Here is a 57671-nt window from a genome sequence, read left to right on the forward strand (position 1 = left end):
AAGGGCATTATTAAAGGAACCTCCGAAACGACCTTTAGTCCGGAGAAAAACATGACGAGAGCCGATTTTGTATTGCTGCTGGTGCGGGCTCTGGGCCTTGATGCACAAGCTGATACCCATTTTGCAGATGTAAGCGAAGGAGCATACTACTATGGAGCCCTCAGTATTGCTAAGAAGCTGGAAATTATCCAAGGACTGGACGGAAACAACTTTAATCCGAAGGGGGAAATCTCAAGGCAGGATATGATGGTTATGGCAGCCAGAGCGTTAAAGGCGGTGAATAGGTTAACTGCCAGCGGCAGCACTGGAGATTTAAGCCGCTATACCGATGGAACAAAGGTTGCCAATTACGCCATCGACAGTATAGCAGCCCTGGTCAAGGAAGGAATTATTCAAGGAGATGGAAAATCCCTCCATCCAACTGGAACAGCTACGCGAGCGGAAGCGGCAGTAATCATTTACAGAATTTACAGAGAGTAAGCTGGAAGCGCAAGTCTTCCCAATAATACGAAACAAGAGAGAAGGGGGCTGCTGAGGCTTCCTTCTCTTTTGTTTTCTAGCTTCGGGAGAAGAGTATTTCTGGAATGTTGCGGAATGTGGCAGCTTGGAAATAGTTAGAAAAATGAATGTTTAGGTTAGTGTTTTACATTTATTTGTTTATTTTTTTGTGAGCTTTAACTTAGAATAGGAGAGAGTCATACAGATAGGGGAGAAATGAGTAGTGAATAAGATCGGTTTCAATCATCCCGACGGAAAATGAGCGAAAGCGTTGCCTATCGGCAAGCTTGAAGGGTTGCCGTTTATCCAGTAGAGAAATATATCCTTAGGAGGTTTTATCAGTGAATGCCATTATAACTAATCCTATCATGTGGTCAGATGTTCCGGATGTTGACGTCATTCGGGTTGGTTCCGAGTTCTATATGATTAGCACCAGTATGCATGCGATGCCAGGCTGCCCGATTATGAAATCAGTCAACTTGAAAGATTGGGAAATTGTAAATTATGTATACGATACCTTGGAGGATAACGATGCCCATCGGCTGCTGAACGGAGAAGATATATATGGCAAAGGCTCGTGGGCTGCATCCCTTCGTTACAAGGAGGGGGTATTTTACGTTTGTTTTTCATCCAATGACATGAACCGGCTTTACATTTACCGTACAACTGATATTGAACATGGAATATGGGAGCGTTCGGTGATACCAAATCTTTACCATGACCCGGGATTTCTGCTCGATGACGATGGCCGCAATTATATCATCTACGGCAATGGCGATATTCGTATTAAAGAGCTTACGGAAGATCTTACGGCTATGAAGCCGGGTGGAGTCGATCAACTGCTGCTCGAAGGAGAACGGACGGACATAGGTTTGCGGATCGAAGGCTGCCATGCGTATAAGCTGAACGGCTATTATTACTTGTTTTTTATTGAATGGCCAAAAACCGGAAATAAGCGCAGACGTCAAATAGGTTACCGTTCGCGTGAGCTTCTAGGTCCCTATGAGCGAAAGATCATTCTGGATGATGACATGGGCTATTATAATAACGGTTTAGCACAAGGGGGAATTGTCGATACGCCGGATCACGAATGGTATGCAGTACTGTTCCAGGATCGTGATGCGGTAGGTCGGGTTCCCTGCGTGCTTCCCATGAGGTGGGAGAACGACTGGCCTGTAATCGGGGATAACGGTACAGCCGCTCATGTAGTTATGACGAAGCTTCCCGTTGTGGAACCGAAGCCGCTTGTTATCAGTGATGAATTTGACTATACAACGGACAGGCTTGCCCTGAACTGGCAGTGGAACCATAATCCTGAGAACAGCCTTTGGTCTGTTACGGAGCGGCCTAGCTATTTGCGGCTCAAAACCGGCCAAATCGCAGAGGGCATTTTGCAGGCTCGCAATACGCTGACGCAGCGAACGGAGGGACCGGCGTGCAGTGTGGAGACCGTGCTGGAGATTTCCGGCATGCAGCCCGGCGACCGGGCCGGAATGGTGGCGCTGCAAAATGGTTTTGGTACTGTTGGGATTGCAGCCGGTGAGCAAGGACAGTTCCGTATTGTTATGTGTATTAACAGCGGTGACGGACAAGAGGATACGGTGGAAAGCGTTGTGTTCACGGGTGAAAAGGTTTATTTAAAAGTTGATTTTAATTTTAAGGACAGCCTCGATCAAGCAAGCTTCTATTATTCTGAAGATGGGATAGCGTGGAAGCCGATTGGCCAGACGCTGCAAATGAAATACACGCTGGATCATTTTATGGGATACAGAATTGGCTTATTTAACTATGCGACCCTTCAGTCCGGCGGTTATGCCGATTTTGATTATTTTCATTTTAATAGACAAAATTAGGCCGAATGGTGATGAATGCAGAAAGTGTTTGAAATGAATTTAAGTATGGGAGTGAGATTTTATGTATGGAATCATTATTGTCGACGATGAATTATTTGTCCGCAAGGGATTAATTGAAATGATTGATTGGGAAAACAGCGGTTTCGAGGTGATAGGAGAGGCAGATAACGGAGAAGACGCTCTGGACCTGATCTGCAAGCTAAAGCCGCATCTTGTCATTACGGATATTCGTATGCCGAGCCTGGACGGAATCGGACTAATTCAAGCCGTAACAGAGGCTCAGCTTGAAACCGAATTCATTATTATCAGCGGTTATAATGACTTCCGTTACGCCCAGCAGGCGGTTCGATATGGGGTGCTGGATTATGTGCTCAAGCCGATTAATGAGAATGAAATCGTGAAAGCGCTTTATAAATATCGTGACAAGTTTTCTGCACAGAAACAGCTAAGAGAGAGACTTCATACACATGAGGGAGAGAAACTGATTGAGATGCTCATCCGCGGTGAAGCTAAGGACAATGCTCTTGAGGCTTGGGAAAAGCATTGGGCGGAGATGGGAGCGAAGGAATTTATGTACGTCTTGCTGGAAATCAATAATGTGTTTCCTTGGGGAGACAGGCTCATGCCTCCTAAGGCAGAACTCAAAAAGGCAATTCAGCAATCGGTTCAGCAGATTTGTTCGGAAACTCCGATTGTGTACGAGCATCGCCGCTCCTTTGGGTTTATTATACCTGATCTTTATTTAAGAGGGCATAATGGAGATGTCCGGAGCTTCATGACAGATTGTCTGCTCCAGCTTGATCATCACTTCTCATTAGACATTCAAGCCTATGTAGGCAAAACAGTAAGCTCCTTTATGCTGTTGAAGCATTCTTACGTCAGTGCGAAGGAAACCGTGCAATATAAATACTTCAGGCATACCCAGCGTATTTTGCTGCACCGGGACATTGCCGATACGGATCTCCATTATGTCCATATTAGGGACGAGGTGCATCGGACAATCATTGAAGCCATTGAAGAGAACAATGAGCATCAGCTTGTTTTAGTTATCGACCGAATGTTTACGGAGTTTGCAGAGAAGGTTGTATCACAGGAAGCTATAAAGGCGGCCACTATTCAATGTGTCCACAGTGTGCTAAATACGGTCAGAAGTATGGAAGGCGATGAAAAGCGACTGGCAAGCCTTGTGCCGATTATGAACTGGCAGGATCATAACATCACATTTAGCGAGCTACGATCATTATTTGAAACCTTTGCGCTGGAGGCTGCCGGGTTGATTCAAAGTCTCTATCAAAGCTATGGCAGTGGTGGGCTTTATAAAATTAAGTGCTATGTAGATAAAAATTTTCATGAAAATCTTAATTTGAAGAGTATTGCCAATCAATTTTTTATGAATTCTGCCTATCTCGGACAAATATTCAAGAAGAACTATGGAATGTATTTCAACGACTACTTGCTCCAGCTGCGCATTACTGAGGCCAAGAAGCTTCTAAGACAGACCGACTTGCGGATTTATGAAATTGCTGAACAGGTGGGCTTTAAAAATGCTGATTATTTCGTAACTCAATTTGAAAAGCTGGGACAGATGACCCCCACGGAATACAGAAGTCGAATCGGCAAGCGCTAAAGCGAGGAGGGGGAAGGAAAATCCATGAATCTACTGAATAATATCCGGCTGCGGAACAAAATGTTTCTGGTATATTTTCTTGGTGTCATTGCTCCTATCATTCTGACAAATGCGATTTTTTATAATATTATTACCGAGAATGTAAAAGAACAAAGGATCAATGATATTGACCGTGCCGTGGAGCAAATTAAAAATGAATTCCAGTTAATGGTCGACCAAGGTGTAGGGCTGTCTTCCTTTTTTTATGCGGATTACAAAACCAATGAAGTGTTAAACATGAATTTTACGTATACGGAAGACTACGTAGAGGCCTATGATCTCTATTTAAGATCCATTTTGAACAATTACTCCCCTTTCTCTTCTTCTCTACAAAACAAAACGATATATGTAGACAATCCCACGCTTTTGAATTCTGGAAATATCGGAATATTATCCGATGAGGTTCGTGAAGAAGCCTGGTATAAGCTTTGGCTGAAGGCTGCGTCACCACATCCTGTATTTGCTCGCATCGAAGACGCGCAGGGCCAGTTTCAATCTTTTTCGCTGCTGCGGAAAATGGATTATTTCGCGGATCGAATGGATAAGGAAAAGCTGATAAAAATTGACTTCAAGACGATTGATCTCACAGAAATTTTTTCTAATTTGAATGTGAAGGGAGACATGTACCTGCTAGGTCCAGGAGACCGAATAGAATACACAACCAATCCGGCGATTGACTGGAAGGCTAATACGAAGCATCTGTACAGCTCCTTAAATGCAGATAATCTCATTCAATTTGAAAAGGGATATGGCAGCATCAGTTATTTGCGCGACTGGAGAATTGTGGGAACTATTAATGAGCATGAGATTATTAAGGAGGAGCTGAAGTCCCGCTATTTCATTCTTTGGTCTGGTTGCGTAATGATGATTTTTCCTACTGTCATTATATTATTTATTACGAGGTCTATTAACGTACGGATAATCGAAATCCTGAAGCATATGAAGAAAGTAAAAACACAAAATTTCCAAGTGATTATGTATGGGGAAGCTCGTGATGAAATCGGTCAACTGACGCTCGAATTCAACAATATGATTATGCAGATTAAGACATTAATCAACGATGTGTATATTACAGCCATTCAGAAAAAATCACTTGAGCTGGAACGGCGCAAGGCGCAGCTGAATGCGCTCCAAAGTCAGATTAACCCCCATTTTCTGTTCAATGCGCTGGAAACGATACGGATGCGGAGTTTGCTTAAGCATGAGAAGGAAACAGCCAAAATGATTCAAAGTATGGCGATGATTTTTCGCAGCTCTTTAACCTGGAACAAGGAATGGGTAACGGTGGAGGAGGAATTGGGTTTTATAATGTGCTTTTTAGATATACAGAAATACCGTTTTGAAGACAAGCTGCAATACCACATTGATGTAGAGCCAGCAGCCCGTGCTTGTGTAGTCCCGAAGATGGTATTTCTTCCCTTCGTGGAGAATGCCAGTATTCATGGGATTGAACCGCTGAAAAAAGGCGGAGGAATTGACATACGGATTGGAATTGAGGAGGATTTTGTCGTTTTTTCGGTCAAGGACAATGGAATTGGCATGAACGAGGAACAGGTCAGCAGGCTGTATGATTACCTCAAGTCGGAGGATATTATTGGTGACCGGATTGGGATACAGAATGTCATCTACAGGGGAAAAATGCTTTATGGCGACCGAATGGTATTTGAAGTACACAGCGGGCCTGATGAAGGGACACGCATCGTTCTGAAAATTCCATCGAATCCATAGTTTTCAAAGAATAAACCATAGTTTAATGGGTAACGATGGAATGAAAACGCTTTTATACTATAGGAGCAGGACACCATTCATATAAAGGGGGAGTAAAAGCAATGAGCAAAACCAGAAGAATGTGGCTTCTCTGCTTAACAGCCGTTTTATCGTTATCTATGATTACAGCTTGCTCTGGCAACAATAATACCAAGGGGAGTACAGGAACGGCGGAGCCGAGTGGTAGTGCGACTGCCGAGGCCAAGCAGGATAAAGTAACCTTTACAATTTTCAACGGGGTAGCCGGATCTAAGGATGGTAACACCAATCAAACGACGCTCGGTAAGCTCCTAGAGGATCAAACTGGTGTAAATTTTAAGCTGGAGTTTGTAGTTGGCGATTTAAATACAAAGATTGGTACGATGATTGCTGCTAACGATTATCCAGATGTGCTAATCCCGGATGCAGCAATAGAAGAAGTGCTGAATGCAGGTGCCTTTATTCCGCTCGATGATCTCATTGAGCAATACGGTCCGAATATCAAGCGGGTTTATGGAAAATCACTGAATCAAATGAAATCTAAAGATGGGAAAATTTATTTTCTCCCTATTGCCGCTCAAGTGAATGATTTTATTCCTGAGCCGGAAGCCGGAGCAGCCTTCTGGGTGCAGCGTCGTGTACTTGAGGAAGCTGGATATCCTAAGATTAAAACGTTGGATCAATATGTCGAGCTCATTACAAATTACCGAGATAAGCATAAGGACGAAAATCTAACAGGATTAGTGTCGCTTACACATGACTGGAGATTTTTTGCTACCTCCAATCCGCCTATGCATCTTATGGGCTATCCGAATGACGGCAACGTTATGGTAGATACCAACACGTGGGAAGCCAAAACATATGCAGGCTCAGACGCCACGAAGAAGTGGCTGAAACAATTAAATACGCTTAATGCAAATGGACTTTTTGACAAAGCCTCCTTTGTTGACAACTACGACCAATATATCGCTAAATTGACCTCCCATAAGGTACTCGGCTTTTTCGATTATCGTTGGCAGGTAGATAATGCGCTTAATGTCTTGAAGGATGCGGCAAGAAAAGATCCTTCGCTGGACGGATATAATTACTTCCCGCTGCCGATTACCTATGATGAAAATACGCCGGATGCTTATCTCGATCCTCCAGGCGGATTAGTAACCAACCGCGGAATCGGGATTACGGTTAGCGCCAAGGATCCGGTTCGAATCATTCAGTACTTTGACAATATGCTGACGGAAGAAAATCAGACGCTATTGTCATGGGGAATCAAGGGCGAAACCTATGAAGTAAATGAAGAGGGCCGCTTCTATCGTACGCAAGAGCAAATTGACAAAATTGATGAGCCGTTCAGAGAAAGCTTTGGCTTCAAATATTACAGCTGGAACTGGCCAATGTATAATGCTACCTCTACACTTGCTGATGGCAATGCTCGAAATGTTGCCAGCCAGCCAGAGGTTTTCCAAATGACACTGACGGAGAAGGATAAACTCATTCTGGACAAATATGGTGTCCAAACCTATAGCCAGCTGTATGCTGAGCCAGTTAGCCGTCCGTACTTCCCTGCTTGGGGCTTTGCCAAGGAGCAAAATTCACCGGAGCAGCTATGGGAAGCAAACAAGGATGAAATGACGAAGAAGTACTTCCCGAAAATGGTAATGGCTGCTCCCGATAAGTTTGATGCGATCTGGGAGGAGTATATGAAGGAGTTCAGCAAGCTAGACACGGCTGGCTATGAAAAATGGACAACGGAGCAAGTGAAGCTGAAGGTTGAGATGGCGAACCAGTAATCGTATTTATGAGAAAGGCCAGACTGCATCGGTTGAGGCTGGCCTTTTATGAATGTTTGCTTTATCCGTATGGCTTTGGAAGGAGAGAATGAAGGTGGACAAAAATACGGTATTGACGATGTCAAAGGCAAACAAACAACATAGCCGAATCAGTGTTTTCTTTAAGAGGCTGTTTCAACAGCGTGCCCTTGCCATCATGTCCGTTCCCTTTTTAATATGGCTCATTATATTTAAATATTTACCGCTATGGGGCTGGACCATTGCATTCCAGGATTATAAGCCGGCTAAAAAATTTCTAGAGCAGTCATGGATTGGGTTCGAGCATTTTAAATTTTTGTTCGGAGATGACCGGTTTCTCAGGGTTTTACGAAATACGCTGGCTATGAGCTCGATTAATCTGATTTTTGGCTTCGTTACAGCCATTACACTTGCCTTGCTGCTTAATGAGGTACGAAATATCGCCTTTAAACGTGTCGTTCAGACGGTCAGCTATTTACCCCACTTTATATCTTGGGTGGTGGCCGCGAGTATTATCCAAACGACCTTGTCGCCGGATGGAACGATCAACCAGCTGTTAGTGGGATTAGGTTTTATTGATCGCGGCAGTGAAATATTGTTTTTAGGCATTCCTGAGTATTTCTGGACCATATTCGGAGCCAGCTCTATCTGGAAAGACATAGGCTGGAATACGATTGTGTATTTGGCGGCGATGACAACAATAGATCCTACGCAATATGAGGCTGCAGAGATTGATGGTGCGAACCGTTTCAAAAAGATGATCTATATTACGCTGCCTGGTATTAAGTCGGTTGTAATCATCCTGCTTATTATGAATATTGGATATTTGCTGGAGTCGGGATTCGAGCCTCAGTATTTGCTAGGCAATGGCATGAATGTGGACTATTCCGAAAACATTGATATTTTCGTATTGAAATACGGGATTGCCCAAAGTAATTTCTCCCTTTCCATTGCAGCAGGCATGTTCAAGACCGTGGTCAGCTTCATTCTCTTGTTCATAGCGAATAACGCTGCGAAACGTATGGGCGAAGCCAGGCTGTATTAGAAAAGGAGGAGCACGAATGGAAACCGTAGCTGTCAAAAAGAATAAACGGAACAAGCATCAAATGAACACTTCCTTCGGTGACCGCTTGTTCGTCATTTGCAACTACAGCTTTATGATTTTTTTGATGATCATTACTCTCTACCCATTTTTGAATGTACTTGCGGTTTCTCTCAACAGCGCACAGGATTCAATAAAAGGCGGAATATACCTGCTGCCAAGAGAGTGGACACTCGCTAACTATAGCTACATTTTAAGAGAGGCGACCATTTTTCATGCGACTTTCATATCAGTCCTGCGCACAGTCATAGGAACCGTCGTCACAGTCTTCTGCTCAGCGATGGTGGCTTTTACGCTTAGCAGACAGGAATATGTGCTGCGCAAATTCATCACTGTGGCCTTCATTATGACCATGTATTTTAACGGAGGATTAATTCCAAATTATCTCTTAATGAGAGATTTGGGGCTGGTGGGCAGCTTCTGGGTGTATATTCTTCCGGGCGTTATTGGCGTGTTCAACCTGATTATTATCCGTTCCTTTATCGAGAATCTTCCTGAAAGCATACTTGAGTCGGCAAAAATTGATGGTGCAGGAGATTACAGAACCTTCTTCAGTATTATTTTGCCGTTAACGGTGCCCGTGCTTGCAACGGTAGCTTTATTTTCAGGGGTATACCAATGGAATATGTGGTTTGATGTATTTCTTTATAATTCATCCGACAGCAATTTAAGCACCTTGCAATATGAATTGCAGAAAATTTTACAGAACTCCAATACAACCACTGGAACATCCAGCATGGATGGCATGATTCAAGGGGCAACTGGAGGACAGCAAAATATGGTTACGCCTATGGCAGTTCGTGCTACGATGACGATTGTTGCCTCGGTGCCGATTATTATGGTGTATCCGTTCCTGCAGAAATATTTTGTTAAAGGCATGATGGTAGGCGGAGTAAAAGGGTAAATTCGAGCTTATATTCAGAGAGGGGCGAATGCATGTTAAGAGAAGTGCATGTTGAAAATGGGATCGTTCAAGGTTTGCCCGCGGCTGATCCGCGTATTACCAGCTTCAAGGGAATTCCGTTTGCGGCCCCGCCTGTTGGAGAGAACCGCTGGCGTGCTCCTCAGCCTGTACAAAACTGGGATGGGAAATGGAAGGCGTATGATTTTGCTCCTATGTCCATGCAAGCACCGACCGTTATTGATATCAATAATATTTATTCTCGGGAATGGGCTGTTGATCCTAACCTGCCGATGAATGAAGACTGCCTTTACCTTAATGTGTGGACACCTGCCAAACAGACCGATGAGTTGCTGCCCGTTTTTGTATGGTATTTCGGTGGAGGATTCCAGGTCGGACATACGGCCGAAATGGAGTTTGACGGCGAACGTATTGCCCGTAGAGGGATTGTCGTCGTGACCGTGAATTACCGCTTGAATGCCTTTGGCTTTCTAAGCCATCCTGAAATTACTGCTGAGTCGCCCGATGCTCCGGCGAATTTTGGACATCTTGATCAGCAGGCAGGTACGCAGTGGGTGAAACGAAACATTGCTGCTTTTGGCGGAGATCCTAATCAAATCACAATAGGGGGACAGTCAGCTGGCGGCGGAAGTGTGCTGAGCCAGCTGACCTCCCCGCAAAATGAGGGACTGTTCCAGCGGGTCGTCATTATGAGCGGTGTCTTTACCCCGCTCTACCCAAACAACCCAATGCCGCCAAGGAAGCGCTCTCTTAAGGCGGCTGAGGAGGACGGAGCTTCCTTCTTTGAATTCATTGGGGTGTCTACTTTGGAAGAGGCTCGTAAACTGGATGCCGTATATATTCGTGATAAAATGCTGGAGTTTGGCGGTTTATGGGGTACCGTTGTGGACCATCAGTATTGTAATGGCAATCCTTATGACCTGCTTCTGAAGGGGCAGTTCCATAAGGTTCCGATTATGCTAGGAAATACGGCATCTGAATTTCTCAGCGTACCTGCTGTCAGCAGCGTGGATGAATTCAGAGCGATGGCTGTTGAAATGTTCGGCGAGGAAGCGGAGGAATACCTTAAGCTTTTTGCCGCTCATTCAGAAAATGTTGAGGAACTAATAAGTCAAGCTTCCGTTAACCATATTGAATATGCGGCCCGTGTTTCTGTTAAGGCCAACAGTGATTCTGGCAACGGCGTCCCTATGTACTACTATACTTTTGATGCTGATATTCCAGGCTGGGACAATCCGGGAACGTTCCATTCAGTGGATCTGTGGTTTCACTTTGAGACTCTGGCCAAATGCTGGCGTCCCTTTGTGGGCAAGCATTATGATCTTGCCCGTCAAATGTGCAATTATCTTGCCAATTTCATTAGCACGGGAGATCCAAATGGTAAAGATTCCACAGGTGAGGATATGCCTTCATGGAAACCGTGTACAGCGGAAGCGCCTTACGGCATGAAATTTGCGGATAAGGCGGAGTTTGTGGCGGAGCCTCCGAGTGAGGTTATGCAATTTCTAGTCAGGCAATATTTCAGGCATTAAGCAAGATCCATTTTTTGGTTTGCAGCTTGCTCTGAAATCCGATTTTAGCAAAATGAGCAAAGAAGCTGGCGCCTTGGTTACTAAGCGCCAGCTTCTTTTGCTGCGAAAACCTATTCCATTCATGTTCCTTTGTTTCTGAATCTATTAAGCATAAATCGGCAGGCTAATTGATTTGAACCAGCTGCCATTGCTGATGCAGATCGCCGCGGTATAAATTTTGTTGGATCTTTGCACCATTTGCCGTGGAGGCGCCCAGAACCTCAACTGCTTTGTTGCTATTCACATTAAGGATGCTCCAGTATCCGTTACTAAGCTTGATTAATCGAAACTGCTGTGCTGTATTGGAGAGATCCTGCATAAGCTGAATCGCTTCTCCGTTATTTTTCGTTCCGTTACGAACATCCATAACTTTATTATCAGATGAGCTCACGCTGCGCAGCTTGTAGTAGTTGTTGTAGGTTCCTTGATCCGTAACGACCCAGCGCTGCGCCGTCGTATTATTGTCCGTCGACTGTTGAAGCTGCAGGGCGTTCGTATTTTGCCCGCCCGGAACCTCTAGTGTTTTGCCTGAAGCGCGGTTCACAAGCTTGTACGTGGCACCGTTTGTCACTCCATTCCAAACCCCATTCCAAGGATTGAACTGGGCACGTTCATAATACCATTCAAAAATAAAACGGGCCATGCCATCGCGGGCCGCGTTGCCATCATACAGCAAGCCAGCTGTCGGGTCTGCGAACGAGCTTCTCGTGCCGGAATTCAGCAAAAATCCGTTCATATGGACGGCAATGCTCACATTGCCTGCTGCTGTGAAGATCGCTTTCGTGTTTTTGCCGAATCCCTCGCTAGAGCCGTTAAACAGCTCCCAATAGGAGGAGTCTCCGGGTTGTGTCTTAAACCAGGTAGTTTCTGTAATATTGATTGGATAATAATCAGCGCAAGGCTTAATATTGGTATCCCACTGCTGCTGCAAAGGTGCATAATTGTCATTGGCGCCATAGCCTGGATACCAATGAACCGAATAACCAACATTATTCAGTGGATCTGTCAGTGGATACGCTGCGCATAATTGATAGTATTGATCCCAGCCGAGCCCAGCCGCCCAGATAACATTATCTGCGCCTTTACTGCGAATGGTAGAGATTAATGAGTTTTGGAAATTTTTGAGCGAGTTCCAGTGGGCAACGAAATTGGATTGTGAAGGATGTCCGCCCCAAACACCGTTGACATCGGATAAAACAGGTTCATTGATTAGCTCGAACATGACGTTATCCGCGCTCTTAATGCCCGGCTGATCAGCTAGGTAGCCCCAGATCTGATTGAATTTAGCAAGATTGTCGGGTGTTGTCGCTTGGTTGTTATTCAACGTGTAATCGAGACCGAGTGTTACATATAAGCCTTTAGTCTTCGCATAGCTGATATAAGGAATGATGACGTTCTGGGTGACGGCCTGCAAGCCAGCAAAGTTATAGGTGCCCGCTGCAACGTCTCCCATGTCTTCACGGTCTATAAATAGACGGACCTGATTCATATACCATCCATGGCTGTTGCCGTATTTAGCGGAAGTGCTCGTAAAGGTATCGGTAATATCCTTCAAATACGCCAAAATAGCAGCATGCCGATTCCCGCCGTTCTGATTAAGATAGTAGTTGCTGTTCTGATAGGTCCAATAAGCACCGGAAGGCTGATGCCAGCCGCTAAGCAAAACGGGCTGACCATCAGTGTTTACTAGCTGGTTACCACTAACATGGAGCTTGGACATTGGCATGCCGACCCATGCTTCTGCAGCATTTCCAGTTAGCAGCATTGGTGACATCAATAGTGCGAGAAGCAGCATAATCTTGACTCCTAAGCTTACGTTCTTCTTAATCATTTGATACATCTCCCTTATTTTTGATTTATGTCATTCATGGTAGTACGTAGGCAGGGTGCAGCAGTCAATACCTTTCTCTGTGGGGGGACAACGGAACTGAATGTATACGCTTGCAAAATGAGTTTACTACTAGGCAATGATCGACGGAAACCTGTCGAATGATGGGGAATGCCCCGCCTAACTCTACTTTTGGGGTAGGAGAAAGAAGTATGAATCGACAGGTTGTTAGTTCTAAATGAAAGTACTACACTGTTGGCAGTGTAGTACTTTCATTCAGGAAAGGAAGTTAATGAACATGGCTAAATATCACTTAATATTGAATAACGCACCAGCAGGGTATGACCAATATGGGGAAACAGTCGCCTGCGGGAAAATAGAAACGGTTGAATATTTCTCAAGAACGGTAGGCACCTCACGCAACATGATGATTTACACACCACCCGGATATACAGAGGATCGAAGGTATAACGTACTTTATCTATTGCACGGTATCGGTGGAGACGAAACGGAATGGTACCACTATGGCAAGCCGCAAGTTATTTTAGATAATTTGTATGCAGCAGGCAAGCTTGCGCCCATGATCGTCGTCATGCCCAACGGTCGGGCAATGCCCAATGATCGAGCAGAGGGAGATCTATTCGATGCCGACAAGCTGAAGGCTTTCGAGAATTTTGAATATGATTTGTTATACGAGATCATTCCATTTATACAATCATATTATTCGGTTTTGCCCGAAAGAGAGAATCGTGCGCTTGCGGGATTATCTATGGGCGGAGGACAAGCGCTGAATATCGGGTTGGGGAATCTCGACCATTTTGCATGGATTGGCGGTTTTTCATCTGCTCCTAATACAAAGGCGCCTGAACGGCTAGTGCCTAATCCTCAGGAAACAACCTCGAAACTCAAGCTGCTCTGGCTTTCATGCGGAGTGCTGGATAATCTTAAACATATCAGCGACCAGACACATGCATATTTGTCCCAATATAATGTGCCTCATATTTGGTACGAGGAGAGCGGCGGCCACGATTGGCCCGTATGGAAAAATGATTTGTATCTTTTTTCTCAGCTTATTTTTCAAAAGTTTCAAGTTTAAGCTGCCAGCCGTCATAACCTGGCGAGTTGGGATCGAATCGAAGCACAGTTTCCGCTAATTTAATGTACGTGGCTTGGCAGTCGACCTGAGGGTCGCTGCCTTTTTTTGTTGGAATAATGACAGAGAAGAGAGAGGGCGATACCCATTCGGTTAGAGTATTGCATGAAGCTTAGGCTGAAAAATAAAGAAATAGAAAAAGTAACTTTTGAATAAAAGAGGTCACCTGCGATAGAGAGAACCTGACTCTTCCTCCACTATAATAAATCTATCCTGTTAATAAGAGTGAGGTTAAAGACTATGGCTACTCCATCCCCTGTAAATTCTTTGTCTAAGCAAGCGCATTCACAGCGACAGAGGGGCATCACCCTTTTGCTGCGAAATGTGGTGAAGCATCGCGTGCTGCTGCTAATGCTGCTGCCGACGAGCCTTATTTTTTTTGTTAACTGCTATATCCCGATGTTTGGGGTCTTCATTGCTTTCAAAAATATTAACTATATTGATGGCATTTTGGGCAGCCCGTGGACGGGGCTGGACAATTTCCGATTCCTCTTCGCGACCTCAGATGCATGGCGAGTAACCATTAATACGGTTTCCTACAATGTCGTCTTTATTGTATCCGGGCTAATTCTTTCGGTTGCGGTCGCCATTGCCGTTAATGAAGTGCGTGCCAAGCTTGCCTCGCGAGTCTATCAGACGATTATGATTATGCCGAATTTTTTGTCTATGGTCGTTGTTAGCTATATCGTGTACGCTTTTCTGCATCCGGAATACGGCTTTTTGGTGAAATATATTTTGCCTTTGTTCGGCTACTCTTCCGTAAATGCTTATATGCACCCACAGGCATGGCCTTATATTTTATGGATAACCAAAATGTGGCACTCTATCGGCATAGGCAGCGTCATCTACCTGGCGGCAATAACCGGGATCAGTGAGGAGCTGTATGAAGCTGCGAAAATGGATGGCGCTAGCAAATGGCAGCAGATCACCCGAATCACGATTCCGCTCCTTACTCCTGTGATGGTCATCCTGACGATTTTAAATTTAGGAGGTATTTTCCGCTCCGATTTTGGCTTGTTCTATCACGTTACGCTGGACTCTGGCGCGTTGCGTTCTACGACAGATGTTATTGATACTTATGTTTACAGAGGCTTGATTCAGCTCAATGATTTGGGAATGTCCTCTGCAGCTAATTTTTACCAATCGGTTGTTGGATTTTTCCTTGTCATTGGAGCCAATAGTCTGGCCCGTAAACTTAATCGCGATACAGCACTTTTCTAGAACGGAGAATCGAAATGAACCCAAAAGCAAGCGTTAAAACGTCTCAGAAGGCCTCCAAGCTAGCCGAAACGATACTTCACATCATATTCATCGCTTTTAGTCTTGCATGTATTCTGCCTATCGTGCTGATTGTCGCTATTTCGTTTTCAGATGAAAAATTACTGACTTTACAGGGCTACAAGTTCTGGCCTGACAAACTGGACGTATCCGCTTATCAATATTTATTTACCAATTCCACAACACTCGTAAAAGCCTATGGGGTTAGCCTTAGCGTTACCATTATTGGCACGATAATGGCAGTATTATTAATTGCCTTATACGCCTATCCTATTTTTCGCAAGGATTTTCCTTTCAAAAAAGCTTTTAATTTTTATCTGCTGATTACGATGCTTTTCTCAGGAGGGCTGGTGCCGTTCTATCTGCTATACGTCAATTTTTTGGAGCTGAAGGACTCGTTCGCCGCACTAATTCTTCCTGGCCTTTCGAACGCGTTTTATATTTTCATTACTCGTACCTTCTTTCAGCAGACTATCCCGGAAGAGATGATTGAATCGGGTAAATTAGACGGAGCATCGGAGTGGCGAATTTTCTTCCAGCTGGTTCTTCCTATATCACTTCCCGTCCTTGCAACGGTCGGTTTGTTCACGACGCTGATGTATTGGAACGATTGGTTCAATTCCATGTTATTCATTAATGATACGGATAAATTTTCCTTGCAGTATGTCATGATTCAAATGATTCGCCAAGCAGAGTTTTTTAAAAATCAATTGGCGGGCAGCGGCGTAGCTCTTATGGTGCAAGAAGCGGTTCCAACGGAAAGCCTTCGCATGGCGATGGTGGTCGTCTCGATTGGGCCTATCCTATTTGTTTATCCATTTTTCCAGAAGTATTTCACCAAGGGTCTTACCATCGGGGCTATCAAAGGTTAATTCGTCTAACTCTAGCTAAATAGCTGGTTAGAATATATGATTATAGGAATAGGGGAGGCAACAACATGAAGAAAGTGAAAGGGTATGGTATTGCGCTTGCTTGGTTAACCGTGACTATGCTCGCAATCTCCGGGTGCAGCAGCAATGCAGGCTCAACAGGTTCGCCTAACGTAGAACCGGCGTCAACCAGCAAGCCATCTGGAGACAACGCATCTGGAAATCCCGACATCTCGAAGTACCGCATGCTCAAGGTGTACACGGTAGGTAATTTCCCTCAGAACGACTCGAAGGAAGTTATAGCAGAAATCAACAAATATTTAAAAGAGAAAATTAATGCCGAGATTGACTTTCAAGGACTTCCTTGGTCCACATGGTCGGAAAAGATGGCGCTTGCCTACCAGTCCGGCGAACAAGTAGATTTAACCTTTGCTCCAAACTGGGCTGATTTTGCTAATAATGTATCAAAGGGAGCTTTCCTCCCGCTTGATGATCTGTTAGCCCAATATGGACAAGGCATTACCGAGACGCTAGATCCCCGTTTTCTTGACGGTGGCAAAGTAGATGATAAAATCTATGCCATTCCAACCAATAAAGAAATTGGTGAAAGCCATACGATTATGTTTAGGAAGGATCTAGTAGATAAATATGGATTTGATATCAACTCGATTAATACGCTGGAGGATTTGGAGCCATGGCTTCAAACGATTAAGGATAAGGAGCCTGGCATTGCTCCAATCTGGCTCTCGGGCAGCGGCTCCGATACACTTGGTTATTTCGACAAAACAAGGCCAAGTGTAGCAGAAAACTTTCGTTACGAGCTTGTAGCGGGTGCGCCTGCCGGAATCGTACTGGACACGAAGACAGACAAGATGATCATCAGCTCTATGGAGTCCGATATGGCTATTTATCGCATGAAGCTCTACAGTGACTGGTTTAAGAAGGGGTTCATTAACCAAGATGCCGCAACAACCAAAACGAGTGCCGAAGACGCGCTTAAGGCTGGGAAAACGTGGATGAAGTTCGGTTCCGACAAGCCGGACTCCGATAAAGAGGATTCCATCGCTACAGGCATTGAGCTCGTCAAGCTTAAAGGCAATGATCCCGAGATCAGCACGGCTAGCGTTAGCAATTCCATGATGGCCATAGGGCGTACATCCGTTGATCCGGAGCGGACGATGATGCTGCTGAATCTTTTGCATACCGATAAGAAGCTAATTAATTTGATTGACTTCGGTGTGGAAAATCGGCAATATGTCAAGGTAGAAGGTACGGATAATTTCATTAAGCTGCCGGCTGGCATGGCTACCCGTGCGGATACGGGATGGGCTCCGGGCATTGAATGGATGTTCGGCAATCAGACGCTCACTTATTTGTGGGAAGGAGAAAGCGCTGACAAATGGGAGAAGTTCAAGGCTTATAACGAGAAATCCCATAAGGTGAAGTCATTCGGCTTTAACTTTAATACGGTTCCTGTCAAAACGGAGGTGTCCGTCGTCAGCAATATTATTAAGGAATATCGCCCGCTCCTTGAAACAGGAAGCTTGGACGCAGACAAGGTTTTGGCTGAATATAATGAAAAGCTGAAAGCCAATGGTATCGAGAATATTCGCGCCGAGGTTCAAAAGCAATACGATGAATGGAAAGCGAAGCAACCATAAGCAAGCAAAGGGGAAGACTGATGAGGTCTTTCCCCTTTTGCGCCTCACAGGCGTTAATAGGATAGAAAAAGGAGAGAAAATGTGAAATTATCTTTGCAATTTAAAGTTAGCGCTCTCGTTTTGCTTCTAGTGACGCCTATTTTTCTTTTTTTATACTATACTAACATCTATTCTACAAACATAGTTCGGGAGAAAGTGGCAAAATCTGCATCGGATACACTGACCCTTCACTTAGGTGCTCTTGATGAATTGCTAGAGCAGACGAGCACTTATTTGCTTCGCACTTCAAACGAGAGCATGCTGCTCGAGCTATACTCGGAAAGTGATCCGAAAAGTGTAAACTATTATTTATCCATCCGAAAATTAATGGATCAATGGTATAGCGATGTCAGCTACTACTCCAGTATTCGCAGCGTGTTTGTGTATCACCCTGATCGAGATGAACTTTTCCTTAGCAGCCAAAAGGAGTATTACAAGGAGAAGGACGCCATCCGTTTTGGACTGTCTTCTCAGCTGAAGACCTTCAAGCTTCCGACTTCTTTGAAGTGGGAAATCGTTACGGTCGGAGGTGAGCCGGTCTTATTTAAGGTGCTGCCTGATAAAAGTGGAAGGCTGCTCATCGGTGTACTTGTCAGCATTGACTCATTGGCACAGCCTTTAACCCAATTGGAGTCTGTAAGGAGCGACGAAAAGATCGGCATCATCTCCAAAGATGGCAACCTGTTATGGGGACAATTCTCGAGGGAGGATCTTGACTTGCTCCGCAGTAAGTTGAAGGAGCAATCGAATCATGCTAACGCATCATTGCGCCTCCATGATGGGAGCAGCTACTTGTTTGTAGACAAACCGTCCATTTTCTCGGATCTCAACGTATTCATTCTGTTGGATGAAGAGTCGCTTTTGGATGAATTGCCTATGTTCCAACGCGTCATTAAAGCGATTCCTATCGCAGTGATTGTCATATTGGTTATTATGTTCTTTCTACTAAATCGGCTCGTGTTTAAGCCTATACAACAGTTGACCAGCGGGATGCGCATACTAGGAAAGGGACAACTGGATTACCGCCTTAAGGAAGGGAAATCGAAGGAGTTCCAGTTGATTACAGAGCAGTTCAATCGGATGGCCGAACAAATCGGAAATCTTAAGATCGATGTATATGAAGAGAAAATGAAAGTGCAGCAAGCAGAGCTTAAGCATCTTCAAGCTCAAATAAACCCGCATTTTTTCTTGAACTCTTTGAATATTGTCTTTCATCTTGTAGAGCTTCAGAAGTATTCGCTGATTAAGAAAATAATTGCCCATCTCGTTTCCTATTTCAGATTCATCATGAGCACGAACGATACGTGGATTACGCTTACTAGTGAATTGAATCATATTCGAAATTATATGGAAATACAGATGGTTATGTACCCAGGCAAGCTTAGCTTTCATGATCAATTCCCGAAGGAGCTGGAAAATGCGCTCATACCACCCTTGCTTGTGCAGCCATTCGTAGAAAATGCGATTAAGCATGGATTTATTAATAACACAAAACCATTTAGAGTCAGCATTACGATAAATGAAGAGGTTAGCAAGGATGACGCTAGGTGTATGGCCATCCAAATCAGTGACACTGGTCCGGGCTTCTCCGAGCTTCAGCTCGAAAGGCTTAACCTGGGGTTGTATGAAAAAGATCCGACTGACCGTCAATTAGGGATATGGAATGTACGCCGACGCTTGAGTATGTTCTATAATGAACGGACGAGTATTACCTTTAGCAATGATCCTCAGGGCGGTGGAGTAATAAAAATAATGTTGCCTATACATAGGAGGCTGTGATCTTACAAATGTACCGGATATTGATCGTCGATGACCAATATTTTGCCTTGCTCGGTTTGCAGCAAGGCGTGAATTGGGACGAATTAGGTATTGCAGATGTCCATCTGGCGGAAAACGTAGAACAAGCAGTGGAGTGTCTGGAGCGCCACCCTATAGATTTACTTATTTGTGATATTGAGATGCCAGGGAGGAGCGGACTGGAATTATTGGTCTGGGTATCGCAGCACTCACCGGACACGCTAACGATTATGCTCACCTGCCATGCTGATTTTGAGTATGCACAGCAGGCCATCCAGCATGGGGCGTTCCATTATTTGCTGAAGCCTGTCGATTACGAGCAATTAAAGCAGGTGGCAAGCTCAGCTATTGCAGAAGTCGCAAGAAAGAAAGAGCAGCATAAGTTTGAAATACTTATACGAGACTATCGAAGAAAATGGGAGCATCAGCTTCCTATATTAGTAGAACGCTTCTGGCAAGACATCCTTAGCCAGCGCACCTCTCTTCTTCTGGAATCGTTGCAGATATCTGCGCAAACTTGCGGCCTGGATCTCAAAAAGGAGGATCGTTATATTCTAGTTTTATTAGGCCTGGAACAATGGAAGGAAAATTTAAGCGCTCGTGATGAGGCTATTATGGAGTACGCCCTTCGCAATTTGGCTGGAGAACTGCTTCTCAGAGGGCTAGAGGGCGTCGTACTTCAAGATCATGTAGGCCTTAATTTGGCGATTATCTATGTGAGGGACGAAGAGGTTGTTGTTGGTAATGTGCTTGATTACAATTGCCGGCAGTTTCTTAATGAGTGCAAACGGATTTTTCATTGTTCCTTATCGATTTATATCAGCCCGACCGTATTGCTGCCTGAAATCGTTAGCGCTTACGCTCATGTGACAGAAAGAGAGCAGAGCAACCTAAACAGCTCACAGCAAATTTTCACTCCGACTTATCCGCCTTCCACTAGGCTGTTAAATCAGCTGCCGGTAGTTGCTCCAATAAACTTGTTTGCAGAGTGGGCGACCATTCTCGAGCTCGGCGAGCTGGAGGAGCTGGATAGCCGTGTTAAGCAATGGTTCTGTAGCAGTGAGGCGATCATATGGACGAAAGAATCGCATCGACAATTTATTCATGGCATCCTTTTTATCGTGCATACCATTTTGGCCAAAAAAGGTTTGTCCATGCACGAGTCAGTGGAGTTAAAGCAATTATTGGATAAGGAAAGTTACCCAAAGCATTCGGTAGGTTTGCAAAATTGGACACGGGGGATTCTAGGGGTGACCGTATTACTTCTTAGGACAAGCAAGAACGTTTCCTCTACCGTCGTCACCAAGATCAGACATTACATTCGTTCACGTTTAAATCAGGAAATCACTCGCGAAGAACTGGCCGCCCATGTCTATCTAAACCCGGCGTATTTATCCAGATTGTTCAAGAAGGAGACCGGATTATCGTTGTCGGACGCTATTATTCAGGAACGAATACAGGAGGCTAAGCGATTGCTGGAAGAAACCGAATACAAAATTACCGATATTGCGGAAAAGGTTGGGTATACCAGCTTGGGAAGCTTCTCTAACTTATTCAAACGAGTTGTCGGCGTTACGCCGCAGCTATATCGAGCTCGAAAAAAAACGAATCAAACCAGCTAGACGACACTGTTAATCGTTTGGTACAATATATAAGAACGTTGTTTTATATTATAAAACGAAAGGAGGGGTATGTATTTTATGCCCATCATTCAATCACTCGACCGGGCACTTACTATTCTAGATTTGTTTGATGAGCATACTCGAGTATTGAAAATAACCGAGATCAGTGTCAGGGTCGGACTGCATAAAAGTACGGTGCATTCCTTGCTTAAGACGCTTCAGCATCATCGCTACATTGAACAGGATGAAAACGGGCTGTATCGGCTCGGCATGCGTCTGCTGGAGAAGGGTCAACTGCTATTGCAGAGCTTTGACATCCGGGAGATTGCAAGAGGGCCGATGGAAGAGTTGTCAGGGAAGACGGGACAGACTGTTCATCTTGTCATCCGAGACGGAGCGGAAGGCGTCTATATTGATAAGGTTGAAGGCAGCAAAGCAGCCATTCGCTATTCCCGAATTGGCCGGCGGGTGCCCCTGCACAGCAGCGCGGTCGGCAAGATGCTGGCGGCTTACGTGCCGGAAGCTGAGCTGGAGAGGCTGCTGGAGAGCTACGACTATTCCATTCATACGCCACATACGATCTCAAACAAGTCGGACTTCCTGAAAGAGCTGATCTCCTCGCGAAAGGCGGGCGTTGCCTACGACCGGGAAGAGAATGAAGCGGGTGTCCGCTGTGCTGCGGCGCCGGTGTATGACCACAGCGGCCAAATTACGGCGGCGATCAGCATCTCGACGATGACGTCAACAGTTGGGGATGAGGAATTAGCGGCTTTCGTCCTGCTTTTGCGAGAAACGGCAGAACAGATTTCACGCGGACTCGGCTACCGTCCAAAATAATGCGATTATACGCAAAGATTCTGGACGGATCTTTTTTAGCATAATATGAGAACGGAGTTTTATAATATAAAACAAAATAATTGGAGGTCAAGTAATTATGCGTATATTTCGTTATCTTGAAAACTCGCTTTCCTATTTGGGAGTAATGACCGAAGACGGGGATAGTTATCGGCTAGATGCGCCAGATCTTATGACACTTGTCGCAAATGCCCGCACCGCCGGATTGACAACCGCTGCTTATGTTGGGACGATGCTTGGCAGTCTCTCGCCAATCGGCGCTCCGACAGAAACGCTGCAACTGACGACGCCGCTGGACGCACCAGAGGTATGGGCGGCAGGTGTGACCTATCAGCGCAGCCGCGAGGCGCGAAATTATGAGGCGACGGAGGGAAGGCTCGATGCTGACACCTTTTACGACAAGGTGTATGAGGCAGAACGGCCAGAGCTGTTTATGAAATCAACAGCCGCCCGTACCGTTGGACCTGGTGAAGCGGTATGCCTGAGGAGCGACTCCTCGTGGCAGGTGCCGGAGGCAGAGCTTGGGCTGGTCTTGGATAGCTCTGGCGCTATCATCGGCTATACGGCTGGCAATGACATGAGCTGCCGCGACATCGAGGGCGAAAATCCTCTTTACTTGCCGCAGGCGAAAATTTGGAAGCGCTCCTGCTCAATCGGTCCGTTCGTCCGACTTGCGGAGACGGTCGCTGACCCGTACGCGCTCTCGATTGCCTGCCGCATTTACCGAGATGGAGCGCTGGTCGTTGATGAAACGGCGCATACCGGCCTGTTAAAGCGCAAACTGGAGGAGCTTGTCAGCTTCTTGAAACGGGATAATGAGCTGTTCGACGGTACGGTTTTGCTGACAGGTACCTGTCTCGTTCCGCCTAATCAGTTTACGCTGGCCTCCGGCGATCGCATTGAAATTGAAATCGAAGGTATAGGGACACTGGTGAACACGGTAATTAGCACTCATGAGCTGGACATGGCTCCAAATCAAGCCTAAGGGGGAAAAAATAATGGTAAACAGCGAATACACGGTGAACCCGGAAATTCCGGCAATAGACAACTATATCGGAGGCGAGTGGAAGCCAGCGCTCTCTGGCAAGCGCAATGCTGGCTGCAATCCAGCTCGCAGCAGTGAAATCGTTAGCTTATCGCCCGACTCCAATCTTGACGATCTAGGCGCTGCGGTCGCAGCCGCTGAGGCTGCTCGCTATGCCTGGCGAAAGCTAACCGGTGCTCAGCGCGGCGCCTTGCTGTTCAAGGCGGCTGATCTGCTGGAGAGCCGCTTGGAGGAGATTGGCCGGGCGATGACCTGCGAGATGGGCAAGACGCTTGGCGAGGCGAAGGGGGAGACGGCCCGCGGTGCAGCCATTTTACGCTATTATGCAGGCGAGGGTATGCGTCCGATCGGCGATGTTATTCCAGCAACAGACGCTGAAGCATTGATGTTCACGACTCGCGCTCCGCTCGGTGTCGTCGGCGTCATCTCGCCCTGGAATTTTCCTGTGGCAATTCCCGTATGGAAAATGGCGCCCGCACTGGTTTTTGGAAACACGGTTGTCTGGAAGCCAGCGGCCGAGACGGCTGTCACCGCTTCACTCATTATGGCTTGCTTCCATGAAGCTGGCTTTCCGGCGGGCGTTGTGAACATGGTTATTGGCGAAGGTGCCGTCATTGGTCAGGGTATCGCCGAGCATCCGGGCATTCACGCCGTCACCTTCACGGGCTCTGACACGGTCGGTAAGCGTGTGGGCCAGATTGCTCTAGCACGTGGGGCAAAGTACCAGCTGGAAATGGGCGGTAAAAACCCGATCATCATCGCAGCCGACGCCGATCTAGACTTAGCCGTTGATGCGACAATTAGCGGAGGGCTTCGCTCAACCGGCCAAAAGTGTACCGCAACGAGCCGCGTTATCGTTGTGAGCGACGTTTACGAATCGTTCAGATCGAAATTGCTCGAGAAGGTCAATAGTCTGCGAGTGGGTGACGGCATGAACGCGGAAACGTGGCTTGGTCCGTGTGCTAGTCGAAAACAGTACGAAACCGTGCTGGAGTATATTCGCAAGGGCAAGGAGGAGGGCGCCGAGCTTCTCGTCGGCGGAGAGCAGCCGAATGCTCCAGAGCTCGCGGACGGCTATTTCATCACACCAGCCGTGTTCGATCGGGTGATGCCAAACATGACTATTGCAAGGGAGGAAATTTTTGGACCTGTGCTGGCACTGATTGAGGCGCGTAATTTAGACGAGGCAATTGAACTCGCAAACGATACGGAATATGGGCTCAGTGCCTCCCTCTATACGAGCAATCTCGGTTATGCTTTGAGGTTTATTCAGGAAACGGATGCAGGGCTCGTCCGCGTGAATGCCGAGACGGCGGGCGTGGAGCTGCAGGCGCCGTTTGGCGGAATGAAAGGCTCCAGCTCCCATTCTCGCGAGCAGGGACAGGCAGCTATTGAGTTTTACACAGCTGTGAAAACAGTCTTCATGAAGCCATAACTAGAAGGGGTACGCATAATGGATGATCTGGATCTGTTAAAAAACGTAATGGGATCGGACGAAGCGGATTATTTCGACGTGTTCACACATGCCCCGGGGCCATCCGGCAAGCTCCCGCTGACTCCGGAGCTTCTTCTGAACGAGCCTAGCGGCAATCTGTTCGGCTGGAGTCAGAACGTCGGCATGGGATGGCAAGCGGATCGCTTGCAGGGCAGGGAGGTTCTCATTTTGGGCACGCTTGGAGGTATCCGCAACGAGGATGGCACGCCCGCCGCGCTTGGCTATCACACCGGCCACTGGGAAATCGGCCTGTTAATGAAGGCGGCGGCGGCAGAGATTGCCGCAAAGGGCGGTATCCCTTTCGCGGCTCATGTGAGCGATCCGTGCGACGGACGCTCACAGGGCACGTCTGGCATGTTTGATTCACTGCCTTACCGCAACGACGCAGCAATGGTCATGCGGCGGCTAATCCGCTCGCTGCCTACCCGAGCAGCCGTTGTTGGCGTCGCGACATGCGACAAGGGACTGCCTGCGATGATGCTGGCGCTTGCGGGAATGAAAAGCCTGCCTGGCGTTATCGTGCCAGGCGGTGTTACACTGCCGCCGACGAATGGTGAGGATGCTGGCAAAATCCAGACGATTGGCGCCCGATATGCAAACGGCGAGCTGTCATTGGAGGAGGCTGCCGACCTTGGCTGCCGAGCCTGCGCGACGCCGGGCGGCGGCTGCCAGTTTCTCGGAACGGCGGGTACCGCGCAGGTCGTGGCAGAGGCACTCGGAATGACGGTGCCGCACGCCGCGCTTGCCCCGTCAGGTCAGCCGGTCTGGACGGAGATGGCACGCCAATCTGCCCGAGCGGCGATGGCGCTGGCAAGCAAGGGTCTTACGCTTAGTGATGTGTTGACGGACGCTTCTATCCGTAATGCCATGGTTGTTCATGCGGCTTTCGGCGGCTCTACGAACCTGCTGCTGCACATTCCAGCGATTGCCCATGCGGCAGGCCTTAAGGTGCCGAGCGCTGCGGACTGGGCAGAGGTCAACCGCAACGTTCCCCGATTGGTCAGTGTCCTGCCGAATGGCCCTGTTCCGCATCCGACAGTTCGTGTGTTTCTTGCTGGCGGTGTGCCTGAGGTGATGCTGCATCTTCGGCGACTCGGTGTGCTGGATGTAAGCGTGCTCACCGCAGCTGGTGTCACGCTGAACGAGACGCTGGATTGGTGGGAAACGTCCAAGCGGCGGCAGCATATGCGTAGCTATCTTGCTGAGCGGGAAGGTATCGACCCGGATACAGTCATATATAGCCCAGATCGGGCGCGAGCCGCAGGCTTGACTCCGACGGTTACGTTTCCGTCCGGAAATATCGCTCCCGAAGGCTCCGTCATTAAATCGACGGCTATCGACCCGTCGGTTCTTGACACCGAGGGCGTATTCCGGCATGTTGGACGGGTAAAGGTGTATACGACCGAGCGCGATGCGATCCGCGCCATCAAGACAGGCGGCATATTCGCTGGTGACATATTGGCATTGATCGGCCGCGGCCCAACAGGAACCGGTATGGAGGAAACGTACCAGCTGACGTCGGCACTGAAGCATTTGGCATTCGGCAAGCAGGTGTCGCTGCTGACCGACGCCAGATTCTCCGGCGTATCGACCGGGGCCTGTATCGGACATATCGGCCCGGAGGCGCTCGCAGGAGGTCCCGTCGGACGCCTGCGAGACGGAGACTGGGTTGATATTCGCATCGACACACGCAAGCTAGAGGGAGCGATCCATATGGTCGGCTGCGGCGAGCAGCCGGATACGCCGGAGGCAGGGACAGCAATTCTTGCCGCTAGGTCGCCGCATCCCTCTCTTGCGGAGGACCCGGAGCTGCCGGACGATACCCGTCTTTGGGCCGCGCTCCAGTCTGCCAGCGGCGGAACCTGGAAAGGTTGTGTTTATGATGCGGACCGCATTATTCGGACGCTGGAAGCAGGCATGCGCGTGCTAGCAAGGGAAGAAAGCGGCGGATAAGGCTAGTATAAAAAAACATCGACAGTCTGGACATTAATGATGAGTCCACACGACTGCCGGTGTTTTTTTCGCTCAAGAGAATGTATTCCAAGCTTTTTAGAGCAGAGACTAAACTGAAAAGAACCGTATTTTCAAATAAAATGTGGTAACATTTAATGATTAAGGCTAAGGAGAGGGAGAAAATGAACCAAGACGAGTTTTTTATGAAAGAAGCGATAAAGCTGGCAGAGCTTGCCGTTGAACATGGAAACGAGCCATTCGGAGCTGTTTTGGTTAAAGATGGAATGATTGTTTATTCGAATGAAAATCAAATTTATTCGGCAACAGATCCAACGTTTCACGCAGAATCCGGGTTGCTCCGAAGATTTTGTGCGGAAACAGGGATTACAGATTTATATGAATACACCTTATATTCGAGCTGCGAGCCTTGCTTTATGTGCAGTGGCGCAATGGTATGGACAAACCTGGGACGTCTGGTTTTCGGCGCTAGCAATCGGGATTTATGCAGCATTTTGGGTGAAGAGGGGAGCCCGTGCTGTGAGATTGTATTTGAGCATTCTCACCACAAGCCAGCATTCATTGGTGGAGTTTTGCGTGATGAAAATTTGAGTATTTTGGCCAGCTACTTCTCGCATCACGCAAAAGGCTAATGACGAGCTATTGATCAGCATAGTTGTTGTTTATTTTTCATCATTTTTGAGCGGAAATAGCTATAATGAGTCATTTAAAATCGTAGAGGATTCGTTATGATAGCATAAGAACGGTAGCAAGGAGGAGATGGAGGGGATTATATGAATCATACGCTTAAGTACTGTTTTGTAATAATCGTCCTTCTAAATGCATTATTATTATCGGCATGTGGAAACTCAGGGACTGCTGCTACAACAAACGATAACCGTACTGAGGACAGTAGTATTCAAAGCAGCGATCCAGAAATGATATATAAGAAGAAATGCATGTCCTGCCACGGTACTGATCTTCAAGGTAGAAGAGGACCCAGTCTCCAGAACATTGGAAGTCGATTAACGGAAGAGGAAATCATTGATATGGTTGCAAATGGCAAAAATGGAATGCCTAAGTTTAAAAAAAACATTTCGGCCGAGGACATTCAAAGTGTTTCCAAATGGTTGTCGGGGCTCAAATAAAAGGGAAATAGAAGCGATAGAGAAAATAGGCAAGGCCAGCGGTTATGATAAAAGCAGGCTCCATAAGCGAACATAAAAACGACCAGGCTGTAATGGGATACGGCTCGGTCGTTTTTGCTGTGCTCTAGGTTGTACTGAAAGTCGGAAAAACGCGGTAAGGATTTTGGTTGCTGCATGTCGAGCCTAACTCATAATTGCAATAATTTGCTTCAGGGCTTTTTTGGCTTCAGGAATTGGGAATACAGGAAATACATGATTCATTTTGGGGTACTCATAATAATTGATGTCAACTGCATGTTGGATTGCCTTTTCTTTGAATTTTCGGGCATCCGGAAGGAAAAATTCATGGGTTCCGATAAATAGCGAAATTTTCCCCAAGTTTTTAATATCACCATAAATAGGACTTACCAAATAGTGTGATTGTGGCGTTTCACCAGAGTATCTCTCTCCAGATTCAACCAATAATTCCCAGTTCAATAGCGGCTCTTTATTTATCATGGCTAATACTTCCGGATTGCTTAGTGTAATATCAAGCCATGGAGACAGCAGTATAATGTCCCTTGGTTGCGGTAAACCTTGTTCTAACAAATATTGAGCGAAGGCCAAGGATAAACCACCACCAGCAGAATCACCCATGATCACGATGTTTTCAGGTTTACCTATTTCCAGAAGATATTTGTAAATACTTAGAACGCTCTCAATCGCATCCATATACTGATAGTTCGGAGCTTTAGGATAGATAGGCACATAAACCGTACAACTTAATTGCTGAGTTAAGCTGTGCAAAAAATGCCAATGCCATGTAAGAGGCTGCTCAACATATCCTCCACCAGGCAAATACAAAACTATCCGAGCATCAGATTGAGAGTTAGATTTGAGAATATAAGTATCTACCGAGAGATTGTGATCTTTAATAATGTTATACTTTTGTTTAAGCTTGGCAGGCAATACATAGGGTGAACTATTAATAATTCTTCGTTGCTCCAAATAGTCATTAACGTTGTGTTTCTTTTTAGTTAGAAATAGCAATTGTTCAACAAGAAAGCTTCTTATACTTCGCATAATAACGACCTCCTTTCAGTAGAATACTAAATTACAAGCATAAAGGATATTTAATTATCATTTAGTATCGTAAATAAAATTTTAAGGATGATCATAAACGAATGAATATCACACAGCTACAATATTTAATTTCAACTGCAAGGTTTGGTTCATTTACTAAGGCCGCGAGTGCGCATCATATGACCGTGCCAACGATCAGTCAATCCATCAAACAATTAGAAGATGAAATGAATACCGTCATCTTTCACCGTACCAAGAAAGGTGTGGTTCCAACGAAAGAAGGAGAGCTTATTCTTCGTCATGCAGCAGCTATTCTTAATAATATTGATGTTATGCAAAACGAATTGCTGAATCTCAAAGAAGATTATGTTGAAAGCATCACGCTCTCAACTATTCCGGGACTTGTTCCTCAAGTTGTTCAGGCTACATTAGAGCTAATGCACAAATACCCCACACTCAAAGTTCAGATGATTGAAGGCGACACTCAGACTATTATGAAGCAAGTATATGAAGGTTATGCAAGTATGGGGTTAATTTCTTATAGCAAGAGCCAAGTGAACTCTTCATTTGAATGGTTTCCTATAGTAGAAGGTACAGCCGTATTGATCATGAACACGAAATCCCACTTACGTTTTTCTAAAATGATATCACCTGAAGACTTGGACAATCAGGTATTCGTTCTATATAAAGATGAACATATTGAAAATATCGCTCACAATCTGATGTCTATTAATCCTACAAACCGTATTGCTCTGATTACGAATAATATGGAGGCTTTATGCCAAATGGTGGTTAAGGGAAATGCGATCACGATTGCTCCAGACTTTATAGTGAAAGCTTTGTCATCCATCTACCAAGAAAACTTGGTTACTGTTCCGTTGAAGCAATTTTATTTGGATAAAGCGATTTTGGGAAGAATCACAAGAGCAAATGAGCCCGTTTCTAAAATGGTTGAAGAGTTCACGAGACAGTTATCGAGCCGAGTTGAATATTTTGGAAACGCTGAAACATAAACGGGATTGAATCTGAACAGCCATTTTCAAGTCAGCCCATAGACTTCATGAAACGCATTTCATGAAAATGTTTACATTAAAAAAACGAAGAGGTATAATAGTTAAAAATTAGTTAATATGTATAACTGCATACATGCTAACTCATAAAACTATTGGGAGTGATGGAATTGACTGAACGCATTCTTCCTATTGTTGAACCTCCTATATATGGTTATCTTTGCAATGCTTATCCATTAGCAATAGCTCTTCAAAATAAAAATGCAGAAGCATGGTTTTTTAGCAACTTTATACAACTTGTTTCTGCGGGCAACTTCCCCGAAGGGAAATTTTTCAACTTTTATAATTCGTATTATGAATGGGATACAATGTTTTTGAGCTGTCCTTTTATAAATTTTCAAAAAATACATTATAATTATTTAGAAAAATATGAAGGTAATTTAGTGGAGTTTATGTGTGACTCCATTAATACGGATGGATACATCTATCTTTATGTGGATGAATACTACATATCTCACATGGAGGCATATTTCGACTATCATATGTTTCATGAAATGCTGGTATTCGGATATAACAAAGAAAAGAAGAAGTTCAATGTATTAGGTTACAATTCCAAAAGAGTATTTGGGCAATATGAAGTGGATTTTGATGAGCTTGTAACGGCATTTCGAATGTGTGACAAAACGATAAGTAATAGAAAATATATATACATATTAGAATATAATGAAGACTATCAATATGATTTTGATCTTCAGCTAGTTTTCCAATCTTTAAAGCACTATCGTTTTAGTTTAAACTCATCTTTGAATTTCCGTGCACTTCATTCACCAAACTATTGGTGGATTTATGGCATGTCTGCATATGAGCTTTTTTTAAAGTATTTGCGGCATAATATAGGTGAATTGCATGAGAGAATTGACGATAGGCTTTTTCATACGATTTGGGAGCATAAAAATGTTATGGTTGAAAGAATAAAGTATATGATGGAAAATGAAATCATAAAAAATGATGGTAGCTTATTAAATGCGTACACATATATTAGTGAATGTTCATTAATACTTAAAAACCTTGTGTTAAAATATAATTTTAAAGAAGGAAAAAGATTATTAGATAATATTGTAGAAAAATTGACTGAAATAAAAAAATGTGAAGAAGCCGCAGTTGATCTGTTTCTAAATGTTTTAGGTTCGACATTGCAGGATGAAAAATCGGAATGGAATGAATACAGCCAGCCAACAAGCGCTTCGCCAGCCATTTAATTGTGTTTGCAGAAATCCTTTACATTAGATTGGTCAACCTTCCAATCCATTGTAAAGGATTTTTTATTTAAACATTGACAAGCTGAATGATAGCAAGCAAAGTGCATGCTATAGCATGTTTAATTTGATGTGCACAACTTAATGATAGAAGGATAGCTGTGTTCATGCTATAGCATGTATTTGGAAGGGGGCTTTGTTTATGTTAGATAAAAAGGTTGTGGTTATTACTATTACAATCGAGGGATCAGGTCTGATAAGGCAAAGCTTTCTGCAATCATGTCTACGAGCTGGTAATCATGTTTTTCCGCCCCCAATTCACAATGAAAGGCTGCCAATTGACTCGGCAGCCTTTTGCAAAAGCAATCAGCATCTTATTATTTTGAATTTGACCCGTCAAATCATCCAGTACAGTCAACAATTTGACGCCGAGATGTAATAAAAAACACGACATACCTGAGATGGGAGAGTGCCTGCATGACATGGGCGATAACTAGGCAATCTATATCGAGAGGTAACTAGCCCCGCTTCTTGATCAGTTGAATACAAAAAATATCATTACTTGGAAGCCCATTTTAATGAATATGGTTGCATACAAAAAAAAGTCCTTGAATACCAAGGGCTTTTTTTGTATGCAACCTATTTTGCTTTACGAAAAATTGTTTTGTGTTCCGTTTTGAAACTTACATTTTTCTCATAGCCCTTTTGAGGCATACGGAAAAATCCTATTTTTGTTAAAATATAAATAAGAAACTATAGCAGGTAGGTGAAAAATTGCGAACAGTAATCAAAATGACGGCAGTAGCGGGATTTATTTGTACGATTCTAGGAGCATGTTCTGCTTCTACTACCGCTCCTCTTGATCCGGCAGCCCTTGAGGCAATATTGACGACGCAGCCGACTGCTCCATCAGCAGGCGTCCCCATCAAGCTAAGTGCCGCATTTACAGGAGCCGAGCTTTCCGAATCATCGGAATTGACGTTTGAAATTCGGGTGGATGATCAGCAGTCGTTAGTGGAGGCTGAGAAGGGAGGAAGCAACACGTTTGAAGGGGTGTACACCTTCTCTAAATCTGGGACTTACGAGGTTTATCTGCATTTAAATACCGAAGATATTCATTTAACAAAAAAGAAGCAGGTTATGGTTCAATGACGAATGTGAAAAAATGGATATTAATATCACTCTTGGGTGTTGTGTCCTTTATTTATACCCCTCCTTCCATAAAAGCAGAGGAACAGGCCAAACATTTGCAGTCCCTCATTAATGAGGCACAGCCAGGCACTACGATTATTCTGGCACAAGGAATATATGAGGGACCCATCATAATTGACAAGCCGCTTCAATTGGAGGCGAAGCCAGGGGAAGAGGTCACAATAAACAATACTTCTAATAAACCTGCCATTCAAATTATCGCTAATGATGTGACGTTAACAGGAATTATAATTCGCGACGAACAGGTTAAGAAGCAGCCAACTGTGCTAATTCAGGCAGACGGCGTGTTATTGGATCAATTGCAGATCCATTCGGGCTCCTTCGGCATTATGATGAGGAAGGCTGATTATGGTGAAGTGCGAAATACGAGTATTGTATGGGCAGGAAAGGGGGCTAAACGGCCAATCAAGATGTCCGACAAGGGGAACGGAATGGATCTGTATGAGTCGGATAACAATACGTTTTATGGAAATACCGTCATCGCTATGCATGATGGCATTTATATGGAGAACAGCGACAACAATTTGGTAGAAGAAAATCATTTTGAGCGGCTGCGTTATGGCGTGCACTGCATGTATACAAAGGGAACGGTTATACGCCATAACATCGGGAGGTTGAATATTACCGGTGCTATGGTTATGGCGGCCCGTAAGGTTGAGCTTTCAAATAATCAATTCACGAAACAAAGTGAGAATGTGAACTCACAGGGAATCCTTTTGTTCGACGCACATGAAATAATGGTTTTCGATAATCATGTGGAGGGCAACCGGGTTGGGTTATACGTGGAGCAATCGACACTCAACCGTATTACAAACAATAGTATCGTTGGAAACTTTATTGGCCTCCAGTTGCTAGATGCTGAAAACAATACGATGAGCGGAAATCAGTTTATTGGCAATGTGGCAAGTGCTGAGTCTAGGAACAGTGTCAATAATACACTCGATGGAAACTATTGGGATACTTTTCAAGGCATTGATCTGGACGGAGATGGAAAAAGCGAGATTTCATACGCGATTAATCCTTTTTTTCAAAGCCTTGTGAAAGCAAAGCCAGGCTTTCAGCTTTTCTTTCAGTCTCCAGGTATGGTTTTTCTTGAAGGGCTTTACCAGTCGCAAAGAGAGCAATGGGCATCAGATGCTTCTCCTTTGATGCAGCCAACGGGAAATGCTCGCTTCGTTATATCCAAGCAGACCTTGCACCACTCCGCTATCATAGGGGTTTTACTGCTTTGTCTATCTATATTAATTATTTATACGGGGGTAAGAAAAAGATGAAAAAGAAGTCATTTAACGCCATGCTTTTGATAATAGTTATTGCACTGCTAACGAGTGCCTGTGGAGCAAAGGAATACAAGCCGCAGGCAATTAATGAAGAAACCGATACATGTGTCATTTGTAACATGGCGGTAAAAGACGACCCTTATGCTACGCAAATCATTACGAAGGATGGACAATCCCTGAAATTTGATGACATTGGCTGTATGAACGATTGGAAGGTTCAAAATGGAATGGAGACGGTAGGAGCAGAGTTTGTTAGGGACCATAACAGCGGGAACTGGCTCAAATATGAAAATGCCTATTATGCTTACGACGCGGAATATGTGACCCCGATGGCTTACGGCGTTATCGCCTTTGAGAACCAGGCTTCCGCACAAGCATATATCGCTGAACAAGGGAAGGGCGAATTGCTTAGCTCAGCTGATCTAAAGGATCATAAGTGGGAAGTGAACCGCGATATGATGGACATGGAAAATATGGAGATGCACAACGAAAGCATGCACTCCCATGATAATAAAGAAGAGATGGAAATGGGTCATGGAACAGAAGGGAAGGACTCGTGATTCAGACCGCGCACGTTGCAATAAGGGAAGTAAGGCTAGGGTTTCGCAATCCGTGGGCGTATTCCTTCATGGGACTTTTTGCTTTATTTATGCTATGTCTGCTCCTCATCAATGCGCAGGGTTATGTCCAAGGCTATTCGGGTACTACGGGGACGACGCTTAACTTAATTTTATACTTATTGCCACTAATGGCATTGCTGCTGGGTTCTTTCTCCTTGACTGCCGAGAAGGAGGACGGGAGCTGGGAGCTGTTATCCGTCTATCCGTTAAGCACATGGTCCTTTATCCTCGGCAAATATATCGGGCTCGCGATTGTGCTGCTTGTTATTGTTTCGATAGGCTTCGGTCTGGCAGGTGCTCTAGGATTTACTGCAGGCTCTGGCTTTGGACTGCTTACTTACTTGCAACTGCTGGCTTTTTCCAGTAGCATGGCCTTATTTTTTCTAGCTATCGCCCTGTTAATAGGTACGCTAGCGAAAAACCGTTGGCAGGCATTAACGATTGCCGTAGCGATCTGGTTTTTTGCGATTATTGGCTGGCCTCCACTGCTTATTTCTGTGCTTGGCTTCATGCCTTACCCCATGATTAAACCTACGGTGACGCTGCTTACCTTTCTTAATCCAGCCGAGCTGTCCCGGCTATTTACAGTTGTGAGGCTTGGAGGAGGAGCTATTCTAGGTCCTGAATATTATGAATGGATTACATGGATCAGACGGCCTAGCGGCAGCTTTGATTTTGTAGCAGTTGCACTGATATGGATTGGAAGTGTAATGGCAGCTGCACAACTCATATGGGAGAGGAGGCGCTTGCGTGGTTAAACCGATGGTTAGGCTAGATGGGATTACTAAAAAGTTGAAGAAGCAAGTAATTATAGAAGGGCTTAATCTACAAATAGAAGAAGGCCAAATTGTAGCATTATGTGGTGGAAACGGTGCAGGCAAGAGCACGATTCTGAGAATGATTGCGGGTATTTCACATCCCGACAGTGGCAAGATTACGGTTGGCGGTTTACAGTGGAAAAATAATCGTAAGCGCTATGCGGACCTTATTGGCTATATGCCTGATGATTTTCGCTTTAGTCAGGGGTTGACCGCATTTGAAACACTCGCTTTCTGGGCCGCGCTTCGCGGGGTACCTCAGAGGAGAGTAAAGGAACTTCTGCAAGAAGTTGGTCTTGCGGATACGGGGAAAAAGTCAGTCTCCAGCTTCTCCAAAGGAATGAGGCAGCGTATATTGTTTGCGCAGGCTTTGCTGGCAAAGCCGCCTGTCGTTCTAATGGATGAACCTACGAATGGACTTGATCCTTACTGGATTGAATCTTTTGTACGTATGGTTAAAGAAACCGCCAAAAGCGGTCAGACTGTTATCTTCTCCACGCACCAGCTTCATGTTGCCGAAGCTCTGGCAGATCGTATTGCTTTGCTTCGAGGAGGTCAAATTGAGCTTGAAGGAACAGCAGCCGATATTCGAGCGCAGCTAGGCGCGGGCGGACTGCAAGCAGCATTCGCTGAATGGTTTGGATTAACTGGAACGCTTAACGGCTACTAATAGGATACTAATTGTATAGGCTATTTTAAACTTAAACCCAATAATCCCGAGCTTGTGGCCCGGGGCTATTGGGTTTAAGTTTGGTAATTTAATGGTGTTCGCTTTAATGATGTCCGCCAGCGGCTGGAGCAGACGCATCGGAGTGCTGTGTGCTCTCAAGCTGTACAAGGCGCTGTGTGTCTTTCTAGTTAGCCGATGACTCATTAAAGCTATCCTACCGGATATGAAACCAATCTCGTTCATCATTTGTTCAAAAATACTTTTTAAACATTTAACTTTACAAAGTAGCATAGTTAATGTATATTCAGAATGACAAGAGGTTTAATTTACCATAATAACCATCAACTTACGGAGGTGTGAAAGACAAACAACGATCAGATCGGGATTTTTGATGCTCAGTACAGGGCGCCTACAATTGGTATTATGCTGGTTCTGGCAACCGTCGCTTTCGAAGGACTGGCTATCACGACTATTGCCGCGAAAATGACACAAAGTTTAGAGGGCATTCATTTATATGGTTGGATCTTCAGCGCATTTTTGTTATCTCAGCTTATTGGAACCTTGGTTATGGGTCAGCAGGTTGACAAGCGCGGTGTTTTTACATCCATGCTGGTATCTTTTAGTGTTTTTGTGCTAGGAACTGTGGTCTCCGCTATTTCTATAGATATGCACATGCTTATTGTCGGTAGAGCCCTTCAAGGTTTTGGAGCGGGGGCCCTGATCACATGCGTTTATACCTGTGTGACATTGCATTATCCAGATGCACTTCGTACTCAAATCCTGGCCGCATTTTCTATGGCATTTGTACTGCCTTCCTTGATTGGGCCTTATGTAGCAGGCCTTATTGCTTCCTATATCTCGTGGCGATATGTTTTCTGGATCGTTCTACCTTTAATTGGATTGGCGCTCAGTCTTACATCCCGCTCTTTCCATGATTTGCAGCTTCGGCAAGATCTGACAGGTCCAGCGCGAGCAACCGACTCGAAGATTATTTATGCGATTCTACTTGCCGTTGGAACGGGGCTGTTACTCACAGGACTTGGTATCATAACCGATTGGAAAGGCATAGTACTCACTTTGGGTGGATTGGTCGTCATGATCTCGCCAATGCATAAACTTCTGCCTGTGGGCACTTTCTCGGTAAAAAAAGGATTGCCTGCTACTTTGGTTTCCAGAGGGCTATATGTTGCTTGTTATTTTACAACGGAAAGTTTTCTGATCTTGGCACTAACCGAAGTGAAGGGGTTATCAGCTGACCTTGCTGGCCTTCTTGTAGCAGCAGGTTCTCTGAGCTGGTCCGCCGCTGCGTGGTTGCAAGCTAAGCTTGATGCACGAGATCAAGGTCTTGCCCGAAAGGGCAGAGTCATGACCGGCATTGGGATTATGATCGCTGGAACTGTACTCGTGATCCTGGCTCTTATTTTGACGGACGGTGGAATTATGCTCATCCTTCTCTCGCAAATGATTACAGGGTTGGGTGTTGGATTGGCCAACCCTACTACTGCAGCCATTGCTTTACAGCATGCCATGCCCAGGAAAGAGGGAGAAATGTCCGCGAATCTGCAATTTGTGGATTCTTTCTATATGGGAATAAGCATTGGAGTTGGTGGCGCTCTGATTGCCTTGTCCGAGACTTTACAATGGGGCATATCCACAGGCGTTTTGATCGTGTTAACACTGCAATTACTATTAGTCTTGTTAAGTTTCTTGGCAGCACTACGAATTAACAAACTCGTTCATCAAGAACTTCATCCGATCAGTCAGGTGAAGGACAACATTTCCATGTAACGGATGACAGCCGCGTCGTTAAATACATCACGAAGAACGGGGGGGCAAATTGCATGGGGAGGTAGATAAGATGGCACGTGTATTAGTAGTCATTACTCCAGCTGAAGGACATGTGAATCCGTCGTTAGGATTAGTTACTCAGTTGACGAACAATGGTGAGGAAGTCATCTATGTATGCACGGAGGAGTATCGTTCCCGAATTGAACAAACCGGTGCCCAGATACTTACCTATCCATTTCCACAAGATGCCTTCTCTCATGATCCGGTGTTGAAGCCTCAGGAGTACAAGCATTCTTATCAGTTCATTCATATGATGATAAGCGGAATCATTCGGAGGATTATCCCCAATGTGCTGCGATTAATAGAGAATCAAAAGTTTGACTATATAATATTTGATTCCCTGATGGGATGGGGAGGGACTATTCTTTCAGAAAAACTGGGCATTCCCGCGGTGTGTTCAATTGCCTCCTTTGCTTTTATAGAGCCTCTTGGGTCTGGATCAGACCTTAATGAGACGGAGACGAAGGAGCTTTATGAGACTACGATGAAGATAGCAACTGAGTTATCCGAAGAGTTTCAAGTGAGTATTCCAGCCATGGAAGAGATTCCGGCACATGCAGGTCAGTTAAAGCTCGTGTACACTAGCCGTTATTTTCAGCCGCAGGCAGAAAAGCTGGATGATCGTTTTATTTTCACTGGTCCTTCGATCATAACACGTCAAGATGCTCCGGTCTTCTCGTTCGAGCCGCTTCGCGAACGCTACCCTCAAACCGTGTACATTGCCATGGGTACGATTTTAAATAAGAACTTGGATTTCTATCAGCTTTGTTTTGAAGCATTAGGTGACCTACCCGTGAATGTTGTTCTATCTTCAGGGAAATACACGGATATGGAGCCGCTGACGGAACAAATTCCTCCTAATTTTATCGTCAAGCCATATATTGCACAGTTGGAAATGCTGCAGCATACAGATGTTTTTATTACACATGCTGGAATGAACAGCACGAGTGAGGCGCTATATTACAACGTTCCGATGGTGATGATCCCATTAACGTCAGATCAGCCTCTTGTTGCAGATCGGGTACAGGAGTTGGGCGCGGGTATTACTTTGAATAAACATAACCTCAGTGCAACTAATTTGAGAGAGGCGTTAATAGAAGTCTTACACAATTCACTTTATAAACGGCAGGCTTACCTCATCGGCGAATCTTTACGCCAGGCTGGAGGCTACAAGCGGGCCGCCGAAATGATCATGAGTCATATGGGTTCAGCCCGAGGAAGTTACACAATTTAGTGGTGTTCCATTCAAAGTCGCTTACAAAGCGGCTTTTTTTGTTTTTAGGAACCAAGTTGTTGTCCAAAGCCAAGGACAATAACTTGGGAGCAATGTCTGGACCGAAAAGCGGCAACATACTGGTTGTATGGCGCAAAGTGGTGCTATTGATGAGTGAAGCTTCCTTACTGGTTTCTCATACGATATTCGGAAGGAGTTTGGCCAGTTACGGATTTGAAAATACGACTGAAATAGTGATGATCAATATAACCAACTTGAACAGCTATATCCTTTAATTTCAGAGTATCATTTTGTTGAATGAGTTGTTTTGCTTTTTCAATACGCTTATTGGTCAAATATTCCACAAACGTTGTCTGACCATATTGACGAAACATGGACCAAACGCTGGTTCTTGAAGCTTCAAATTTTTCGCAAATATCATTCAAAGTAAGTGGCTCTGATAGGTTGGTTGTGATGTAATCTATAACTTTTTGGTAATACAATGATGAATCGTCGTTAACGTTTTCGACTTCGGCTGTGTTAGGAAATAAAGGAGATAGCATCTGGCTAAAGGCTTCTCTTGCCTCTTCAAATCGATTGGCGAATACGATAATTTCTTCGATCTGCTTGTTTAAGCGGTGCAGCGTAAAGCTTGTCCATGACGGTACATATTTGGCAACACTAAAGAGAATATATTTCAAACTTCGTTCAACAATATGGTTGTTGCACATCTCGTGGTTCCATTCCTCAAAAAGCTTCTGGAGCTCTACCCCAAAGGCCTGAGCTTTTTTACTCGCAGCCAAGTTAATTAGATATTGAAGTCTATCCTCCCTTTCTTTCCATGCAGGAGGAGCAGCAATAGGAAGGAGGGAAGAATGAAGCTGGTAACCTATGATTTTTCTTAGGTCCAGTTGCTGATATAAGCTCTCTATAGCACTAGTTAGACAGTCAATTCCCACGGGATCTGGTGTGTAAAGGAAGGACATAAGTTCAGGTTTTTTTACCATATTCAAAAATAATGGCGTAGGCTCAACTGAAGAACAGAAGGAATCTTCTTTAGTTAACCCAACAAATACGAGATAATCCCATTTATTTGTTGAGACGACCCATATGTGATTCTCTGGATTTGGAATCATATATTCATGTGTTCTCATCAAAGCAATTATAAAATGCTCATGTGAATTCGGAGATGATTTTTGCCAGCGTATGTGATCGTCAGGGTTTGAAATATCAAGGACTTTTTGCAGCCATATTGAGATTTCCTCTCTTTTGCGAGCCTCATGCTTTCTATAGAGATTATGCAGCAACAGATTCATTGCCTTTTCGTCAATTGGTTTTAGTAAGTATTCCATCACTTGTGCTCTAATGGCTTCTCGTGCGTAGTCAAAAGAAGGGTAGCCACTGACAATAATAACAGGGAGGTCTGGCCAATTATTCTGTATGGTCTGCGCTAATTCCAATCCATCTATGGACGACATTCTAATGTCTGTAAACACAACATCGGGACGAGTAGATTGAATGTGGAGTAAAGCTTGCTCACCGCTATAAGATTCAGCGATTTCTACTAAAGGTTTACCATTTTCCAACCTGAATTTCTCTATGATTCGCTTTAATTCATCTATGAAAAACGGTTCATCATCGACAACCAAGATACGCATGAATACCTCACCTTTCTTTGCAATCGAGTTTCCCTGAAACTAAGACAAAAGCGCCATTTTCCCTACCATTACCAACAATGAAGTTAAGTTCTTCTTTATACAACAGTTTAAGTCTAATATATGTGCTAATTAGACCCATTCCTCCGATAGTTAGGGGATCAATGGCTTGGCCCATTCCTATTTTTTCACTGTTTTCGTTCATTTGTTGGTAAATATTGGCTAACTTATCCGTTTGGAATCCTTGACCATTATCTTTAATTAGTAGCTCCCATCGGTCTTCAAATATATTGATGTGTACATGAATGATAAGAGTTGGATTTCCTGTAAAACCGTATTTGATGCAGTTTTCAACTAGAGGTTGTATGGTTAATTTGGGAATCTTAATCCTTTGAACTTCTTTAGGAACATCAATGGTATACGTAAGACGATGCAAATATCTAGTTTTGATCAAATGTAAGTAGTCACTTACAAATTTTATTTCTTCGCCCATGTCAACTACTTTATTTGCGGTTGAAATAGGGTATTGCAGAAATTGGGCCAATTTCCCCGAAATTTCAGAAATCTGATCATTCCGCTCTCTATCAGCCAATGCTTTAATAACTCCAAGCATATTAAATAGGAAATGAGGATTAATTTGCGCTTGCAGAACCTCGAAATGCGAGCGCAGTTGCATTGTTCGAAACTGCACAGCTTCTTCCAAAGAGATCTGCAGTCTTTCGTTCATTCTCCGGAAAGAACGGTTAAGCATGTCAATAGCATCCTCTTTCCATTTATTCTCAATGTTAGGGCTGCGCTCATCCAGCGATATGGAGTCAATTGCTTTTCTAAGCTTAATCAAAGGAGCAGTCAATGTTCTGGATAAGATGTAGAAAACGGCTGCTGATAAGAGAATTAATAGCGCGACTGCTAAAAAAGTAACATTCCGGAAAAGCTTTAGAGATGCCAACATCTCGTTCTTAGGAATGAGATACATGACAGTGAGCGGAGTATAGGTTGAACGTATGGCAACCGCATAGGAGCTCTCTTTACCGTTACTATTAAGATATGAGTTGAAGTAGTTAGTGTCTTTCATTTGGGAACGTACCGTTTGAACAAGCTCTGCAACATTCGAACGTTCATCAGAAAACGGGAAGATGATCGTTTGGTCAGAAAATAAAACGATGCTTACCTTGGAAAGCGGCTTCTTTCCCTGATAAGCCACTTGCAACAAATCTTCAACCGTGAATTGTACTTCTAGAAAGCCAATTTCACGGTCGGCGACACGTAGTTGTCGAGAGAAAGAAATCACAGGCTGCGTTCCTCTTTCGTTGGAAGAGATCCATGGATCATGATCAAACATGCGAACAACAGTGGCGCCTTTAGCCTGGCGAACGACACTTAAGTCCATCTCGTTTAATAATTGCGGGGCTGTTATCGTGTAATCTTTATTGGAGTACAAGTTACCGCTAACGTTATAAATACTCACCCGATGCACCTGCTGGTGAATTTCTGTCAGTAAAGAGAGGCTGTTATAAATGGATTTACTGGCATTAAGTTGTTCAAAGTCAATGCCAGTAGAGGTTAAAGCATCTAATCGCCGTACAACGGAATTATCAGTGTTATCTAAATAAAGCTGGGATGTGATATTAGCGAATTCATGGAACCATGTATCGACTTGGGAGGAGGAGGTTTCCACTTTCTGCTCGACATTGCCCGAGATATTATCTTCAATATTTCCTTTCAAATACAAATACATAGGGACCCCGATAACGGTAGCGAAAAATAGTATGGTGATTAAATATGTAATGAACAATCGAAATTGGAATGTTTTGTAAGAAAACAATATGATACCTCCTTCCTAAAAGGTATTTCAAGCTTACTTGAAATAAAGTAAGGGCGCAACATAATTATCAAGTTAGAAGCACAATGAATAATAATCCACTTCGTCTTGAACAAATCTCCATTTATCATTAAAGTGAAATCGTATACAGTACAAATGTAAGCACATACAACCGAGGAGGAACAAAGATGAGGGGTATATTTTCTGTAAAGTCTACAGGGAAAATGACAGCTATTTTGGCAGCTGCATTAATAGTAACAACGGCATGTGGAAACGGTGGTAGTTCTTCTTCGCCAACATCTACAGTGGGTGTTGATGCAAGTCCACAAGCAGGGGCAACGGCTGAACCAACCAAAAATATATCACTTAAAGTTTTAATGCATGCCTCTTGGTATCAAGCGGGGATGGAAGCCGTCGTAAAGGATGCAGCAACTAAGGGATTTGATTTGCAAATTGAGAAGGTTGCAGAAGGAGAGCAAGGGGATAACCTGATAAAAACTCGTTTCGCGACACAAGATAAGCCAGACATTTTGATGTATTATACGGGTCAAGCCCAAATTTCACAGCTTGGTGATCCAGCAGATAACTTTGTTTTGCAGGATGGACAAGAATGGATGAAGAACTTTGATGCAAAAGCATGGACAGGCGCCATGGATGTTGATGGAAAATTTTACGGGGGGCCTTATCAAGGGATCAATGCAGGTGTCGTGCTTTACAATAAAAAATTGTTTCAAAGCTTAAATTTGCAAGTGCCTACGACGTACGATGATTTGTTGAAAGTAAGCGATACCATTCTCAAAGCAGGGAAAACGCCGGTCTATTTTGCAGGAAAAGATGCTTGGACCTTGCAATTACCTGCGTTTCAAGCGGTGGCTACGCCAGAATATTTGGGAATCGTAAAAGGCATTAATGATAACACGGCTAAATTCGGTGATTTGGAAAATTTTAAAAATGGTTTAAAACAAATGGATGATTTGAAATCCAAAGGTTATATCAATGAAACCTTCCTCTCCGATACTTATGACAATGCACAAAAAGCGCTCGCGACGGGAGAAGTTGGTATGTTTTATATGGCTACTTGGGTAATGTCTGATATTGCAAAAAAATTCCCGGATCAAGTAAACGATATCGGTGCTTTCATGATGCCGATGGAAGATGGAAAATCCCACTTAGCTCTATTCAACCCTAATTCGATTTATATTGTAAAAGGTGAAAATCAGGATGCAGCGCAAAAATTCATGAACTATTTCGAATCCATTGAGACGCAAAATATTTTCTTCAGTAATGAAGGAGGTATTCCTGCGATTAAAGGTGTAACGGAGACGAAGCTCACACCTGCGGAATTAGATTCCAAAACGCTTGTTGATGAAGGTAAGGGAGTAGTTAACTTTGGAACAGGGTTTAAATATTCGTATGGGAGTCCCGATTCATACATTCAAGACTTTATGGCTGGTGGGAAAACAATAGACCAAGTTATGGATGCGATGCAGAAGGAATTCGTGAAGAATGCGAAAGCCAAAGATGATCCAAAGTTTCAATAATTAAATTTAATAGAGAATGTAGAGACTGCGCGCAGCTCTCATTCTCTATTCATAGAGGGGTATCATATGCAAACACTGATTAAAAGAAATTACTCCTACGGCATGCTTCTTCCCGGGCTATTGCTATTTGTCATTTTTTTTGTTCTTCCCTCAATTGCTAGCTTTTATTATGCATTTACGAACTGGAGCGGCGTTGGAAATTTCCATTGGATTGGATGGGATAATTTCAGAAGCTTAATGGATAGCGATGATGCCTCGATAGCGTTTCGCAATACTTTTTTGTTTACGTTCCTCACAACGATTGTCAAAGTTGTGCTCGGTTTGGCGCTTGCCCTATTTGTAAATCAAAAATTAAAGACAGCGGTTTATCTTCGATCTATGCTTTTCTTTCCAGCCATTCTCAGCAGCATTGCTGTTGCTCTTGCATTTACAGCCATTTATCATCCAGAGCAAGGGATAATAAATCAAGCGCTAAGGTTTGTTCATTTGGAAAGTTGGACCCAAAATTGGATTACGGATCGGCAACTTGTTATGTATTCCGTATCATTCGTAGAAATTTGGAAGTGGACGGGCTTCCATATGGTTTTATTTCTAGCAGGTTTACAAACGATCTCGCACGATATGTATGAATCATCAACCATTGACGGAGCCAATAAATGGAAACAGCTTCGATATATCACACTGCCGCTTCTACGATCAGTCATTAATGCTAATATCATGTTTTGTATTATTGGTGGCCTGAAGGTATTTGATATTGTGTATGGACTTACCGGAGGTGGGCCAGGCAATGCCTCTGCTGTCCTTAACACCGTCATCTTCAAAAACTTTGCGCAAGGACGATATGGAGAAGCTACAGCTGCCAACGTCATCCTCTTCTTAATCATTGTTTTTATTGTGCTTGTACTGAATAAATTATTAGGAAACCGAGAAGAAGAGGGGTAAGATCATGTCCGTGTCGGTTAAACGTTATTCGATGGAAATCATAGCTGTTCTTATAAGCATGTTTGTAGCCATTCCTTCTTTACTAATCTTACTGAATTCATTTAAGAATCAGCAGGAAGCAGCGGATTTAAGTCTCTCAATCCCACAAGTTTGGGCTATATGGGATAATTATTCAACGGTATTTCGTGAAGCCCATATTATAAAAGCCTTCGGTAATACGATTCTAGTTACAGGAGTAAGTGTGGTAGGAATCATTATGGCATGCTCTCTCACTGCTTATGTTATTCAACGTCGGAATGATGCCTTTTGCCGGTTTTTACGTTCTCTATTGTTGATCGGTATGATACTGCCCATTTCGATCATTACTACGTATATGCTTTTAAAATCATTGAACATGAGCGGCAATTATGTGGGGATTATTTTGTTATACATCGCAACGAGCTTCGCCTTTACAACTTATTTGTATATTGGATTTTTCACAGGTATTCCGCGAGAAATCGACGAGGCGGCCAGTATGGATGGGACTGAAGGACTTCGCTTGTACATAAAAGTGATTTTTCCTTTACTGAAACCGATTAATGCCACCGTCTTCATTTTATCCTTTATGACCATATGGAATGATTTTAATTTATCGTTATATTTCTTGAATAGCCCCAGCCGTTTTACTCTCAGTTTGACTGTTTTTTTCTTCTTCGGTCAGCATTCAGCAGACTGGAATTTAGTATTTGCGGACATAATGATCATTTCTTTGCCAGTTATTACGGTTTACTTGTTAATGCAGAAGCATATTGTATCAGGAATGACGGCTGGAGCGATTAAGGGATAGAGTCTAGGCTGTAATAAGGAAACTTATTATAGCCTCCTGTTTCTCTGCTTTACACGAAAGAGCGGGCGCGGCGTTTAATTAAACAGTCCGCGTGGATAATAACAACTAAAATGATTGCGCTTACATGATGGTGAAGCTTGAAAAAGCAGGAATAGCTACGTAAACATGCGAGAGGAGGTGAGTTGAGTATTAGTCAATGAAAAAAAGAAGGATGTTAGATTAGAACCTGACGGGGAGTGAAAGACAATGACAAACGTGAAGATGACAAAAGCTGTTGCAATGTTGCTTATTGCCTTAATGACATTTACGATGGCATGGGTTGGTGCGCCATTAAAGGTCAGTGCAAACAATAACACGTATTATGTCGATTCGGTAAACGGAGACGACAGCTTAAACGGTACAAGCACTTCAACTGCATGGCAAAGCTTGAGCAAGGTGAACAGTACAACATTCCAACCGGGGGACAAGATTCTGTTCAAAGCGGGAGGTGCCTGGATCGGCCAGTTGGCACCCAAAGGATCAGGAGCAAGCGGCAATCCGATTATCATTGATATGTACGGAACCGGAGCGAAACCCCTAATCGACGGAAATGGCCGCTATGGTGATCTCAACAATAATGGTGCAGCCGTCTTGCTTTACAATCAAGATTACTGGGAAGTCAACAATTTGCAGGTTACAAACAAAGCAAATGATGAGCAACCCAGATTCGGCATACTTGTCAGATGGCACGACTACGGAACAGGACAGCATGTTTATATCAAGAATTGTGATATTTTTGATATTAGTGGAAAGTATACCGTCGACACAGGACATACAGGATATAGGTTCCAAGGGGACGGTATAATGTTCGTGTCCACTGGGACAGCATCGACTGGGGTTCAGACCAACTACAACGACATCCTCATTGAAGGGAATACATTAAAAAATATTTACCGCACAGGGATTTCCATTTGGAGTCAATGGGCGGATCGTTCGGGCGGACCTACCTACTATGGAGCCATTGGATTCCATAATACTGTGGGAGCTTACAAGGCATCAACCAATGTCGTAATCAGAAGTAATTCACTGGATACGCTAGCTGGTGACGGGATTTTGATCAACACTACAAACAATGCGTTGGTCGAAAATAATATCGTGAAGGACGCCAACAAGTTTTGCAACCCGGCGACCGACCCTAATGCGGGAATTTGGCCTCATAACAGCGATAATACGATTATCCAGTATAATGAGGCTTATAATACAAGAAACGCGTCGGATGGACAGGGCTTTGATGTAGATTACAATTGTACCAATGCAATCATACAATACAATTATTCACACGACAATGAAGGCGGATTTTTACTGCTGATGGAAAGCGCACACGCTCCGATCATTCGTTACAATATCAGTCAAAACGATAAAACAGCCCTTTTGGATTATAGAGCTTCTTCCTCCTTATTCAATAATAACACTTTCTATTTGTCGGCAGGTCTTTGGAGACAAAGCGGCGGGCCGAATAATGCAGCTACCTTTATCAATAACATTTTCTATGCGCCATCTTCACTGAACATTTCCTCCTGGGGCAGCGCCAATTATATGGCTAACAGCTATTACAACTTGAGCTCGACTCCGAATGACAGCTACAAAGTGACAGCTGACCCACTAATGGTCTCTCCGGGTAACGGTACCATTGGGATGACAACGCCGACAGGATATAAATTGCAGGCAGGCTCACCGCTTATTAATAAAGGGGTTTCCATTACAGAGCATGCGGATAAGGATTACTGGGGCAATACTTTAGACACGGTTCAAGATATTGGCGCATCCGATACACTGACGTCCGGAGGAACAGCACCCGCTACGTATATACCTGGACAGTCCCCCAATTTGGCAATTGGAAGTACAGTAAGTGCCTCTTCATCCATGGAAGATTGGGGTTGGTTAAAGAAAGCGGTTGTTGACGGGAATCGAAGCAGTGTCAGCGGCGCAATGGGTTATGCGAGTGCTTGGGGTCAAACTGCCAATCATACGGAATGGCTGGAGCTGAATATGGGCACTTCTAAAACGTTTAACTCGGTTACATTATTCCCTCAAAGCGGAACAGCAGGATCAGGCTTTCCAATCGACTTTAAAATTCAAGTTTGGAACGGCTCGACCTGGTTGGATCGAGTGGTCAAGACAGGATATTCAATAAACAATGATGCCGGACAAGTTTTTAGTTGGGGCTTTGCTGATACGACAGATAGGATCAGAATCTATGCTACAAGTTTGCAAAACCTGAGTAGCGACGGATATATGATGAAATTGGCTGAAGTGGAAGTAAGGAATGCACTAACGAACATTGCTACCAATGCTAGCGTACAAGCCTCCTCCTCCATCGAGAATTATGGATGGTTCAAGACAGCGGTAGTTGACGGAAAAAGAACCAGCTCAAGTGGAGCAATGGGTTATTCAAGCTCACTTGGACAAACTATGAATCATACGGAATGGCTAGAGTTGACATTTCCAACCGCGAAAATGTTCAATACTGTAACTTTGTTCCCTAGATCGGATTCGACATCCGCATTTCCAATCGACTTTAAGATTCAGGTGTGGAATGGTTCCGCGTGGTTGGATCGGGTCACTAAAACCGGTTATTCGTTGAATCAAACTGCAGGACAATTATTTACTTGGGGGTATTCAGATACAACCAATAAAATAAGAATTTCAGCAAGCAATTTACCTCAATTAGGCTCTGATGGTTATATGCTGCAATTGGCTGAGGTGGAAGTTACACAGGATTAATTCGATAATAACTAGCTGGCACCCAACTGTATATTTTGGGTGTCCATCTAGTTATATTCATGGGAGAGATCTCAGATGACACAAAGCATACGAAAAAAAAGCAATAAATGGAGATTAGCAATACTAGCTTCATTTATATGTTTATGTATATGTTTATGTATTACTCTTACATTAACATTCTTTAATGAGAACTTAACGAAGGAAGGCTTGAACGATGCAAATGTGATTGCCTGGGTTAATGATGAGCCTATTACAATTGGAGAATTCAATTTGTACTTCCAACGGCATAAATCTGCAACGATATCTTTTATAATGAATAAATATAATGTTGAGGTGTCGAAAGATTTCTGGACGAAAACATATGGAGCAGGTGATATTCCCATTATATTGGCCAAAAATGCAACCTTGGATGAGTTAAAAAAAATAAAATACGAGCAAATCATGATGAAGCAATATGGTGTAGTGAAGGATACCAGCTACCGCAATTTTATGTTGGAATTTCAAAATGAAAATAAAAGAAGAAAAGAATTGCGCGATAATGGTGGGATCGTTTATGGTCCCGAGCAGTATTCTGTTGGTATATATTATGAATATCTTCAAAGCAATCGATTAACGAAATTGAAACAGATGCTGGAGAAAGAGCCTTTAAACGATGGAGCGTTAATGAAAATGTATGATGAATTAAAAGACACGGATCGAATGCTAAAGGGGCCTGAAACGGTAAAAGTGAAGAAACTTGTGATTCCCTATGGACCTCAATTAACTAAACAGGAGGCGGAAGTTCAAATAAAAGAAGCAAAAAAAATGATTGATAAAGGGACAGACTTTGACGAAGTAATTCGTCAGTTTGAAAAATTTAGTAAATCGGAAGATAACGAGGAGATTTTTGATGAGAGTGTTCAGCAGAGTGAGGGACGTTTGGGAGGACCTTATTCCAGAGTAATTAGCAAGCTAGAGGTAAATGAAGTGAGTGCGATCGTGGACTGGAATCAATCCTTTACTCTGTACAAAGTTACAGACCAAATCGAGGGTAAATACAAGTCGATCCAGGATGTCAAAGATTATCTGACTTCCAAATTAGTAGACGAAAGATTCGATCAATTGGTTGCGAGCGGAACTGAGCAATCCAAACTATCTATCAATTCAATCGTGTACGATCATATTTTGGTTGATTGAACCTATGAGTATAAAGAAATGAGTAATGGTCTAATAAAAATCCCCCCACCTCTTAAATATTAGTCATGATGAAGGAGATTGACGAGAGTGAAACCAGTATTGTTAAAAATTAAAAATTATGCTTCACCTATCGGCATTGATACAAGTGTTCCCATATTCTCTTGGCAGTTGCAGGGTACTGATTTACGGGAAGAACTACAAACCCACTACCGCGTCTTGGTTGCTAAAGATGAGAGCTCGCTAGACTCGGGAGTAGGTTTGGTATGGGACAGCGAGAAGATTATTTCCTCCAATCAATTGCATATTACGTATAAGGGTCAACCTTTACAAAGTGTAAACGAATACTTTTGGAAGGTAGGTGTGTGGGATTCAAATGGGCTTGTAACTTGGAGTGAGGTCGTAAGCTTTGTAACAGGGTATCTAGAAGGCGAACCATGGAAAGCAAAATGGATTGGAAATGGCGGCTGTAAACCTTTCTATGCGCGGCATTCTTTTGAACTTAAAGCGAGAGTGAAGCGAGCCTATGCTTTTGTGTCAGGTTTAGGGCATTTCAATTTTTATATGAATGGCCGAAAAGTAGGCAACCATGAAATGGATCCTGGTTGGACCAATTACCATAGGTCAGTCCAGTATGTAGGTTTCGACGTGACGGACAATCTGATCCCTGATTCGAACATCGTTGGTTTACATGTAGGAAACGGTTTCTTTGCTGGAGACAGCGGTGGCAGACACTTTTATACAATGGATAAAGGATATGAGCCTTACGGAAGTCAATTAATGGCCATTGCCGAGCTTCATATCCAGTATGAGGACGGGAGCAATACAATTATCTGCACAGATGCGAGAGGTTGGAAAGTACGAGACAGCGCAACGACGCTTGCCAACGTATATGGTTCGGAAAATGTAGATGCCAGACGTTATCCAAATGGATGGACTGGTGCAAGCTACGATGATCGGAGTTGGGAAAAGGCAGAATTGTTATTTCCACCTGCAGGTAAATTAACTGTGCAGAATCAACCGCCGATTACGGTAAAACATATTTATGATACTGTACAAATAGATGAGCCGCTGGCTGATGTGTTTGTGTTTGATTTGGGGCAGAACATGTCTGGAATGTTCGAAATTTATGTGAGCGGACCTGCAGGAAGTAAGGTGACGATTAAGCCCGGTGAGTTGATGAGGGAAGATGGAACAATCGCGACGCCATGGGATATTGTCACTTATTCAGAGTATATTCTTGCTGGAACAGGAGAAGTGGAGATATGGAAGCCGGACTTCTCTTATTATGGAGCCAGATGGGTGCAGATTGAAGGGTGTACCCGCGATGAGCGGAATCAAACTAAACCCTATATCCACGATGTGAAAGGGCACTTTGTAACTTCAGCCTCCTTGAGCACGGGTGTACTGGAAACGGACGATCTCCGAATTGGGAAGCTGGCTGCGATTATTACGAAAGCAATCGAAAGTAATTTGCAGAGCGTTCATTCGGATTGCCCAACGATTGAGAAGCTCGGATGGATTGAGACGGCCGGTTTAATGGGGCCATCCATCATGTATGTAAAGGACGTTGAGGATTTATGGTTAAAGATTGTGAAGGATATGATCGAAGCGCAAACGGAAGAAGGTTTAGTTCCCGATATAGCACCGGAATATTCAAGGTTTACAGAGGGATTCAGAGATTCCATCGCTTGGGGAAGCTCGATCATAAGTGTACCTAATTTACTATTTGAAACCTATGGTAACGTAACTGCTATTGAACTGGCATACACTGCAATGAAAGCATATATGTCTTATTTAAAATCGAAGGAAGTAAATGGTGGATTCATTAACCATGGTCTTGGAGATTGGGGTATACATCCGCAAACAGGCGGCGACTATATCGAAAATGTAGAAACGGCGATCTATTATGACAATTATAGGCTGATGGTCAAATTCGCAAAAATGCTGGGCATCCATGAAGATGTTGAGCATTATACGTACGAGGCGGAACGAATTCGCAGCCTATATAATGAGCTTCTGCTGAGGCCGATTTCCGATAGAGATCCAGAAGGCTACGCCTACCATAAAATTACAGGTGAATTTGATCCTGACAATCAAGTCGTGCAGGCTATTCCGTTGTTCTTGGGACTTGTACCAGAAGACAAGCGAATGAATGTGGAAACTGCCTTATTGCATGCGGCCTCATCAAGACAACTCAGATCGGGTGAAATTGGATTGAGGTTTTTATTTGGCGCGTTGTCAGATATGAAACGAAAAGATATCGTCTTTGATATGATGATGCAACCAGAGCATCCCAGCTACATCCGATTCGTTGAGATGGGGGAGACAGCGTTGCCTGAATTTTGGACAGATGATGCACGCTCTCGCAATCATGATATGATGGGGCATATTCTGGAATGGCTGTACAAGGATTTGCTAGGTATTTCCAGTATTTCAGGCGCCTATAAAGAAATTAGCATTGCTCCTTATCGAGCGGAACATGTGAAACAGATTCGTGGCTGCTACCATTCTGTAAGGGGTCCAATCTGTGTGGAATTTTCACATTGCAAAGATGTAGTCAGTCTATCTGTGCAAATCCCGCCCAATACGACTGCCAGGGTACAAATCCCCCTTCTTGCTGCTGATTCGTTGGTTTATGAGCATGTACAGTCTATAGAGCATGAGGTGATTTTCGAAGAAGGACAGCCGTTTGGGGTTGTTCGAGTTGGATCAGGTAGGTATGCATTTAGAGTTGTAAATGCCAGTTTCTAGCTAACAGGTATTACTCTTGAAGTGGGAAAAGGTACTTTTTATGATATAGGGATTTCTTACTCCCTTGACGAAGTTAAGCACATTGTTTACTTCGTCAAGGGAGTTGTCTATTTAGTTTGTATTTCCCGTACATGTTGTGGGTTCCCATCCAGGCGTTTAACACGTATATGGTCAACTTGCTCTGCCAATCCGGTTTGTCAGTATTGAGATTTTCTGTCAGGCAATGAAGTGACACCACTCTCAACGTAAGCGTCAAAGTCAGCCCACCTTCAACCAAAAATCTTCCATGAAAAAATGTGGGCTACCCAAGAACAGGAGGGGCTTGTCTTTGCGCCAAGAGCGCTTTGGAGGTGCCGCTCGTTTTCATTTTCCGCTAAGATGAAGGGGATTCTCGCGCTTGTTCCGCTGGTTATAGCCTGCTCCACAATCGAGAAGGTAAACAAAAGATACCTATAGTCGAAACGGGGCACTGTTCTCGTATGTTCATGGCTTCTTATAATAAAAGGAGAAAAAGGAGGTTACATTGTGCATACGATTCGAAAACGAATTAGACGAACTACTCCGTTGCATCTCATGTTGTTGCCTGGATTGATCGCTGTTATAATTTTCTGCTATGTACCTATGGCAGGACTGGTGATAGCATTTAAGGATTTTTCACCACTTGCGGGTTACAAGCACTCGCCTTGGGTCGGCTGGGAAAATTTCCGTTACATGTTGGCTTATCCTTCATTCTATAAGGTGATGTGGAATACAGTTTTTATTTCAACCATGAAGATCATAGTGGATCTCGTCGCACCGGTTACCATGGCTTTGATGTTAAATGAAATGCGTAAGGTTCGTATGAAGCGCTACATTCAAACTATCATTTATTTGCCTCATTTTTTCTCGTGGGTAATCCTCGGTGGGATTCTTGTGGATATATTGTCGCCATCTGAAGGAATCATCAACGCCATAATTAAGGGTGTCGGGTTGCCGCCTGTGTCGTTTCTGTCCGACAACAAATGGTTCCCTTATATAGTTGTTATTTCAAATGAGTGGAAGGAGGTCGGGTTCAATACTATTATATATTTAGCGGCCTTAACTTCCATTGATCCGAGTTTATATGAGGCTTCGGTAATTGACGGGGCTAGCCGCTGGAGGCAGACTTGGCACATTACGTTGACGGGCATTCGTCCAACGGTCATCCTGTTGGCGTGTCTCAGCCTTGGGAATGTGCTTAATGGAGGTTTTGACCAGATATTTAACTTATATAGTCCAATTGTCTATGAGTCCGGCGATATCCTAGATACGCTGGTTTATCGGATGGGTCTTGTCGAAACGAATTATTCCGTCGCGACCGCAATCGGCATGGTGAAGTCTATTGTTTCCCTGATCTTTATCGGATCTGGATATTATTTAGCCTATCGGTTTGCCAAATATAGAATTTTCTAACGAGAGGAGCACTGCACCGTGAATTTATTGACACCTGGCTACCGTGTGTACTTAATGATAAATTCGGTCTTATTGGTCTTGTTTGCCATTGCTTGTTTGTTTCCGATCATTCATGTTCTCGCGATTTCCTTTAGCTCAAAGACAGCAGTCAATTCCGGGTTAGTCACTCTATGGCCCGTGGAATTCTCGCTTAAATCCTACGAGTACGTTTTTCATAACCCCAATTTTGTGACTTCTTTTCTTGTCAGTGTAAAGCGGGTTGGACTCGGGGTTGGACTTAATATGGTTATGACTGTCCTTGTTGCCTATCCGCTGTCCAAGGAAGCCCATGATTTCCCTAGTCGGACTTTGTATGCGTGGTTTTTCGTTTTCACTATGCTGTTCGCCGGCGGCTTGATCCCAACGTTCCTCATTGTAAAGGCTGCGGGACTTATGGATACCGTTTGGGCGCTTATACTTCCTGGAGCTGTGCCAGTGTTTAACGTCCTGCTTATTCTCAATTTCATGCGATCGCTCCCGAAAGCGTTGGAGGAATCCAGCTTCATTGATGGAGCAGGACACTTCCGTACGCTTTGGAGCATTTACCTTCCGCTCTCACTTCCCGGTCTTGTGACAGTTGCCTTGTTCTCACTAGTGGGGCATTGGAACGCCTGGTTTGACGGTATGATCTATATGAACCGGACAGAACATTATCCACTTTCCACATATTTGCAGTCACTGCTTCAGTTTGACAACGTGAATCAAGCCAATCTTAGTCTGGAAGACGCGCGGCTGCTGGATAATATCTCCAACCGCACTGCACGTTCCGCTCAAATTTTCGTTGCTGCCTTGCCGATCATGCTAATCTATCCGTTTCTACAGCGCTTTTTTGTCAAAGGTATCGTATTGGGCAGTGTGAAGGGATAATATTATTCTCGAACTACAACACTGGAGGTATATACAAAGAGCCGATTCCGGCTCTTTTGTTATATAAGGATAGGTGGGATTCTAATGAAAGTCAGGTTCACTTCCATATTTACTAAACTTTTAATCTGCTTTTTTTTAGTGATGCTTCCATTATATGCATTGGGCATCTGGTCAACACATATTGGTTCCAAACAGATGCGAACTGAAATTGAAAAGTCCAATGAATCCAAACTGAAGTTTAATTACTATTATTTAGAGTTCGAACTATCCCGATTGTCAAAATTGCTGTCTGAGTATTCCAATGATTTGGAAATCGCGAACTTTCCGACAGACTTGCCGATACTGGACAGTTACGAAGTCGCAGAGCAAATGAATGATATTTATCGAAAGACTCGACTTATCAAAGAGTCCAGCGGTTATATTCAAGATGTTATCTATTTCATTCCCGCACTCGGCAAAACAATCAGTTCATCGGGTTATATCTCAATGTTGGACAAGAAGGAGTTGACAGGACTGCTTAGCAGCAGAGGGAACCTCAAGAGTTCTCTTTCATTATACAATGGAGACTTATACGTGTTGCTTGGATTACCTTTTAATTTGGACAGGCAAATAGATCCCAATTTTCTGCTAGCATTGAAGATCAACAAGACAGAAATCATAAACAGACTTAACGGCTTTACCGAGCCGGAAAACGGCAGTGCGGCAATGATCTTCGGAAGAGGTGACATGATATTGACTTCGAAAGGGGGAGAGGGAGTAGCGGAGGATTACTTCAAATCAAATATTCCTGATCTCACAGATTCAAATGGGGAGATTACGAAGATGGAATTTGGGAACAGCCGAATTTATCTCATTAGCAACAGTGAGCTAGGCTTTGAGCTTGCGGGATTTATTTCTAAGAAAAGCCTGTCACAGCCTATTGATATGTACACGAGGTGGTTATGGAAAATCACGGTCTTCTCAATCGGAATTATTTTCCTTTTTACCTACGGGATTATTCGGATTATTCATCGCCCGCTGGGCAAATTGATTCGGGGGTTCAAGGGTGTTGAACTTGGACGAACAAACGATCTTATTTTGCATAATCGAAATGATGAATTTGGGTACCTTTACGAACGTTTCAATGAAATGGTTTATCGATTGGGACAGTTGATTGAAGACAATTACATTCAGAATATCCGAACGAGAGAAGCGGAGTACAAGCAGCTGCAATCCCAGATCACGCCGCATTTTCTATATAATAGCCTGTTCACCATCAAGCAGATGGCTGAAACCGGTGATGTCGATGGAATTAAAGAGTTCGCGGATTATTTAGGTCAGTATTTTCAATATATCACACGAAATGCCGCTCAAAATGTGGGGCTTGGTGTAGAATTCGATCATGCAGTTGTCTATCTGTCACTGCAAGAAATTCGATATGCTCCTCGAGTACGTGTTGCCCTCGAACCCGTTCCTGAGGAACTGCGGTCTCTTCCCGTTCCGAAAGTTATTCTGCAACCGATATTGGAGAACGCTTTTGAGCATGGGTTGCGTAATAAGCCATCCAAAGGCCTCATTCGAATGACATACACAAACAAGGGGGACACGCTGATCTTTACGATTGAAGATAATGGAGAGGAGCTTACCGATAAAGGATTGGCTACGCTTCGTCATCGGATTAACGATAAAGGAAATGATTCCCACAAGGAAACAACTGGACTAGTCAATGTTCATCACCGTCTACGTATCCGATATGGCGATTCGTTCGGCCTTGAACTCAACCGGAGCGAGCTTGGCGGGCTGCAGGTGAATGTAAGATTACCGAGAACGGGAGAGACAGAGCATGTTTAGACTTCTAATCGTGGATGATGAAGCAACGATAGTTGAAGGGTTGCACGCCGTGTTCACTAGTGATAGTAGCTTCGATGAGCTTGACGTTCTGAAAGCATATTCCGCGACAGAAGCACTTGAGTGGTTGTCCGAAGTTAAGGTCGATGTCGTGCTGACAGATGTGTCCATGCCCGGTTTGAACGGCATTGATTTAGTGAGTCGTATGGCTTCGGAATGGCCTCGTTGCAAGGCTGTTCTACTGTCCGGTCACAATGATTTTTCTTACGCACAGCAGGCGATTCGCAGTCCCAACGTAGTAGATTATTTGCTGAAGACAGAAGGGATGGATAAGATCCGTGAAACGGTCACCAAGGCAATCAGACTAGTCAGGGAAGAACTCACTACAAGCCATCAGCGGATACTCATGCAGGAAAAAATGCCGCGAGCGTTATCTGGGTTGCAAAGGCGGTTACTTAAGGATACTCTGCGCGAAAAACGGGAATCAATGAGACTCGAGCAAGAGGTGATTGATGCCTTGCAGCTGAAGTTCAAACTGAACATGCCCGTATTGCTTGCTGCTTTCTTTGTTGAGGACTGGCGGAGTTATGCTAATCCAATAGATTATTCTCTTGTCCAATATGCGATTGGCAATATCGCTGAGGAGCTGTTGGACTCAAAAACCATCGTGAAGTGTACGGAATATGATGAGTACTCGATAGCATGCTTCATTCAGCCGATCGGCCGTGAATGGCCCATCGAGTCTTGGAAGAAACGGTTGCCCCGGTTTGTACATGGAACACTTGAAACATTTCAGGAGGCATGCCTTACCTACTTGAAAGTGCCTGTATCTATTGCCGTAATTGATGGACCCGTCCAGTGGCCCGAAGTTTCGCAAACCTACAGTCGATTATTAATGGCTCTACTTGGGGGGACTGGATTTACAACAGAAAAATGGATGATGGTCTCGGTACAAGAAGAGGAGGAAAGAGAAAGAGAAGCAGATAGACATGAATTGAAGAAAAGGTCGTTTTACCACCTAGAGAACCTTTTTCGAACCATTTTAGCTGGTGACCGGAAGGAAGCGGAGAATCATTTCCAAAGTTTATGCAGTGTCTATCCTTCGGAAGGTCCGAAAGAGCCGTTCGATAAACTGCAGT

The 57671-nt window shown here is 44.1% G+C and carries 43 protein-coding genes (2 of these 43 only partly in view); 39 read left to right on the forward strand and 4 right to left on the reverse strand.

Annotated features, from left to right (window positions below):
• The 8 genes from V5J77_RS13105 to V5J77_RS13140 form a co-directional block, all read left to right on the forward strand.
• Window positions 1–480: the final stretch of an endo-1,4-beta-xylanase gene (locus V5J77_RS13105; RefSeq protein ID WP_338556445.1), read on the forward strand. The gene continues 7524 nt to the left of window position 1, outside the view; 480 of the gene's 8004 nt are visible here — the last part of the coding sequence; its start codon lies beyond the left edge, outside the window; the stop codon is at window positions 478–480.
• A 386-nt stretch (window positions 481–866) separates the two neighbouring features.
• Window positions 867–2351, forward strand: coding sequence for a glycoside hydrolase 43 family protein (locus V5J77_RS13110; protein ID WP_338556765.1), 1485 nt, complete (start codon window positions 867–869; stop codon window positions 2349–2351).
• Window positions 2352–2412: 61 nt separating this feature from the next.
• Window positions 2413–3978 carry a response regulator transcription factor gene (locus V5J77_RS13115; RefSeq protein ID WP_338556447.1) on the forward strand — a complete coding sequence of 522 codons (1566 nt, stop codon included), beginning with the start codon at window positions 2413–2415 and terminating at the stop codon, window positions 3976–3978.
• A 24-nt stretch (window positions 3979–4002) separates the two neighbouring features.
• Entirely contained in the window at window positions 4003–5745 is a 1743-nt protein-coding gene (locus V5J77_RS13120) for a sensor histidine kinase (RefSeq protein ID WP_338556448.1), read from the forward strand.
• Between the two features lie 101 nt (window positions 5746–5846).
• Window positions 5847–7550, forward strand: coding sequence for an ABC transporter substrate-binding protein (locus tag V5J77_RS13125; RefSeq protein WP_338556450.1), 1704 nt, complete (start codon window positions 5847–5849; stop codon window positions 7548–7550).
• 118 nt (window positions 7551–7668) lie between these two features.
• Window positions 7669–8613: an ABC transporter permease subunit gene (locus V5J77_RS13130; RefSeq protein WP_338556768.1), complete on the forward strand. Its 945-nt coding sequence runs from the start codon at window positions 7669–7671 to the stop codon at window positions 8611–8613.
• Window positions 8614–8674: 61 nt separating this feature from the next.
• On the forward strand, window positions 8675–9574 hold the full coding sequence (locus V5J77_RS13135; RefSeq protein WP_338556770.1) for a carbohydrate ABC transporter permease: 900 nt from the start codon (window positions 8675–8677) through the stop codon (window positions 9572–9574).
• A gap of 32 nt (window positions 9575–9606) precedes the next feature.
• Window positions 9607–11124 (forward strand): carboxylesterase family protein, encoded by a 1518-nt coding sequence (locus V5J77_RS13140; protein WP_338556451.1) that lies wholly within the window; start codon window positions 9607–9609, stop codon window positions 11122–11124.
• Window positions 11125–11287: 163 nt separating this feature from the next.
• On the opposite strand, the gene V5J77_RS13145 is transcribed toward V5J77_RS13140, so the two are convergent.
• Window positions 11288–12994, reverse strand: coding sequence for an RICIN domain-containing protein (locus tag V5J77_RS13145; protein ID WP_338556453.1), 1707 nt, complete (start codon window positions 12992–12994; stop codon window positions 11288–11290).
• Window positions 12995–13289: 295 nt separating this feature from the next.
• Here V5J77_RS13145 and V5J77_RS13150 point away from each other — a divergent pair, with 295 nt between their 5' ends.
• From V5J77_RS13150 to V5J77_RS13205, 12 genes are all read left to right on the forward strand, one after another.
• Window positions 13290–14087 (forward strand): alpha/beta hydrolase-fold protein, encoded by a 798-nt coding sequence (locus V5J77_RS13150; protein WP_338556455.1) that lies wholly within the window; start codon window positions 13290–13292, stop codon window positions 14085–14087.
• Between the two features lie 369 nt (window positions 14088–14456).
• On the forward strand, window positions 14457–15365 hold the full coding sequence (locus V5J77_RS13155) for an ABC transporter permease subunit (RefSeq protein ID WP_338556457.1): 909 nt from the start codon (window positions 14457–14459) through the stop codon (window positions 15363–15365).
• 14 nt (window positions 15366–15379) lie between these two features.
• A complete protein-coding gene (locus V5J77_RS13160) occupies window positions 15380–16294 on the forward strand; it encodes a carbohydrate ABC transporter permease (protein ID WP_338556459.1) in 915 nt (304 codons plus the stop codon).
• A 65-nt stretch (window positions 16295–16359) separates the two neighbouring features.
• A complete protein-coding gene (locus V5J77_RS13165) occupies window positions 16360–17952 on the forward strand; it encodes an ABC transporter substrate-binding protein (protein ID WP_338556460.1) in 1593 nt (530 codons plus the stop codon).
• A gap of 195 nt (window positions 17953–18147) precedes the next feature.
• A complete protein-coding gene (locus V5J77_RS13170) occupies window positions 18148–19770 on the forward strand; it encodes a histidine kinase (protein WP_338556462.1) in 1623 nt (540 codons plus the stop codon).
• A gap of 8 nt (window positions 19771–19778) precedes the next feature.
• Window positions 19779–21410: a response regulator gene (locus V5J77_RS13175; protein ID WP_338556463.1), complete on the forward strand. Its 1632-nt coding sequence runs from the start codon at window positions 19779–19781 to the stop codon at window positions 21408–21410.
• Between the two features lie 78 nt (window positions 21411–21488).
• Window positions 21489–22247, forward strand: a complete 759-nt coding sequence (locus V5J77_RS13180; RefSeq protein WP_338556465.1) for an IclR family transcriptional regulator — start codon at window positions 21489–21491, stop codon at window positions 22245–22247.
• A 97-nt stretch (window positions 22248–22344) separates the two neighbouring features.
• Window positions 22345–23250 carry a fumarylacetoacetate hydrolase family protein gene (locus tag V5J77_RS13185; RefSeq protein WP_338556466.1) on the forward strand — a complete coding sequence of 302 codons (906 nt, stop codon included), beginning with the start codon at window positions 22345–22347 and terminating at the stop codon, window positions 23248–23250.
• 13 nt (window positions 23251–23263) lie between these two features.
• Window positions 23264–24745, forward strand: a complete 1482-nt coding sequence (gucD, locus tag V5J77_RS13190; RefSeq protein ID WP_338556468.1) for an alpha-ketoglutaric semialdehyde dehydrogenase GucD — start codon at window positions 23264–23266, stop codon at window positions 24743–24745.
• Between the two features lie 18 nt (window positions 24746–24763).
• Window positions 24764–26758, forward strand: coding sequence for a YjhG/YagF family D-xylonate dehydratase (locus V5J77_RS13195; RefSeq protein WP_338556470.1), 1995 nt, complete (start codon window positions 24764–24766; stop codon window positions 26756–26758).
• Window positions 26759–26940: 182 nt separating this feature from the next.
• Window positions 26941–27408, forward strand: coding sequence for a nucleoside deaminase (locus V5J77_RS13200; protein WP_338551310.1), 468 nt, complete (start codon window positions 26941–26943; stop codon window positions 27406–27408).
• Window positions 27409–27549: 141 nt separating this feature from the next.
• Window positions 27550–27903 (forward strand): c-type cytochrome, encoded by a 354-nt coding sequence (locus tag V5J77_RS13205; protein ID WP_338551311.1) that lies wholly within the window; start codon window positions 27550–27552, stop codon window positions 27901–27903.
• A 183-nt stretch (window positions 27904–28086) separates the two neighbouring features.
• Here V5J77_RS13205 and V5J77_RS13210 read toward each other — a convergent pair whose 3' ends face one another.
• On the reverse strand, window positions 28087–28965 hold the full coding sequence (locus V5J77_RS13210) for an alpha/beta hydrolase (protein WP_338551312.1): 879 nt from the start codon (window positions 28963–28965) through the stop codon (window positions 28087–28089).
• Between the two features lie 101 nt (window positions 28966–29066).
• Between V5J77_RS13210 and V5J77_RS13215 the strand changes: the two genes are divergently transcribed.
• The 9 genes from V5J77_RS13215 to V5J77_RS13255 all read left to right on the forward strand — a co-directional run bounded on the left by V5J77_RS13215 (window position 29067) and on the right by V5J77_RS13255 (window position 38913).
• Entirely contained in the window at window positions 29067–29978 is a 912-nt protein-coding gene (locus tag V5J77_RS13215) for a LysR family transcriptional regulator (RefSeq protein WP_338551313.1), read from the forward strand.
• A gap of 167 nt (window positions 29979–30145) precedes the next feature.
• Complete coding sequence (locus V5J77_RS13220; RefSeq protein WP_338551314.1) at window positions 30146–31234, forward strand: hypothetical protein; 1089 nt, start codon at window positions 30146–30148, stop codon at window positions 31232–31234.
• Between the two features lie 771 nt (window positions 31235–32005).
• The gene (locus tag V5J77_RS13225) at window positions 32006–32383 is read left to right on the forward strand and encodes a hypothetical protein (protein ID WP_338551315.1); all 378 of its coding nucleotides are present in this window, start codon (window positions 32006–32008) and stop codon (window positions 32381–32383) included.
• Window positions 32380–33717, forward strand: a complete 1338-nt coding sequence (locus tag V5J77_RS13230; RefSeq protein WP_338551316.1) for a NosD domain-containing protein — start codon at window positions 32380–32382, stop codon at window positions 33715–33717. The genes V5J77_RS13225 and V5J77_RS13230 overlap by 4 nt, the downstream gene beginning before the upstream one ends.
• Complete coding sequence (locus V5J77_RS13235; RefSeq protein WP_338551317.1) at window positions 33714–34283, forward strand: nitrous oxide reductase accessory protein NosL; 570 nt, start codon at window positions 33714–33716, stop codon at window positions 34281–34283. Before V5J77_RS13230 ends, V5J77_RS13235 begins: the two co-directional genes overlap by 4 nt.
• 68 nt (window positions 34284–34351) lie before the next feature.
• A complete protein-coding gene (locus tag V5J77_RS13240) occupies window positions 34352–35101 on the forward strand; it encodes an ABC transporter permease subunit (protein ID WP_338556772.1) in 750 nt (249 codons plus the stop codon).
• The gene (locus tag V5J77_RS13245; RefSeq protein ID WP_338551318.1) at window positions 35094–35831 is read left to right on the forward strand and encodes an ABC transporter ATP-binding protein; all 738 of its coding nucleotides are present in this window, start codon (window positions 35094–35096) and stop codon (window positions 35829–35831) included. Before V5J77_RS13240 ends, V5J77_RS13245 begins: the two co-directional genes overlap by 8 nt.
• A gap of 423 nt (window positions 35832–36254) precedes the next feature.
• The gene (locus tag V5J77_RS13250; RefSeq protein ID WP_338551319.1) at window positions 36255–37619 is read left to right on the forward strand and encodes an MFS transporter; all 1365 of its coding nucleotides are present in this window, start codon (window positions 36255–36257) and stop codon (window positions 37617–37619) included.
• 70 nt (window positions 37620–37689) lie between these two features.
• Complete coding sequence (locus V5J77_RS13255) at window positions 37690–38913, forward strand: macrolide family glycosyltransferase (RefSeq protein ID WP_338551320.1); 1224 nt, start codon at window positions 37690–37692, stop codon at window positions 38911–38913.
• Between the two features lie 164 nt (window positions 38914–39077).
• Here V5J77_RS13255 and V5J77_RS13260 read toward each other — a convergent pair whose 3' ends face one another.
• Window positions 39078–40550, reverse strand: coding sequence for a response regulator (locus V5J77_RS13260; RefSeq protein WP_338551321.1), 1473 nt, complete (start codon window positions 40548–40550; stop codon window positions 39078–39080).
• 7 nt (window positions 40551–40557) lie between these two features.
• A complete protein-coding gene (locus V5J77_RS13265; RefSeq protein ID WP_338551322.1) occupies window positions 40558–42372 on the reverse strand; it encodes a histidine kinase in 1815 nt (604 codons plus the stop codon).
• 185 nt (window positions 42373–42557) lie between these two features.
• On the opposite strand from V5J77_RS13265, the gene V5J77_RS13270 reads away from it, so the two are divergent.
• The 10 genes from V5J77_RS13270 to V5J77_RS13315 all read left to right on the forward strand — a co-directional run.
• Window positions 42558–43910 carry an ABC transporter substrate-binding protein gene (locus V5J77_RS13270; protein ID WP_338551323.1) on the forward strand — a complete coding sequence of 451 codons (1353 nt, stop codon included), beginning with the start codon at window positions 42558–42560 and terminating at the stop codon, window positions 43908–43910.
• A 66-nt stretch (window positions 43911–43976) separates the two neighbouring features.
• Window positions 43977–44852 (forward strand): sugar ABC transporter permease, encoded by an 876-nt coding sequence (locus V5J77_RS13275; RefSeq protein ID WP_338551324.1) that lies wholly within the window; start codon window positions 43977–43979, stop codon window positions 44850–44852.
• Window positions 44853–44856: 4 nt separating this feature from the next.
• Complete coding sequence (locus V5J77_RS13280) at window positions 44857–45678, forward strand: carbohydrate ABC transporter permease (RefSeq protein ID WP_338551325.1); 822 nt, start codon at window positions 44857–44859, stop codon at window positions 45676–45678.
• Window positions 45679–45924: 246 nt separating this feature from the next.
• Window positions 45925–48441 (forward strand): discoidin domain-containing protein, encoded by a 2517-nt coding sequence (locus V5J77_RS13285; RefSeq protein WP_338551326.1) that lies wholly within the window; start codon window positions 45925–45927, stop codon window positions 48439–48441.
• Window positions 48442–48516: 75 nt separating this feature from the next.
• On the forward strand, window positions 48517–49617 hold the full coding sequence (locus V5J77_RS13290; protein WP_338551327.1) for a hypothetical protein: 1101 nt from the start codon (window positions 48517–48519) through the stop codon (window positions 49615–49617).
• Window positions 49618–49704: 87 nt separating this feature from the next.
• Window positions 49705–52368: a family 78 glycoside hydrolase catalytic domain gene (locus V5J77_RS13295; RefSeq protein WP_338551328.1), complete on the forward strand. Its 2664-nt coding sequence runs from the start codon at window positions 49705–49707 to the stop codon at window positions 52366–52368.
• A 573-nt stretch (window positions 52369–52941) separates the two neighbouring features.
• Entirely contained in the window at window positions 52942–53799 is an 858-nt protein-coding gene (locus V5J77_RS13300) for an ABC transporter permease subunit (RefSeq protein WP_338556775.1), read from the forward strand.
• Window positions 53800–53817: 18 nt separating this feature from the next.
• The gene (locus tag V5J77_RS13305) at window positions 53818–54705 is read left to right on the forward strand and encodes a carbohydrate ABC transporter permease (RefSeq protein ID WP_338551329.1); all 888 of its coding nucleotides are present in this window, start codon (window positions 53818–53820) and stop codon (window positions 54703–54705) included.
• 84 nt (window positions 54706–54789) lie between these two features.
• Window positions 54790–56535 carry a histidine kinase gene (locus V5J77_RS13310; protein ID WP_338551330.1) on the forward strand — a complete coding sequence of 582 codons (1746 nt, stop codon included), beginning with the start codon at window positions 54790–54792 and terminating at the stop codon, window positions 56533–56535.
• Window positions 56528–57671: the 5' portion of a response regulator gene (locus V5J77_RS13315; RefSeq protein WP_338551331.1), read on the forward strand. Its footprint extends 530 nt past the window's final position; 1144 of the gene's 1674 nt are visible here — the first part of the coding sequence; the start codon lies at window positions 56528–56530; the stop codon falls past the right edge of the window. The genes V5J77_RS13310 and V5J77_RS13315 overlap by 8 nt, the downstream gene beginning before the upstream one ends.

The organism is Paenibacillus sp. KS-LC4 (assembly GCF_036894955.1).
GTDB lineage: Bacteria > Bacillota > Bacilli > Paenibacillales > Paenibacillaceae > Pristimantibacillus.

Excerpts from the sequence above, each read along its gene's own strand:
- V5J77_RS13135 (WP_338556770.1), top strand. The coding sequence starts at position 8,675 with ATGAACACTTCCTTCGGTGACCGCTTGTTCGTCATTTGCAACTACAGC.
- V5J77_RS13125 (WP_338556450.1), top strand. The coding sequence starts at position 5,847 with ATGAGCAAAACCAGAAGAATGTGGCTTCTCTGCTTAACAGCCGTTTTA.
- V5J77_RS13310 (WP_338551330.1), top strand. The coding sequence starts at position 54,790 with ATGAAAGTCAGGTTCACTTCCATATTTACTAAACTTTTAATCTGCTTT.
- V5J77_RS13165 (WP_338556460.1), top strand. The coding sequence starts at position 16,360 with ATGAAGAAAGTGAAAGGGTATGGTATTGCGCTTGCTTGGTTAACCGTG.
- V5J77_RS13240 (WP_338556772.1), top strand. The coding sequence starts at position 34,352 with ATGGGACTTTTTGCTTTATTTATGCTATGTCTGCTCCTCATCAATGCG.
- V5J77_RS13255 (WP_338551320.1), top strand. The coding sequence starts at position 37,690 with ATGGCACGTGTATTAGTAGTCATTACTCCAGCTGAAGGACATGTGAAT.
- V5J77_RS13270 (WP_338551323.1), top strand. The coding sequence starts at position 42,558 with ATGAGGGGTATATTTTCTGTAAAGTCTACAGGGAAAATGACAGCTATT.
- V5J77_RS13205 (WP_338551311.1), top strand. The coding sequence starts at position 27,550 with ATGAATCATACGCTTAAGTACTGTTTTGTAATAATCGTCCTTCTAAAT.
- V5J77_RS13150 (WP_338556455.1), top strand. The coding sequence starts at position 13,290 with ATGGCTAAATATCACTTAATATTGAATAACGCACCAGCAGGGTATGAC.
- V5J77_RS13235 (WP_338551317.1), top strand. The coding sequence starts at position 33,714 with ATGAAAAAGAAGTCATTTAACGCCATGCTTTTGATAATAGTTATTGCA.
- V5J77_RS13290 (WP_338551327.1), top strand. The coding sequence starts at position 48,517 with ATGACACAAAGCATACGAAAAAAAAGCAATAAATGGAGATTAGCAATA.
- V5J77_RS13280 (WP_338551325.1), top strand. The coding sequence starts at position 44,857 with ATGTCCGTGTCGGTTAAACGTTATTCGATGGAAATCATAGCTGTTCTT.
- V5J77_RS13180 (WP_338556465.1), top strand. The coding sequence starts at position 21,489 with ATGCCCATCATTCAATCACTCGACCGGGCACTTACTATTCTAGATTTG.
- V5J77_RS13200 (WP_338551310.1), top strand. The coding sequence starts at position 26,941 with ATGAACCAAGACGAGTTTTTTATGAAAGAAGCGATAAAGCTGGCAGAG.
- V5J77_RS13300 (WP_338556775.1), top strand. The coding sequence starts at position 52,942 with ATGTTGTTGCCTGGATTGATCGCTGTTATAATTTTCTGCTATGTACCT.
- V5J77_RS13250 (WP_338551319.1), top strand. The coding sequence starts at position 36,255 with ATGCTGGTTCTGGCAACCGTCGCTTTCGAAGGACTGGCTATCACGACT.
- V5J77_RS13120 (WP_338556448.1), top strand. The coding sequence starts at position 4,003 with ATGAATCTACTGAATAATATCCGGCTGCGGAACAAAATGTTTCTGGTA.
- V5J77_RS13260 (WP_338551321.1), bottom strand. The coding sequence starts at position 40,550 with ATGCGTATCTTGGTTGTCGATGATGAACCGTTTTTCATAGATGAATTA.
- V5J77_RS13140 (WP_338556451.1), top strand. The coding sequence starts at position 9,607 with ATGTTAAGAGAAGTGCATGTTGAAAATGGGATCGTTCAAGGTTTGCCC.
- V5J77_RS13175 (WP_338556463.1), top strand. The coding sequence starts at position 19,779 with ATGTACCGGATATTGATCGTCGATGACCAATATTTTGCCTTGCTCGGT.
- V5J77_RS13145 (WP_338556453.1), bottom strand. The coding sequence starts at position 12,994 with ATGATTAAGAAGAACGTAAGCTTAGGAGTCAAGATTATGCTGCTTCTC.
- gucD (WP_338556468.1), top strand. The coding sequence starts at position 23,264 with ATGGTAAACAGCGAATACACGGTGAACCCGGAAATTCCGGCAATAGAC.
- V5J77_RS13285 (WP_338551326.1), top strand. The coding sequence starts at position 45,925 with ATGACAAACGTGAAGATGACAAAAGCTGTTGCAATGTTGCTTATTGCC.
- V5J77_RS13110 (WP_338556765.1), top strand. The coding sequence starts at position 867 with ATGTGGTCAGATGTTCCGGATGTTGACGTCATTCGGGTTGGTTCCGAG.
- V5J77_RS13185 (WP_338556466.1), top strand. The coding sequence starts at position 22,345 with ATGCGTATATTTCGTTATCTTGAAAACTCGCTTTCCTATTTGGGAGTA.
- V5J77_RS13275 (WP_338551324.1), top strand. The coding sequence starts at position 43,977 with ATGCAAACACTGATTAAAAGAAATTACTCCTACGGCATGCTTCTTCCC.
- V5J77_RS13230 (WP_338551316.1), top strand. The coding sequence starts at position 32,380 with ATGACGAATGTGAAAAAATGGATATTAATATCACTCTTGGGTGTTGTG.
- V5J77_RS13210 (WP_338551312.1), bottom strand. The coding sequence starts at position 28,965 with ATGCGAAGTATAAGAAGCTTTCTTGTTGAACAATTGCTATTTCTAACT.
- V5J77_RS13115 (WP_338556447.1), top strand. The coding sequence starts at position 2,413 with ATGTATGGAATCATTATTGTCGACGATGAATTATTTGTCCGCAAGGGA.
- V5J77_RS13195 (WP_338556470.1), top strand. The coding sequence starts at position 24,764 with ATGGATGATCTGGATCTGTTAAAAAACGTAATGGGATCGGACGAAGCG.
- V5J77_RS13160 (WP_338556459.1), top strand. The coding sequence starts at position 15,380 with ATGAACCCAAAAGCAAGCGTTAAAACGTCTCAGAAGGCCTCCAAGCTA.
- V5J77_RS13215 (WP_338551313.1), top strand. The coding sequence starts at position 29,067 with ATGAATATCACACAGCTACAATATTTAATTTCAACTGCAAGGTTTGGT.
- V5J77_RS13130 (WP_338556768.1), top strand. The coding sequence starts at position 7,669 with ATGTCAAAGGCAAACAAACAACATAGCCGAATCAGTGTTTTCTTTAAG.